Annotated in this window: 52 protein-coding genes and 1 tRNA gene (2 of these 53 cut by a window edge); 23 read left to right on the top strand and 30 right to left on the bottom strand. The window is 58.4% G+C overall.

Annotated elements, in window-relative coordinates; genetic code table 11:
* The 7 genes from ACJO3M_RS12550 to prlC all read right to left on the bottom strand — a co-directional run.
* Window positions 1-284, bottom strand: the beginning of a protein-coding gene (locus ACJO3M_RS12550) for a DUF350 domain-containing protein (RefSeq protein ID WP_407001695.1). The gene continues 562 nt to the left of window position 1, outside the view; only the first 284 of its 846 coding nucleotides appear in the window; the start codon lies at window positions 282-284; the stop codon falls past the left edge of the window.
* A 5-nt stretch (window positions 285-289) separates the two neighbouring features.
* The gene (locus ACJO3M_RS12545) at window positions 290-913 is read right to left on the bottom strand and encodes a DUF4178 domain-containing protein (protein ID WP_407001694.1); all 624 of its coding nucleotides are present in this window, start codon (window positions 911-913) and stop codon (window positions 290-292) included.
* A gap of 6 nt (window positions 914-919) precedes the next feature.
* Window positions 920-1,639, bottom strand: a complete 720-nt coding sequence (locus ACJO3M_RS12540; protein ID WP_407001693.1) for a PspA/IM30 family protein — start codon at window positions 1,637-1,639, stop codon at window positions 920-922.
* Window positions 1,636-2,046, bottom strand: a complete 411-nt coding sequence (locus ACJO3M_RS12535) for a YbjN domain-containing protein (RefSeq protein ID WP_407001692.1) — start codon at window positions 2,044-2,046, stop codon at window positions 1,636-1,638. Before ACJO3M_RS12535 ends, ACJO3M_RS12540 begins: the two co-directional genes overlap by 4 nt.
* A 30-nt stretch (window positions 2,047-2,076) precedes the next feature.
* Window positions 2,077-3,189: an ion channel gene (locus tag ACJO3M_RS12530; RefSeq protein WP_407001691.1), complete on the bottom strand. Its 1,113-nt coding sequence runs from the start codon at window positions 3,187-3,189 to the stop codon at window positions 2,077-2,079.
* A 155-nt stretch (window positions 3,190-3,344) separates the two neighbouring features.
* Complete coding sequence (locus ACJO3M_RS12525) at window positions 3,345-3,596, bottom strand: YheV family putative zinc ribbon protein (RefSeq protein WP_407001690.1); 252 nt, start codon at window positions 3,594-3,596, stop codon at window positions 3,345-3,347.
* Window positions 3,597-3,758: 162 nt separating this feature from the next.
* A complete protein-coding gene (gene prlC / locus ACJO3M_RS12520; RefSeq protein ID WP_407001689.1) occupies window positions 3,759-5,804 on the bottom strand; it encodes an oligopeptidase A in 2,046 nt (681 codons plus the stop codon).
* A gap of 212 nt (window positions 5,805-6,016) precedes the next feature.
* Between prlC and ACJO3M_RS12515 the strand changes: the two genes are divergently transcribed.
* Complete coding sequence (locus ACJO3M_RS12515) at window positions 6,017-6,556, top strand: gamma carbonic anhydrase family protein (RefSeq protein ID WP_407001688.1); 540 nt, start codon at window positions 6,017-6,019, stop codon at window positions 6,554-6,556.
* 185 nt (window positions 6,557-6,741) lie between these two features.
* Window positions 6,742-7,197, top strand: a complete 456-nt coding sequence (locus ACJO3M_RS12510) for an Hsp20/alpha crystallin family protein (protein ID WP_407001687.1) — start codon at window positions 6,742-6,744, stop codon at window positions 7,195-7,197.
* Window positions 7,198-7,230: 33 nt separating this feature from the next.
* On the opposite strand, the gene ACJO3M_RS12505 is transcribed toward ACJO3M_RS12510, so the two are convergent.
* The 8 genes from ACJO3M_RS12505 to ACJO3M_RS12470 all read right to left on the bottom strand — a co-directional run bounded on the left by ACJO3M_RS12505 (window position 7,231) and on the right by ACJO3M_RS12470 (window position 14,008).
* Window positions 7,231-7,548, bottom strand: coding sequence for a PA4642 family protein (locus ACJO3M_RS12505; protein WP_407001686.1), 318 nt, complete (start codon window positions 7,546-7,548; stop codon window positions 7,231-7,233).
* 117 nt (window positions 7,549-7,665) lie between these two features.
* A complete protein-coding gene (locus ACJO3M_RS12500) occupies window positions 7,666-8,499 on the bottom strand; it encodes a flagellar motor protein MotB (protein WP_407001685.1) in 834 nt (277 codons plus the stop codon).
* 4 nt (window positions 8,500-8,503) lie between these two features.
* On the bottom strand, window positions 8,504-9,277 hold the full coding sequence (locus tag ACJO3M_RS12495) for a motility protein A (RefSeq protein ID WP_407001720.1): 774 nt from the start codon (window positions 9,275-9,277) through the stop codon (window positions 8,504-8,506).
* Window positions 9,278-9,332: 55 nt separating this feature from the next.
* On the bottom strand, window positions 9,333-10,160 hold the full coding sequence (gene aroE, locus ACJO3M_RS12490) for a shikimate dehydrogenase (RefSeq protein ID WP_407001684.1): 828 nt from the start codon (window positions 10,158-10,160) through the stop codon (window positions 9,333-9,335).
* Window positions 10,150-11,079 carry an oxygen-dependent coproporphyrinogen oxidase gene (hemF, locus tag ACJO3M_RS12485; RefSeq protein ID WP_407001683.1) on the bottom strand — a complete coding sequence of 310 codons (930 nt, stop codon included), beginning with the start codon at window positions 11,077-11,079 and terminating at the stop codon, window positions 10,150-10,152. Before hemF ends, aroE begins: the two co-directional genes overlap by 11 nt.
* Window positions 11,080-11,088: 9 nt before the next feature.
* Window positions 11,089-11,664 (bottom strand): L-threonylcarbamoyladenylate synthase type 1 TsaC, encoded by a 576-nt coding sequence (tsaC, locus tag ACJO3M_RS12480; RefSeq protein ID WP_407001682.1) that lies wholly within the window; start codon window positions 11,662-11,664, stop codon window positions 11,089-11,091.
* A 3-nt stretch (window positions 11,665-11,667) separates the two neighbouring features.
* Complete coding sequence (gene dprA / locus ACJO3M_RS12475; protein WP_407001681.1) at window positions 11,668-12,840, bottom strand: DNA-processing protein DprA; 1,173 nt, start codon at window positions 12,838-12,840, stop codon at window positions 11,668-11,670.
* 151 nt (window positions 12,841-12,991) lie between these two features.
* On the bottom strand, window positions 12,992-14,008 hold the full coding sequence (locus tag ACJO3M_RS12470; RefSeq protein ID WP_407001680.1) for a LysM peptidoglycan-binding domain-containing protein: 1,017 nt from the start codon (window positions 14,006-14,008) through the stop codon (window positions 12,992-12,994).
* Between the two features lie 351 nt (window positions 14,009-14,359).
* Here ACJO3M_RS12470 and def point away from each other — a divergent pair, with 351 nt between their 5' ends.
* The 7 genes from def to gmhB all read left to right on the top strand — a co-directional run bounded on the left by def (window position 14,360) and on the right by gmhB (window position 22,442).
* Window positions 14,360-14,863: a peptide deformylase gene (gene def, locus ACJO3M_RS12465; RefSeq protein ID WP_407001679.1), complete on the top strand. Its 504-nt coding sequence runs from the start codon at window positions 14,360-14,362 to the stop codon at window positions 14,861-14,863.
* A 122-nt stretch (window positions 14,864-14,985) separates the two neighbouring features.
* Window positions 14,986-15,921 (top strand): methionyl-tRNA formyltransferase, encoded by a 936-nt coding sequence (gene fmt / locus ACJO3M_RS12460; protein WP_407001678.1) that lies wholly within the window; start codon window positions 14,986-14,988, stop codon window positions 15,919-15,921.
* Window positions 15,922-17,223, top strand: coding sequence for a 16S rRNA (cytosine(967)-C(5))-methyltransferase RsmB (gene rsmB / locus ACJO3M_RS12455; RefSeq protein ID WP_407001677.1), 1,302 nt, complete (start codon window positions 15,922-15,924; stop codon window positions 17,221-17,223).
* Window positions 17,220-18,623, top strand: a complete 1,404-nt coding sequence (gene trkA / locus ACJO3M_RS12450; RefSeq protein ID WP_407001676.1) for a Trk system potassium transporter TrkA — start codon at window positions 17,220-17,222, stop codon at window positions 18,621-18,623. The genes rsmB and trkA overlap by 4 nt, the downstream gene beginning before the upstream one ends.
* 136 nt (window positions 18,624-18,759) lie before the next feature.
* Window positions 18,760-19,785, top strand: a complete 1,026-nt coding sequence (glyQ, locus tag ACJO3M_RS12445) for a glycine--tRNA ligase subunit alpha (protein WP_407001675.1) — start codon at window positions 18,760-18,762, stop codon at window positions 19,783-19,785.
* Between the two features lie 2 nt (window positions 19,786-19,787).
* Complete coding sequence (gene glyS / locus ACJO3M_RS12440) at window positions 19,788-21,869, top strand: glycine--tRNA ligase subunit beta (protein WP_407001674.1); 2,082 nt, start codon at window positions 19,788-19,790, stop codon at window positions 21,867-21,869.
* A gap of 24 nt (window positions 21,870-21,893) precedes the next feature.
* Window positions 21,894-22,442 carry a D-glycero-beta-D-manno-heptose 1,7-bisphosphate 7-phosphatase gene (gene gmhB, locus ACJO3M_RS12435; protein ID WP_407001673.1) on the top strand — a complete coding sequence of 183 codons (549 nt, stop codon included), beginning with the start codon at window positions 21,894-21,896 and terminating at the stop codon, window positions 22,440-22,442.
* Between the two features lie 13 nt (window positions 22,443-22,455).
* Here gmhB and ACJO3M_RS12430 read toward each other — a convergent pair whose 3' ends face one another.
* Complete coding sequence (locus ACJO3M_RS12430; RefSeq protein WP_407001672.1) at window positions 22,456-23,901, bottom strand: TrkH family potassium uptake protein; 1,446 nt, start codon at window positions 23,899-23,901, stop codon at window positions 22,456-22,458.
* 200 nt (window positions 23,902-24,101) lie between these two features.
* Between ACJO3M_RS12430 and ACJO3M_RS12425 the strand changes: the two genes are divergently transcribed.
* Together ACJO3M_RS12425 and hsdR are read left to right on the top strand one after the other, a co-directional pair.
* Window positions 24,102-24,178: transfer RNA gene (locus ACJO3M_RS12425), tRNA-Pro, on the top strand.
* 122 nt (window positions 24,179-24,300) lie between these two features.
* The gene (gene hsdR, locus ACJO3M_RS12420) at window positions 24,301-27,828 is read left to right on the top strand and encodes a type I restriction-modification system endonuclease (RefSeq protein WP_407001671.1); all 3,528 of its coding nucleotides are present in this window, start codon (window positions 24,301-24,303) and stop codon (window positions 27,826-27,828) included.
* A 153-nt stretch (window positions 27,829-27,981) separates the two neighbouring features.
* Here the strand turns inward: hsdR and ACJO3M_RS12410 are convergent, their stop codons facing one another.
* The 3 genes from ACJO3M_RS12410 to ACJO3M_RS19265 are packed head-to-tail and all read right to left on the bottom strand — an operon-like array spanning window position 27,982 to window position 28,791.
* Window positions 27,982-28,275, bottom strand: a complete 294-nt coding sequence (locus ACJO3M_RS12410; protein ID WP_407001670.1) for a hypothetical protein — start codon at window positions 28,273-28,275, stop codon at window positions 27,982-27,984.
* 19 nt (window positions 28,276-28,294) lie between these two features.
* Entirely contained in the window at window positions 28,295-28,726 is a 432-nt protein-coding gene (locus tag ACJO3M_RS12405) for a DUF6911 family protein (RefSeq protein ID WP_407001669.1), read from the bottom strand.
* Window positions 28,687-28,791 (bottom strand): cytidine deaminase-like fold-containing protein, encoded by a 105-nt coding sequence (locus ACJO3M_RS19265; protein WP_504362679.1) that lies wholly within the window; start codon window positions 28,789-28,791, stop codon window positions 28,687-28,689. The genes ACJO3M_RS12405 and ACJO3M_RS19265 overlap by 40 nt, the downstream gene beginning before the upstream one ends.
* Window positions 28,792-28,986: 195 nt before the next feature.
* Between ACJO3M_RS19265 and fic the strand changes: the two genes are divergently transcribed.
* From fic to ACJO3M_RS12385, 4 genes are read left to right on the top strand one after another with little or no spacing between them, the layout of a single operon-like run.
* The gene (fic, locus tag ACJO3M_RS12400; protein ID WP_407001668.1) at window positions 28,987-30,093 is read left to right on the top strand and encodes a protein adenylyltransferase Fic; all 1,107 of its coding nucleotides are present in this window, start codon (window positions 28,987-28,989) and stop codon (window positions 30,091-30,093) included.
* A gap of 23 nt (window positions 30,094-30,116) precedes the next feature.
* Window positions 30,117-31,778, top strand: a complete 1,662-nt coding sequence (locus ACJO3M_RS12395; RefSeq protein ID WP_407001667.1) for a class I SAM-dependent DNA methyltransferase — start codon at window positions 30,117-30,119, stop codon at window positions 31,776-31,778.
* Window positions 31,779-33,230, top strand: a complete 1,452-nt coding sequence (locus tag ACJO3M_RS12390; RefSeq protein ID WP_407001666.1) for a restriction endonuclease subunit S — start codon at window positions 31,779-31,781, stop codon at window positions 33,228-33,230. It begins immediately after the preceding gene.
* Window positions 33,227-33,658, top strand: coding sequence for a hypothetical protein (locus ACJO3M_RS12385; RefSeq protein ID WP_407001665.1), 432 nt, complete (start codon window positions 33,227-33,229; stop codon window positions 33,656-33,658). The genes ACJO3M_RS12390 and ACJO3M_RS12385 overlap by 4 nt, the downstream gene beginning before the upstream one ends.
* A gap of 37 nt (window positions 33,659-33,695) precedes the next feature.
* Here the strand turns inward: ACJO3M_RS12385 and ACJO3M_RS12380 are convergent, their stop codons facing one another.
* Entirely contained in the window at window positions 33,696-33,920 is a 225-nt protein-coding gene (locus ACJO3M_RS12380) for a hypothetical protein (protein WP_407001664.1), read from the bottom strand.
* A 73-nt stretch (window positions 33,921-33,993) separates the two neighbouring features.
* On the opposite strand from ACJO3M_RS12380, the gene ACJO3M_RS12375 reads away from it, so the two are divergent.
* Window positions 33,994-34,353 carry a hypothetical protein gene (locus tag ACJO3M_RS12375; protein ID WP_407001663.1) on the top strand — a complete coding sequence of 120 codons (360 nt, stop codon included), beginning with the start codon at window positions 33,994-33,996 and terminating at the stop codon, window positions 34,351-34,353.
* A 109-nt stretch (window positions 34,354-34,462) separates the two neighbouring features.
* Window positions 34,463-34,708, top strand: coding sequence for a hypothetical protein (locus ACJO3M_RS12370; RefSeq protein ID WP_407001662.1), 246 nt, complete (start codon window positions 34,463-34,465; stop codon window positions 34,706-34,708).
* 78 nt (window positions 34,709-34,786) lie between these two features.
* On the opposite strand, the gene ACJO3M_RS12365 is transcribed toward ACJO3M_RS12370, so the two are convergent.
* Together ACJO3M_RS12365 and ACJO3M_RS12360 are read right to left on the bottom strand one after the other, a co-directional pair.
* Complete coding sequence (locus ACJO3M_RS12365) at window positions 34,787-36,121, bottom strand: hypothetical protein (protein ID WP_407001661.1); 1,335 nt, start codon at window positions 36,119-36,121, stop codon at window positions 34,787-34,789.
* 9 nt (window positions 36,122-36,130) lie between these two features.
* Window positions 36,131-36,376 (bottom strand): hypothetical protein, encoded by a 246-nt coding sequence (locus ACJO3M_RS12360; RefSeq protein ID WP_407001660.1) that lies wholly within the window; start codon window positions 36,374-36,376, stop codon window positions 36,131-36,133.
* A 164-nt stretch (window positions 36,377-36,540) separates the two neighbouring features.
* Here ACJO3M_RS12360 and ACJO3M_RS12355 point away from each other — a divergent pair, with 164 nt between their 5' ends.
* Window positions 36,541-36,912, top strand: a complete 372-nt coding sequence (locus ACJO3M_RS12355) for a VOC family protein (RefSeq protein WP_407001659.1) — start codon at window positions 36,541-36,543, stop codon at window positions 36,910-36,912.
* A gap of 70 nt (window positions 36,913-36,982) precedes the next feature.
* On the opposite strand, the gene ACJO3M_RS12350 is transcribed toward ACJO3M_RS12355, so the two are convergent.
* The 4 genes from ACJO3M_RS12350 to ptsP all read right to left on the bottom strand — a co-directional run bounded on the left by ACJO3M_RS12350 (window position 36,983) and on the right by ptsP (window position 43,066).
* Window positions 36,983-37,375, bottom strand: a complete 393-nt coding sequence (locus ACJO3M_RS12350) for a globin (RefSeq protein WP_407001658.1) — start codon at window positions 37,373-37,375, stop codon at window positions 36,983-36,985.
* A 140-nt stretch (window positions 37,376-37,515) separates the two neighbouring features.
* Window positions 37,516-39,273 (bottom strand): PTS fructose-like transporter subunit IIB, encoded by a 1,758-nt coding sequence (locus ACJO3M_RS12345; protein ID WP_407001657.1) that lies wholly within the window; start codon window positions 39,271-39,273, stop codon window positions 37,516-37,518.
* A complete protein-coding gene (gene pfkB / locus ACJO3M_RS12340; protein WP_407001656.1) occupies window positions 39,270-40,235 on the bottom strand; it encodes a 1-phosphofructokinase in 966 nt (321 codons plus the stop codon). The genes ACJO3M_RS12345 and pfkB overlap by 4 nt, the downstream gene beginning before the upstream one ends.
* A complete protein-coding gene (gene ptsP, locus ACJO3M_RS12335) occupies window positions 40,235-43,066 on the bottom strand; it encodes a phosphoenolpyruvate--protein phosphotransferase (RefSeq protein ID WP_407001655.1) in 2,832 nt (943 codons plus the stop codon). The genes pfkB and ptsP overlap by 1 nt, the downstream gene beginning before the upstream one ends.
* A 151-nt stretch (window positions 43,067-43,217) precedes the next feature.
* Between ptsP and cra the strand changes: the two genes are divergently transcribed.
* Together cra and ACJO3M_RS12325 are read left to right on the top strand one after the other, a co-directional pair.
* Complete coding sequence (gene cra / locus ACJO3M_RS12330) at window positions 43,218-44,231, top strand: catabolite repressor/activator (RefSeq protein ID WP_407001654.1); 1,014 nt, start codon at window positions 43,218-43,220, stop codon at window positions 44,229-44,231.
* Window positions 44,232-44,364: 133 nt separating this feature from the next.
* Window positions 44,365-45,087 (top strand): Crp/Fnr family transcriptional regulator, encoded by a 723-nt coding sequence (locus ACJO3M_RS12325; RefSeq protein WP_407001653.1) that lies wholly within the window; start codon window positions 44,365-44,367, stop codon window positions 45,085-45,087.
* A gap of 38 nt (window positions 45,088-45,125) precedes the next feature.
* Here the strand turns inward: ACJO3M_RS12325 and ACJO3M_RS12320 are convergent, their stop codons facing one another.
* A complete protein-coding gene (locus ACJO3M_RS12320; RefSeq protein ID WP_407001652.1) occupies window positions 45,126-46,493 on the bottom strand; it encodes a diguanylate cyclase domain-containing protein in 1,368 nt (455 codons plus the stop codon).
* Window positions 46,494-46,719: 226 nt separating this feature from the next.
* Here ACJO3M_RS12320 and ACJO3M_RS12315 point away from each other — a divergent pair, with 226 nt between their 5' ends.
* Both ACJO3M_RS12315 and ACJO3M_RS12310 read left to right on the top strand, forming a co-directional pair.
* Complete coding sequence (locus ACJO3M_RS12315) at window positions 46,720-47,337, top strand: PAS domain S-box protein (RefSeq protein WP_407001651.1); 618 nt, start codon at window positions 46,720-46,722, stop codon at window positions 47,335-47,337.
* Complete coding sequence (locus ACJO3M_RS12310) at window positions 47,337-49,865, top strand: chemotaxis protein CheB (protein WP_407001650.1); 2,529 nt, start codon at window positions 47,337-47,339, stop codon at window positions 49,863-49,865. Before ACJO3M_RS12315 ends, ACJO3M_RS12310 begins: the two co-directional genes overlap by 1 nt.
* Before the next feature lie 36 nt (window positions 49,866-49,901).
* Here the strand turns inward: ACJO3M_RS12310 and ACJO3M_RS12305 are convergent, their stop codons facing one another.
* From ACJO3M_RS12305 to ACJO3M_RS12295, 3 genes are all read right to left on the bottom strand, one after another.
* Entirely contained in the window at window positions 49,902-52,148 is a 2,247-nt protein-coding gene (locus tag ACJO3M_RS12305; protein WP_407001649.1) for a helicase C-terminal domain-containing protein, read from the bottom strand.
* Complete coding sequence (locus ACJO3M_RS12300) at window positions 52,145-53,851, bottom strand: VRR-NUC domain-containing protein (protein WP_407001648.1); 1,707 nt, start codon at window positions 53,849-53,851, stop codon at window positions 52,145-52,147. The genes ACJO3M_RS12305 and ACJO3M_RS12300 overlap by 4 nt, the downstream gene beginning before the upstream one ends.
* 194 nt (window positions 53,852-54,045) lie before the next feature.
* Window positions 54,046-54,483, bottom strand: a complete 438-nt coding sequence (locus ACJO3M_RS12295) for a DUF4864 domain-containing protein (RefSeq protein WP_407001647.1) — start codon at window positions 54,481-54,483, stop codon at window positions 54,046-54,048.
* Between the two features lie 136 nt (window positions 54,484-54,619).
* Here ACJO3M_RS12295 and recC point away from each other — a divergent pair, with 136 nt between their 5' ends.
* Window positions 54,620-57,671: the 5' portion of an exodeoxyribonuclease V subunit gamma gene (gene recC / locus ACJO3M_RS12290; RefSeq protein WP_407001646.1), read on the top strand. It continues 542 nt past the right edge of the window; the window shows 3,052 of its 3,594 coding nt (coding positions 1-3,052); its start codon is at window positions 54,620-54,622; the stop codon falls past the right edge of the window.

The following is a 57,671-nucleotide window of genomic DNA, read 5'->3' as shown; positions in this document are numbered from 1 at the left end:
AGATTCAACAACACCATGCCCATCAGGCTATAACCACCCACCAAGAGCAGATCCATCCACAGGCCAGTACTAGGCCCTAGATAGGCACCGCAAAATATGGCCGTGAAGCCAGCATAATAGCCTGCAAGGCTGGTTGCCTGAGCCGCATTGTCAGAACTGGTCAACTCACGGTCGATGCAATAGGGCGTCAACAGACGCTTCAGATATTTCGCAACCAGGAAAAGCGCAATGTAGAGCGCCAGCATGCTGGCGCCCCTGAGCAGCACATCCGGATTAAACTCCATAGCAATCATCCTTGATCCGTCGTTCTGTATACCTTGATGCGGGTAGGCGGGATTCGCTGCGACAGGTAGGCCCGGTAGTCCTGTCCCCATCGTTCGATGGTCAGATCGTGAGTCTCGTTGTCACCTTCGAGATCCCAGAATTCCAGGGTCTCTGGCCGGGATTCGTCTCCATCAGGCAGGAATCTCGCAGTTCCATGTTCGGTCATCCGGAACACATCGCCATCGAAGTGGACGACCGCCCCGGGTTTCAACCGTCCCACACCGGCGTCGTCCAGACCCAACTCGTCGATTCGCAGCCTTTTGAGCGTCACGCTGGTTTCCAGCTCATCGTCCCGATCCACGTCCAGCCAAACAGTGCCTGAGCCAGTCTCGCCCTCGAGTTCGAACCACTGGTAGCCATCCTGTTGATAGACGTGCCTGGCCGTGACCTGCACATCCACCTCAGTCATTTCCGCCCCGTAAGGCGGAAGCTGTATTACGCCACCGACACGGACACTCTCAATGCCACCCATTGGCGAGTGGGCGGCCCCGGACGCGGCGGTTGACGATACCGCCCGCCGGGACCACATTCGATAACCGATAACGCCGGCAACGACCAGCAACACCAGTAGCAGAAGATCCATAACCATGATGACCTAGACTCCCGGCTTTTTCTCGGATGACTGGTCGGCCATTTGTGCCTTGAGTTCCGCCAGGGCGTCACTGCCACCACTTTTGTTGAGGGCCTGATTGATATCATCGTCCAGCGACCGGGAGGACTGGATCATATCGCCATAGGACTCAGCCAGGGCTTCCTCCTCTTCGACCTTGGAACGCATCTTCTCCAGAGTCGAAATGGTCGAGGAGGAATCCACCTGGGCCATCTGACGATTGATCTTCTTGGTGGCAGTACTGACCTTGGCCCTGGCCTTCAGTGTTTTGAGCTCGTTTTCCCACTGGGAAATCTGACCTTTCAGCTCCTGGATCTTGTATTCAAGATCGGCGGAGAGTCGGTCGTACTTATCCTTCTCCACCTGGCTTCGTTCCGCCACCTGCTGCGACTGGTTTTGCTTTTCCAAAGCACCGGATGCCAGCTTATCAGCCTCTTCCTGGGACAACTCTCCCACCGACGCCTTCTGCAACAACCGCATGGCTTTGCGCTTATAGTCCTCCACATCCGCTGAGGCATTCTCAAACTCCCGCCGGCTACGAATGGCGATAGCCTTGATTTCGGCGAGGCTGTGCAGACTGTTGTCCAGGTCCGTTTTCAAGTCCCGGATGGCCTGCTCGCTCATCTTGATCGGATCTTCGAGCTTGTCTACGGCCGAGTGGGCTTCGGCAGAGCTTAATTTGAACAGTCGCTTGAATAGGTTCATGCAGTAGCACCTCCTTGCTGGGAGAGTTGAATAAGCTCATCAGCATGCTCTGCAAGCATCAGGCTTAGAGCGTTCACGGAGCCTTCCAGTTCGTTCAGGTCCAGATTGGCCAGCGCCAGGGTGTCACGGAAAATCAGCCTGGTACCAGACTCGTCGAGGCACAGGGCTCCGTGTATCAGTTCCCGATTAATTTTCAGCAGGTCCCGGTAGTTGTCCTTACTGGCTGACGGTAAATCCAACAGGAACTGCTCGATCACGAGGATGTCGTCCTCGCAATCAATCACCAGTCGATGGATCCCCTGTTGTTCAGCGCTTACAACCAGCATCTGCTCTTCGGGATCCTCGTGATCCACCATAAGGGGCAGAGCGGCAATGTAGGTTTTTATGGTTTCAAATGACGTTGACATGTTGATGATCGCTCCTTGATAAACTGAGATTCAGAGGGGGACTGGAGAGGGTCTAAGAGCCTCATTGACGTCCGCTTCCGTTGGAATGGCCACCTCGCGGACCATAAGAATAATGCTGGCAGCATCAAAGCGGTGGTCCGGTGCCGGATGACACTCCACATGCCCATCCTCCCTGACATAGGCCATCAGCGTACCGAGTCCGGCACGCATGAGATCACAGGCAACGTCAGACCAGACCACGCCCTTGAGCGATACCCGATAACGCATCGCATGGTCGTCATGGTGGGTAAAGAGGTTCTCCAGGACTTTCTCTGTGCCGGGCGCCACCAGAGCACGAACGAGGATCTCCGGGTAAGCTCTGACCGGACGGATGGTGGTACTGGCACCGGCCCGCTCCGCACGATTTCGGTTCTCATCCTGCACGCACTCGGCGACGACATAGGGCTTTGCCTCGCCACAAAGCTCATCCAGCTGCATCAGTACGTCGAGCGTCACACTGTCCGAAACACGGCTGTATTCATCTCGCGCCAATACAATGATGGCACTCGCATCCCCGGCAGAGGCAGCCTCCAAAGCAGAAAAGTCCGACGACTCACCGTGGTAGTGAACCACTTCCCGCTCCCTGAGAGACGAGGGCAAGCCCTCAGGAAACGCATCCGTCAAAATCTGAACGGGGACATCTGCAAACGCGTCGGTAGCCCTCAACTGGTCGACCAGCCTGTGGAAATACACGGCAGGGTCGTGCTTCGGGCTATTGATGATTAATACATGGTCTTTCATATGCCATCTCCATTGACCCTTGATCATGTATTCCTTCCGCTTGAGCCGGTAGTCGATGTAATCACTGGCCAATTGAGCCAGGATTGTAATGCCAGCGATGTACAGCAGGATGACCGTGGCTGACCTTCCGGCGATGGTGCTGGCTGAATAGTCCCCGTACCCGACCGTGGTCAGCGTGGTGAGCGTCAACCAGACCGCATCATTGAGGCTCAGGCCCTCGAATAGCACCATCGCAACGACATGGAGGGAGGACAGCGAAAGAAGCCAGCAGAGTGCTTTCTGCAGACGGCCTCGCAGGCCCACATCCAGTCGGCGGGAAAATTCAGTTCTGGAACGTCGTCTTTTGAAAAGGCGGGAAAACATGATTGCTGACGTCCCCATCCATGGGACGTACTTCAACTCCTGTCAGGCCAGCTTATAGATAGTTCGACGCCAGTGAGGCGTGAATCAATATGTGGGCGGCAATCTTACACTGTCAAAAAAGGCAATGCCATGCATCGGTGCACACGGCCACCTCTTTACTGGTCCTGTTTCGACTTGAAAAACACTACCTGCTTGACGGTATGATCGTCTTCGTTGTCGCGCTTGTTAACCCGTGTTTCGAGTTCAGGGTTGGTCGGCTGTTCGGTGTCAGACACCGCATCGGTAAAGCCACAGGCCACGCATTCGCGCACCTGATCGTCATCGTCGGTGGTGAACATCATGATTTTGTCCATCTCCGCACAGCGGGGGCAGACGGCGCCGGCGATGAAGCGTTTTGGACTCGCCATAAGATTGCTCCAGTACGTTTGGGCATTGGCTTGTCGGGTTACGGCCTTTGGCCTAACCCGACCTATGGTTTCGTAGCTCGGACAGCGTTACCGCAGCCGGGCAGACAGCGCCAATGCTGTAGGTCGGATTAGGCCGCAGGCCGTAATCCGACAGTGTTTTCATCAGGCAGCGTCGTCCGTGATGCCATTCTGCTTCAACAATGCATCCACCTGCGGTTCTCGACCGCGGAAGGCCTTGAACAGCTCCATGGGCTCCTGGGAGCCGCCTTTTTCCAGGATATTGTGCAGGAATGCCTTGCCGGTCTCCGGATCGAAGATTCCGCGTTCCTCGAACAGCGAGAACGCATCCGCCGCCAGCACTTCCGCCCACTTGTAGCTGTAGTAGCCTGCGGCGTAACCGCCAGCAAAGATGTGGGAGAAGCTGTTGGGGAAGCGGTTGAATTCCGGTGCCCGCACCACGGCAATTTCTTCCCGCACCTTGCGGTGCATATCCAGTGGGTTGGTTGGGGCCTCGCTGGTAAATTCCGCGTGCAGGCGGAAGTCGAACAGTGAGAATTCCAACTGGCGCACCATGGCCATGCCGGACTGGAAGTTCTTGGCCGCCAGCAGCTTCTGCAGCAGGTCCTCGGGCAGCGGCTCGCCGGTTTCGTGGTGCGAGGCGATCAGCGCCAGGGATTCCGGGTTCCAGCACCAGTTTTCCAGGAACTGACTGGGCAGCTCCACCGCATCCCAGGCCACGCCGTTGATACCGGATACTTCCAGCACATCCACCTGAGTCAGCATGTGATGCAGGCCATGGCCGAACTCATGGAACAGGGTGGTGACCTCGTCGTGGGTCAGCAGCGATGGCTTACCGTTGACTGGCGGGGTGAAGTTGCAGGTCAGGAACGCGACCGGCAGCTGAAGGTGGCCGCGCTGATTGCGCCAGCGCACCCGGCAATCGGCCATCCAGGCGCCACCACGCTTGCCCTGACGGGCGAACAGGTCGAAGTAGAACCAGGCCACCGGCTCGCCGTTGCGGCTGATGCAGTAGGCGGTGGCATCTTCATGCCAGGTTTCCACCTCGGGCCTGGCTTCGATCTGGACATCGAACAGCTTTTCCGCCACGGCAAACAGACCCGGAACCACCTTGTTCACCGGGAACCAGGGACGCAGGGTTTCCGGGGAGATGTCGTACCGTTCCTGGCGCAGTTTTTCGCTGTAGTAGCCGATATCCCAGGCTTCCAACTCTTCCACATCGTGGCTGTCCCGGGCGAAGGCTGTCAGCTCGGCAAACTCTTTTTCCGCCACCGGCTTGGACTTGGCCGCGAGCTGGTTCAGGAAATCCAGAACCTCGTCGGTGCCGCGGGCCATCTTGGTGGCCAGCGAGCGCTCGGCGTAGTTGTCAAAACCCAGCAGCTGGGCAAGTGCGTGGCGACGCTTGAGGATTTCCGCCATCACCGGGGTGTTGTCCCAGGTGCCGGCGTCCGGGCCCATGTCCGAGGCGCGGGTGACAAAGGCTTCGTAGACTTCGCGGCGCAGCTCACGGTTGTCCCCGTAGGTCATCACCGGGAAGAAGCTGGGGAAGTCGAGGGTGATCACATAGCCGTCGAGGTCTTTCTGCTTCGCCGCCTGCTTCGCGCCCTCAATGGCGCTTTCCGGTAACCCGGACAGCTCGTCCACATCGGTAATGTGCTTGTACCAGTGCTGGGTGGCGTCCAGCACGTTGTCACTGAAGCGGTTGGAGAGCTCCGCCAGCTCCCGGGACAGCTCCGCGTACTGCTTTTTCTGGTCCGCCGGCAGGTCGACACCGCCCAGGTGGAAATCCCGCAGGGTGTTGTCTATAGACTTGCGCTGGGCTTCGTTCAGCTCGCTGAAATCGTCCCGCGCCGCCAGTTTCTTGTAGGCATTGCACAGGGTTTCGTTCTGGCTCAGCTCGGTGCTGTATTCGGTGAGCTTTTCCAGGCAGTTTTTGTAGACCTTGCGCAGGTCGTCGCTGTTCATCACGCCGTTGAGGTGGGAAATCACCGACCAGGCGTTGCTCAGCTTGTCTTCCATTGCCTGCATGGGCTGGGCGAGGGTGTCCCAGGTGGGGTCTTCCTGCTGGGCCAGTTCGGCGATTTTCACGCGGTTTTCGCTGAGAATCTGGTCAATTGCCGTTTCCATGTGTTCGGTACGGACATGGTCAAACTTCGGCAACAGGTCGTCGGTCAATAATGGGTTATTCATAAGTTCCCTTCTCAGCTGTCAATTTGTAGGGTAGCTTCGGTGTATCAGACTTCGGGGAAAGGTACCTGTGGGAGGGGGCTGTCCAAAACACGCTCCTTGCGGCACATCCATGTGACGCTTGGGCTCCGCCATCCATGGCTCCGCACAGTTTTGGACAGCCCCCTCCCACAGGCACCCCGAGCCTCCGGGAAAACGCTATACGAGTATATGTAATGACGAATGTACGTTCACACAAGGGTATCACGCCAACATTCGGAGCACGCACCTGGATTGATCCCAGTTCCGTGGTGATTGGCGACGTAAAAACCGGGGACGATGTCTCCATCTGGCCGATGACAGTTGTTCGCGGCGATATGCACAAGATTCGCATCGGTGATCGTTGCAGCATCCAGGACGGTTCAGTCCTTCACATCACCCACGCCAGTGACTACAACCCCGGCGGTTATCCGCTGACGATCGGGGATGATGTCACCATTGGCCACAAGGCCCTGTTGCACGGTTGCACCGTGGGCAACCGGGTACTGGTGGGCATGGGGTGCATCATCATGGACGGGGCCGTGGTGGAGGACGAAGTCATTGTCGCCGCCGGGTGCCTGGTGCCTCCGGGCAAGACCCTGGAATCCGGCCACCTTTATGTCGGGTCTCCCTGCAAAAAAGCGCGCGCCCTGACCGACAACGAGCGCACGTTCTTCAAATATACCGCCGCCAATTACGTCAAACTGAAGGACGACTATCTGAACGATCAGAAATGATGCTCGTCCACCTGATACAGGTCAAAATTCGATCAAACGGGGCTTGAAAACTTCTGCGGTGATCCTACATTCGAAAATAGCAGAAGTTCACGGAGTCCCATCCGGCTGGCGCCACCGGTATGGAGCTGTTCCGCGAGCGAAGCTGATGTCTCACGATTTCAGATTCGTAAAGGAGGAGTTTCATCATGAGCAACATTGCACGTTGGAATCCAGTCAGTGAATTTGATGACCTGATGAACCGTTACAACCGGCTGTTGGGCCTGACACGTGGCAACGGTGAACGGGAGGGCAAGGATCTGTTCAGTCGCAGCGACTGGGCGCCCGCCGTTGATATCAAGGAAAGCCCGGAAGCCTTCACCATTGAGGCTGAGCTGCCGGGTATGAACAGGGAAGACGTCAAAGTTACCGTCCACGATGGTGTGCTCAGCATCCAGGGTGAACGCAAGCATGAAGAAGAAACGCAAGACAGGAAGCACCACCGTATCGAACGGGTTTATGGCAGTTTCCTGCGCCGTTTCACTCTGCCGGAAAATGTGGATGAGGACAGCATCAAGGCCAACTTCAAGGACGGCGTGCTGTCACTGACCCTGCAGAAATCCGAACCGGCTGAACCCAAAGCCATCGAGGTGGAAGTTCAGTAACGGTCCGGATGCCTGCTGCGGAGCCGGGGGCGCTCAGCTCCCGGCGTCTGCCTTTGTCTTTGCACCCGCAGCCTTGAGGGCATCGGCATACGCCGTGCTGCGCTGATGTTGCAGGATATGGTCGAGAATGGTTTCCCCTGATTCTCCGACGGCATCCAGATTTCTGCCTGCTTCCACGAAAAACCCGATGAAGCGTTCGAAATCTTCTGCACGCATCGCCCGATAGGCTTTCTGCAACACGTGGAAATCCGCATTTTCGCCAGCGTCCGCCGGCTCGATGGCGAGAAAGCTCCTGACCCGCTCGTCGCTCCACTCTTCGCCAATGACTTTCGGTTTGTCTGGTCCGCTCATAGTCTCTCCCGGTCTTTGTCCGGCTGATGGTTCAAACTTGGGGCCACAGTATAAAGATCTGAAAGCAAAGAAGTTAGTTGAAATGACTATGAGAAGCTATCACTGGAGCATAAGCGGTCAGGGCAGTATTTCCACGGGTAGCGCTTCCGTGGCAGCGGATTCGATGCATTCGGGATCACGGATGGCGATTTCCACACGCCGGTTTTTGGCCCGATTTTCATCGCTGTTGTTGGGGGCAAGCGGGTTTGTTTCCGCCCGACCGGCGGCCACCACACGCTCCGCCGGTACCTGTCGGTTCATGACCAGTTCATGGACCACAGACACCGCCCGGGCCGCGGAAAGGTCCCAGTTGGACCGGTAACGGCTGCTGGAAATCGGACGATCATCGGTATAACCGGACACCAGCACATCACCAGTGCAGTCCGCCAGCACCCCGACCACACGCTCAATAATGGGGATCATATCCGGTTTGATGGTGGCGTCGCCTGAGCGAAAGGTGGCCTCCTCGGAAAAGCGGATCACCACTTTTTTCTCATCGTAGTTGACACTCAGGGCCTCTGACGCCACCTCGTTCTCCAGCTCACTGATCATTCGGGTAGCCAGATCAACAATGCCGGCTGGAATGCCGGTTTCTCCGCGACCTTCGGTTCGCTCATCAATGAACTCCGGCTCATCGGCCATGGATTCGCTCGGCTCGGGCAGGGAGACAGTGTCCGACTCGATCAGGGTCAGAGGGGAGCCTCCGACATCGTCCGCCAGTACGTTGCTGCTGCCGAAGGCCACCGACATGGAATTGGCCATGGCGCGGTATTTCTCGATGTCCATTTCGGCAAAGGACAGCAGCAAAATAAAGAAGGTCAACAGCAGGGTGGCCAGATCGGCAAAGGTGACGATCCAGGCCGGGGTGCGGTTCTGCGGCTTGCGACGGCGATGCTGACTGATACCCGTCAAACTGTCAGGCCTCCCGCTCCGGTGCAAGGCCGGTGCGTTGGTCCGGAGTCACGAAGGAGGACAGCAGTTCGGTCATCACCCGGGGATTCTCTCCGCGCATGATGTTGCGGATCGAAGTGGTGATCAGCAACTGGTTACGGGCTTCATCCTCTGCCTTGAGCTGTAGCTTGTCCGCCAGCGGCAGCGCAATCAGTTGCGCAATAAAGGCACCGTAGAGCGTGGTCAACAGGGCGATGGCCATGGCCGGGCCAATGGACGAGGGATCATCCAGGGTGTTGAGCATCTGCACCAGACCAACCAGGGTACCGAGCATGCCAATGGCCGGGGCCGATTCGCCGATGCCTCGGAACACCCGCTCAGCGACCTCGTAACGCTCCGCTGTCTGCTGCGTTTCCTGTGTCAGGGCCTCTTCCACCAGTTCCGGTGGATGGCCGTCGACACAGAGGTTAATGGCTTTTTTCAGGAAACCGTTCGCGGTTACGTGGTCCTCAAGCCCGAGAATACCTTCCTTGCGCACCACCATGGCCAACTCACCCACTTCCCGGATCAGCTCGGTCGGGCGGGCCACCTGCTCCTTGAATGCCGCGGAAAATGCCAGGCGAAAGGCGCTCATAACCGAGGACAGCCGGAACTTGATCAGGGTCACCGCGAAGGTGCCGCCCAGTACAATGGCCAGACCAGGCAGATTCAGGAATGTCAGTATGGAGGCGTTGGCCAGCATGGCGAGTACCACGATCAACACGCCCGCCACCAGACCCACAAGGGTAAGAATATCCATCCGGGACCTTTCCAGTGTTTTGACCCAGAGCATAGCCCATCCCGGGCTGCCCGGCTCAGTCGTTACGTAATTCGTCCATCACCGCCGCCGTTTCCGGGCGAATACCCCGCCAGATGCGGAAAGACTCGGCAGCCTGCTCCACCAGCATTCCCAAGCCATCAAACACCCGGGTTGCGCCCTGATCCAGCGCCCACTGATTAAAAGTGGTGGTGGTCAGAGAATACATCATGTCGTATACCACGGTGTCGGCACCGATCACATTTGGCGACAGCGGCGGCAAATCTCCCTGCAGGCTGGCGCTGGTGCCGTTGATGATCACGTCAAAAGCATCATCGGGTGCCTCGAAACCACACGCCGAGAGCGCCACGTCACCGGCATCGGCACGGAACAGGTCCGCCAGCGCCTGCGCTTTGGACACCGTCCGGTTAGCGAGGGTGATGGCGGCAGGCTGTGCGGCGATCAGCGGACCCAGAACACCACGCACAGCGCCACCGGCGCCCAGCACCAGAATGCGCCTGCCTTGAAGTGCCACTTGGTGGTTGCGGGTCAGATCGGTCACCAACCCCTTGCCGTCGGTGTTATCAGCAGTCAACAAGCCCTCAGCGTCGACAAACAGGGTATTGGCGGCCCCGGCTTTTTCAGCCTCCGGCGTCCGTCGGTCCGCCAGTGACCAGGCCTGCTCCTTGAAGGGCACGGTGACGTTCAGGCCCATACCGCCCTGACGGAAAAAATCCCGTACTGTGGCGGCGAAATCGTCCAGGGGCGCCTGAATCGCCGTGTATTCCACAGCCTCGCCGGTCTGTCGTGCAAACAGGCTGTGAATGCGGGGGGATTTGCTGTGGCTGATCGGGTGGCCAACCACGGCGTAGAGATCATTGTTCATGGTTCAGCTCCAGCCAGTCACGATCCGTGAGGAAGTAATCGGTCAGGCGCGCCTCCTCGGAGCCGGCTTCCGCGCTGCGGTTGTAGTCCCAGCGCACCAGCGGCGGAAGCGACATCAGAATGGATTCGGTGCGGCCGCCGGACTGCAGCCCGAACAGAGTGCCACGATCGTACACCAGATTGAATTCCACATAGCGGCCGCGACGGTACAACTGGAAATCCCGCTGCTGTTCCGTGTAGGGCAGATCCTTGCGGCGCTGCACGATGGGCTCATAGGCATCGATATAACTGCTGCCCACCGCCTGCATCAGGCCGAAGTCGCGGGCGAAGTCGCCGGTGTTGTGGTCGTCGAAAAACAGACCACCAATGCCCCGTGGCTCGTCCCGGTGTTTGAGGTAGAAATATTCATCGCACCAGTGCTTGAAGCGCGGGTAAATGTCGTCACCGAAGGGCTGGCAGGCGTTCCGGGCGGTGCGATGCCAGTGCACGCAATCTTCCTCGAAGCCATAGTAGGGCGTCAGGTCATAGCCACCGCCAAACCAGTACACCGGCTCGGCATCTTTCGGCGTGGCGATGAAAAACCGCACATTGGCGTGGGAGGTGGGCACCATCGGGTTGTGGGGGTGGATCACCAGGGACACCCCCATGGCCTGCCAGGGCGCGCCGGCCAGGTGAGGGCGATGGGCTGTGGCAGACGGTGGCATGGTGTCACCCATCACATGGGAAAAGTTCACCCCGCCTTTCTCAAACACGGCGCCGTCAGTGATCACCCGGCTGATCCCGCCGCCGCCTTCCGGGCGGTCCCAGGCATCTGTGATGAAGTCTGCTATGCCATCCACCGCAGCCAGCCGCTGGGCGATGTTTTCCTGCAGCGCCAGCAGGTACTGTTTGACGGCATTACTGTCGGGTTGCTGCGACATCTGCTTCTCCTACCGCAATTGACGACCGTTGACGATATCCAGAATCCGGCTGGGCTGGCGGTTGCCGCCCAGATCCCCGGGCACGATCCAGTCCAACTCGTCACCGAAATAACGGCGCACCTGCCAGATGGAGCGCGCGGGCTGACGCCCCGCCGGGTTACAGGACGTGGACACCAGCGGCATACCGGCGGTCTCACAGAGGGCACGGATCACCGGGTGGCTGCTCACCCGCACCGCAATGGAGCTGTGACGCCCGCGCACCCACTCGGGAATCTGCTGCTTCACATCCGGCAACAGGCAGGTGACCGGCCCGGGCCAGTGCTGCTCAGCTTCCCGCTGCAGGGCCACAGGCAGGGGATCCAGCAGGAAACTCACCTGGTCGACGGAGGACGCCACCAGGATCACGCCTTTGTCCATCGGACGCCGCTTCAGGTCGAGGATACGGTCTACCGCCTCTGCATCCCAGGGATCGCACCCCAACCCCCAAACCGCTTCCGTCGGATAAGCGATGACACCACCACCCAGAAGGGTGCGGCGGGCACAGTGCAGTTGCCAGTCAGTGAGGGGATTGGGCGAATGCGGCATGTCTCAGGCTATCCTCTGAAAACCTCCCGGAACCGAGCTGACCAATCCCTGAAGTTCAAGCAACAGCAGCGACTGCATCAACTGATCGGCGGGTAATCCGGTTTCTGAACACAGTTGATCGGTTGATTGCGGATCATACCCTAAAGCCTCCAGCACCGCGATTTCCCGCGGCTCCAGATTCACAGTTGGGGAGGCCTCAGCAGACGTGGCCTGCGACGCCACGGGCGGCGACCACCAGGCTCCCAGCTCCTCAAGCACGTCGTCCACGGTTTCCACCAGGCGCGCACCCTGCTTGATCAGGTGATGGCAGCCCCGGGCCACCGGGCTGTGGACCGAACCGGGAATAGCGAACACCTCTCGCCCCTGTTCCAGCGCCAGCCTGGCGGTAATCAGCGACCCGCTCTTGAGGCCGGCCTCCACCACCAGTATGCCACGGCTCATACCGCTGATAATGCGGTTACGCTGTGGGAAATGCGCTGAGCGGGCGCGGGTACCGGGCGGGTACTCGGACATCAGCAACCCCTGGCTGATAATGCGATCCGCCAGCTTGCGATGCTGGCTGGGATAGAGCTGGTCAAAACCACTGCCAATGACCGCCAGGGTATCGTGGCCCGCGTCCAGGGCACCAGCATGGGCGGCGCCATCAATACCAAGCGCGAGACCGCTGGTCACCAGGAATCCCTCCCGGGCGAGGGCGGCCGCAAAATTCCGTGCATGGTCCAGACCGGCCCGGGTGGCGTTACGGCTGCCGACAATGCCGATCTGATCCCGCGTTAACAGCTGCCGGTCACCGAGGCAGTAAAGCACCATCGGGGCATCGTGAATATGGCGCAACGGATCCGGGTAATCATCATCCCCGGGAGTTAACAGCCAGACACCCTGGGCACGGCACGTTTCCCAGGTCTGAAGGACCTGCCGCACCAGCGGATGATTCCGGTCCTGTCGTTGCCACGCCTGCACGGGCTCGATGGTTTCCATGGTCAGGCCGATGGCTTTCAGCGTCGCGACGCTGGCGCCCAGAACCGCAGTCAGGTCTGCCATCGCGGACAGCGCAGCCTGGCGACGGCGTATGCCGAATTTCGGCAGGCGGGATAGCATCAGCCAGGGACCGGCGACGCTCTGGAAAAGATCGGAGGTTACCTCCGAAGGACTCGGGGCTGTGACTACATCAGACATGGGATCCTTCCCTGGGTAGTGGATGTGGCAGCAGACAGAGCTGCATTCCGGCATGTGCCTTCCTGGCACCGGCGATAATGATTATGTCATAAAAAACGGGAGCCGGTGACCGGCTCCCGTTCAGTGATCCGCGTTCTGAGATCAGGCGGGTTCAGGGATTGGTTACCTTGTCCCCGACCGACAATGGGCGGGTAGCCTGCAGGATCAGACCGTAGCTCATTTTTTCGTAGGTCTGAAATACCATCAGCAGGCCAGCGCGCTCGGACGGCAGTTCGATGGTTTCGTTGGTGACAGGGTCACGGACCATATTGCCGCTCTTCAGAACCGCCATCACGTTACCCGGCTTCAGACCCTCGCGCTCGCCGCGGTTGATCGCCACCACATTGAACTGGCCGATCTGGTTGACGCCACCTTCTACGGAGATCATTTCACCTTCAAGCTCCTGGTCCGGTGAGCTGGGCACGAAGTTGGTGGTCAGGCGGCGGTCTTCACTCACCAGCAGCCGGTCACCGATACGTACCTCTTCGCTGGATTTGGTGAGGCTCAGTGTCAGCACATCACCGTTTTCGGCGTTGATATCGCCCCTGGCAATGCTGCGCGCTTCCAGTCCCAGGAACTCACCGGTCTCCGGATCACGAAACTCCTGGCTGCGGCGGAAAATGCCAATCTTGTCCGCCGGCTTGTCACCACGGGCGTAGATGCGGTCGCCGGCACCGGTAATGATACGGCCGTCTTCACCTTCCAAAACGTAGGGTGCTCCGTTGATTTCCTCAGCAGAGACGATACGGGTTTCGGACAGGAAGCTGCTGATTGCATCCAGCGGGATCGCCGGGATCGGCGTATCAATCGGTTCTGAGCGCACCTTCGGTGACAATTTCACCACCCCGTTGCCCGTCACCTTGGTCAGGCGTGGCTTACCATCGATATAGACCAGAGCCAGGCGATCACCCGGATAAATCAGATGAGGATTCTCCACCTGGGGATTCACGTGCCAGATTTCCGGCCATTGCCACGGGTCTTCCAGAAAACGGGCGGAAATATCCCACAGGGTGTCACCCTTCACGACAGTGTAACGCTCGGGATGATCGGACCTGAGCTCTGGTTGCGCATGGGCCCAGGAGGTTAGCAGCAGCATGCTTGCTGCCAGAGCGTACAGCAGTTTCCTCATTATGTAAGTCCTTGATCGCGTGCCTTGAATCGACAGATTCTGTTCTTGATATGCAGCCAGTCGGGTGCAGCTTATTATGTTGCTGATTCCGATACTATAGAAGATGTCTCGCAAATTGTGATGTTATCTTTTGTTCTTCCAGTAAATTCTACCCCACCATCGAGAGATTTTAACTATCAACTGATCAGTTTGTACTCAATCGTCAAGATAGGGGATAATATGGAATACCCGGTCATAATAGACCCGGACTGGAAATATGCGCAGTACGCTGTCGCATTTCGGAGATAGCAGTCACACTGTTACAAATCATAACGGTATCATTCAGGTTAACAGGCCAAAAGTACGAGCAACATGATATTAGAGATTCTCGAATACCCGGATCCCCGTCTGCGCACCATCGCCAAACCGGTGAATGAGGTAACGGACGCCGACCGCAAGCTCATCGACGACATGTTCGAGACCATGTACGATGCGCCCGGCATTGGCTTGGCGGCGACCCAGGTCAACGTGCATAAACAGATCATCGTGATGGATCTGTCCGAGGACAAGAGCGAGCCACGGGTGTTCATCAATCCGGAAGTGGAAGTGCTGGACGGTGAACTGGAAGACATGCAGGAAGGCTGTCTGTCGGTGCCCGGCTTCTACGAGGACGTGTCCCGTATCGAACATTGCATGATTCGCGCCCTCGACCGTGACGGCAAGCCCTATGAACTCGAAGCCCGGGGGCTGCTCGCCGTGTGTATCCAGCACGAGATGGACCACCTCAACGGTAAGCTGTTCGTGGATTACCTGAGCGCCCTGAAGCGTAATCGGATTCGCAAGAAGCTGGAAAAGCTCCACAAGAAGAGTGCCTGATCACCGGTAATCTTTCCCGGTACTGTTTCCCAGCGCTCGAAGCTCAGCGACAACAGCCAGAACTAACGGACCGGGTGGATACCCGGTCTTTTCGTATTCAACGGAACAGAGACACTATCACCGTGCGAATCGTGTTTGCCGGCACCCCGGATTTTGCAGCCACCGCCCTCAAAGCTCTCCTTGCCGACCGCCATAATGTGGTGGGCGTGTACTCCCAGCCCGATCGTCCGGCCGGTCGCGGCCGCAAGCTGACCCCGAGCCCGGTGAAACAGGTCGCGCTGGACGCCGACATCCCCGTGTTTCAGCCGGAAAGCCTGAAAACCGCGGAAGCCCAGAATGAACTCCACAGCCTTGAGGCGGATGTGATGATTGTGGCCGCCTATGGTCTGATCCTGCCCAAAGCGGTGCTGGACATCCCCACCCACGGCTGCCTCAACATCCATGCCTCGCTGTTGCCACGCTGGCGTGGTGCCGCGCCTATCCACCGGGCCATTGCCGCCGGGGACAAGGAAACCGGCATCACCATCATGCAGATGGACGAAGGCCTGGACACCGGTGCCATGCTGCTGAAAGCGGTGACGGCCATTGAAGCCGGCGATACCGGTGGCAGTCTCCACGACCGCCTTGCGGACATGGGCGGAGAGGCCATCGTCAAGGCGCTGGCACTGCTGAAAAAAGGCGAACTTCAGGGCGAGCCCCAGAACGACGATCAGGCCTGCTACGCCCATAAGCTGTCCAAGAATGAAGGCCACATCGACTGGTCCATCGACGCCACAACCATTGAGCGACTGATTCGCGCCTTCAATCCCTGGCCCGGCACCTATACCGATCTCAACGATCAGCGTATTCGCATCCACCGCGCGCAACTTCTGAACGAATCTTCCGGCAAGGCTCCGGGCACCGTACTGAGACGGGAACGAGATGGCATCGACGTGGCCTGTGGTAGCGGGGTGCTGAGAATCACCAGCCTGCAACTGCCTGGTGCCCGCGCCCAAAGTGCCAGCGACCTGATCAACGGCGGCAAGGAACTGTTGCTGCCGCGCCAGGAGCTGAACTGAATGAACGACCGCAGTCAGTCCATGCGTGCCCTGGCCGCCCGCGTGCTGCAATCGGTGGAGAATGGCCAGTCACTGACCCAGTGCCTGCCGCCGGCCCTGAACCAGCTGGCGCCGAACGAGCGTCCGGAACTGCAGGCGATCTGTTACGGCACCTGCCGCTGGTTCCACCGTCTCGACGACGAACTGGATCAGCGCCTGAACAAGCCCCTGCGCAAACAGGACCGGGTGGTTCACCATCTGATGCTGGTGGCGCTGTTTCAACTGCGCTACAGCCAGCAGGCCACCTACGCCGTACTGAATGAGACAGTGGAAGCCTGCCGCGCCCTCGGCAAACCCAACCTGACCGGCCTGGTCAACGGGGTACTACGCAGCGCCGAACGGGACGGTGCACCCGAGCCCACAAACGATGCCGCCCGCTTCAGTCATCCGTTGTGGATGGTGGAAAAACTGCGCCACAACTGGCCCGATGACTGGCAGGCCACTCTCGGAGCCAATAACGCCCAGGCCCCCATGACCCTGAGGGTTAATGCCCTGCGGTTTTCCCGTGAAGAGTACCTGGGCCATCTCGCCGAAGCCGGCATCCAGGGCAAAGCCACCGCGTTCGCACCCCACGGCATTCAGCTGGACACGCCCGTGCCGGTGGATCGCCTGCCGTGGTTTGCCGACGGCGCCGTCAGCGTGCAGGACGAAGCTGCCCAGCTGTCCACCACGCTGCTGGACCTCGCTCCCGGTCAGCGGGTGCTGGACGCCTGCGCTGCCCCCGGTGGAAAAACCTGCGCCATCCTCGAAGCCTGTGGCGAACTCGGGGAAATGGTGGCCATCGACGAATCCGCCGAACGCCTGCCGCGGGTACAGGAAAACCTGGACCGACTTGATTTACGGGCAACGCTTCTGGAAGCAGACGCCGCCGCCATCGATCAATGGTGGGATGACCAGCCGTTTGACCGCATCCTGCTGGATGTGCCCTGCAGCGCCAGCGGAGTCATTCGCCGTCACCCCGACATCAAGCTATTGCGACGGGAATCGGATATTGTGCCCCTGGCGTCGATCCAGCTCGGATTGCTGGATGCCATGTGGCAAATCCTCAAGCCCGGCGGCCGGCTGGTTTATGCCACCTGTTCCGTGTTCCCCCAGGAAAACCACCGTATAATTCAACGATTCCTCAAGCAGCAGCCCGAAGCGAGGCTGCTGGAGCCGGATGTTCCCTGGGGCCATGACATGGCCGCAGGACGACAACTGTTACCGAACCCCGACAGCCATGACGGCTTTTTCTACGCCGTGCTGGAGAAACCTGACTTATGAAAATCCTGATTCTCGGCGCCGGCCAGGTCGGCGGCACACTGGCGGAAAACCTGGCCAACGAAGCCAATGACATCACCGTGATCGACAGCGACAGCACCCGCTTGCGGGAGCTCCAGGATCGCCTCGACATTCGTACGGTACAGGGCAAGGCATCCTTTCCCACGGTACTGAGACAGGCCGGTGCGGAGGATGGCGACATGGTCATCGCCGTCACCAACAGCGACGAAACCAACATGGTGGCCTGCCAGGTGGCCAAGTTGCTGTACAAAACACCAACGACGATCTGCCGGGTAAGGGCCAATGCCTACCTGGCAAAATCAGAGCTGTTTTACCAGCGGGAACAAAAAAAGGACCTGGACAGCCTGCGCGGCTTTCCCATCGACGTTCTGATCAGTCCGGAACACCTGGTCACCAAACACATTACCCGGCTGATCGAATACCCCGGCGCACTACAGGTACTGGAATTCTCGAAAGGCCTGACCCGGCTGGTCGCCATTCGCGCCACCAAGGGGGGACCGCTGGTGGGTCACGAGCTGTCTTACCTGCGTACCCACATGCCCAAGATCGACACCCGGGTGGCGGCCATCTTCCGCAAAAGCCGGGCGATCATGCCCCAGGGCGACACGGTGATTGAAGACGGCGACGAGGTGTTCTTCATTGCCGCCTCCGACCATATACGCTCGGTGATGAGTGAACTCCAACCCCTGGAGAAACCCTACAAGCGCATCTTCATCTGTGGCGGCGGCAACATCGGTCAGCGCCTGGCCCATACCCTGGAAAGCCGCTATCAGGTCAAACTGCTGGAGCGTGACCGCGAACGCTGCGTAATGCTGTCGGAAAACCTGCGCAAGACCGTAGTGCTGGAGGGCAACGCCGCCAACAAGGACATCCTGCTGGAAGAGAACATCGAGAGCACCGATGTATTCTGCGCCGTCACCAACGACGACGAGGCCAACATCATGGCGTCCTTGCTGGCCAAGCGCCTCGGCGCCCGCAAGGTACTGACCCTGATCAACAACCCCGATTACGTCGACCTGATCCAGGGCGGCGACATTGACGTGGCCATTTCCCCCCAGCAAACCACCATCGGCAGCCTGCTGACGCACGTCCGTCGCGGGGACGTGGTGAACGTTCACTCATTGCGCCGGGGCGCCGCCGAGGCCATCGAAGCCATTGCCCACGGCGATCATCGCTCCTCCAAGGTGGTCGGCAGGCGCCTGGACGAGATATCGCTGCCCGAAGGCACCACCATCGGCGCCATCGTTCGCCACAATGAGGTACTGATCGCCCACGATCACCTGCGGGTGCAGCCGGACGACCACGTGATCCTGTTCCTGGTGGACAAAACCCGGATACGGGACGTGGAAAAACTGTTCCAGGTGGGCCTCACGTTCTTCTGACAGAAACAGCGCAAAAACAAGGCTGTGAACGCCACTTAGAAATACACGTTTGGCCAGCGTATAATGCGCCTTTTTTCAGAGTACCCCATCGTTTTTGGCGGGGTGCCACACACAGACCGATCAGCAGGCAATCGTCGTGACAGACAAGGCAACTTCTCACAATACCCCGGACGTCAAAACTTTCCAGGGTCTGATTCTGGCTCTGCAGAACTTCTGGGCGCAGCATGGCTGCGTGGTACTCCAGCCACTGGATATGGAAGTGGGTGCGGGCACCTTTCACCCGGCTACCTTCCTGCGCTCCATTGGCCCGGAAACCTGGAATGCCGCCTACGTTCAGCCCAGCCGCCGTCCCACCGACGGACGCTATGGCGAGAATCCCAACCGCCTGCAGCATTACTACCAGTTCCAGGTGGTACTGAAGCCTTCGCCCGACAACATCCAGGAGCTGTACCTGGATTCCCTGAAGGCCCTGGGGCTGGACCCGCTGGTTCACGACATCCGCTTTGTGGAAGACAACTGGGAATCGCCCACCCTCGGCGCCTGGGGCCTGGGCTGGGAAATCTGGCTCAACGGCATGGAAGTGACCCAGTTCACCTACTTCCAGCAGGTCGGTGGCCTGGAATGCTATCCGGTCACCGGCGAGCTGACCTACGGCCTGGAGCGCATCGCCATGTACCTGCAGGGCGTGGACAGCGTGTACGACCTGGTGTGGACCGAAGGCCCGGACGGCGTGGTCACCTATGGAGACGTTTTCCACCAGCAGGAAGTGGAGATGTCCACCTACAACTTCGAGCATGCCGACACCGAGTTCCTGTTTCACAGCTTCGATGTCCATGAGCGTGAGAGCGCGCGGCTGATCGAAGCCGGCCTGGCACTGCCCGCCTACGAGCAGGTGCTGAAGGCCTCCCACACCTTCAACCTGCTGGATGCCCGCCACGCTATTTCCGTGACCGAGCGTCAGCGCTTCATCCTGCGCGTTCGCACCCTGGCCCGTGCCGTTGCCCAGGCCTACTTCGACAGCCGCCGCAGGCTTGGCTTCCCGCTGGCGCCGGATGCGCTGCGCAAGGAAGTGCTGGCCGCCGCCGAAGCCGCCGATGAAAAGGCCAAAGGCAAGAAGGGTAAGAAAGCGAAGAAAGTTCAGCAGGAACAGGGGAACGCATAATCATGGCAACACAGGATTTTCTGGTCGAACTGGGCACCGAAGAACTGCCCCCCAAGGCCCTCAAGCCGCTTTCTGACGCCTTTTCCGCCGGTATCGCCAAAGGCCTGGAAGACGCCGGCATCGCCTTTGGCAAGGTCGAAAGCTTTGCCGCACCACGCCGTCTGGCGGTACGGGTCCGTGATCTGGCCGATGCCCAGCCGGACAAGTCCGTGGAAAAACGCGGTCCCGCCGTGAAAGCCGCCTTTGACGACGCCGGCAACCCGACCCGGGCACTGACCGGTTTCGCCACGTCGCTGGGCGTGACCCCGGATCAACTGGACACCCTGGAAACGGACAAGGGCGCCTGGGTGGTCTACCGCACAGTCGAGAAGGGCCGTCCCACCGTCGAGCTGATGCCGGAACTGGTGGATCAGTCCCTGGCCGGGCTGCCCATTCCCAAACGCATGCGTTGGGGCGCCCACCGCACCGAGTTTGTTCGGCCAGTGCACTGGGCGATCATGCTGTTTGGCAACAAGGTGATTGATGCACCCATCATGGGACTGACCCCGGGCAACAAGACCCGTGGCCACCGTTTCCACTGCCCGAAATCCCTGATCGTGCCGACACCGAGCGATTACGAGGTGGTGCTGAAGCAGGAAGGCTATGTGATTGCCGATTTCGCCGAGCGCCGGGAGCAGATCCGTGCCGGTGTTTCAGCACTGGCAGAGAAGGAGGCCGGCGGCAAGGCAGTGATCGATGAAGACCTGCTGGACGAGGTGACCGCCCTGAACGAATGGCCGGTACCGCTGATCGGCCGGTTCGAGGAACGCTTCCTGGATGTCCCTGCGGAAGCTCTGATTTCCTCCATGAAGGAACACCAGAAATACTTCCACGTGGTTGCTGGGAATGGCGACATGTTGCCGCTGTTCATCACCGTGGCCAACCTGGAAAGCAAAGACCCGGGCCAGGTCGTCTCCGGGAACGAAAAGGTGATCCGCCCACGCCTGGCGGATGCCGCCTTCTTCTATGAGACCGACCGCAAGACGCGGTTGGAAGACCGTATCGAACAGCTCAAACCGATCGTGTTCCAGGATAAGCTCGGCAGCATCTATGACAAGTCCGTGCGCGTCGCTGCGCTGGCGAAGAAGATTGCCGACGCCATTGGCAGTGATCCGGTCCTGGCCGAGCGCGCCGCCATGCTCGCCAAGACCGATCTGGTCACCGAGATGGTTCTGGAGTTCACCGATCTCCAGGGCATCATGGGTCAGTACTACGCCACCAACGACGGCGAGCCGGAAGACGTTGCCAAGGCCCTGAACGAACAGTATATGCCGCGCTTCGCCGGTGACGACCTGCCCACCACGCTGACCGGTTGTGCCGTCGCCATCGCCGACCGCCTGGATTCCCTGGTCGGCCTGTTCGGCATCAACCAGCCACCGTCCGGCACCCGCGACCCGTTCGCCCTGCGCCGCGCCTCCCTGGGCGTACTGCGCATCATCATTGAGCGCGAACTGCCGCTGGACCTGCAAACCTGCTGCCAGTGGGCGGAAGAGAACTTCACAGTCCTCACCGAGCAGGACACCGCCGCCACCGTGGTGGACTACATGCTGGAACGTTTCCGGGCCCATTACGAAGAGCAGGGCATTGGTGCGGAAGTCTACCTGGCGGTACATGCCCGTCGTCCCACCAAACCGCTGGACTTTGACCGCCGGGTGAAAGCCGTGGAAGCGTTCCGACAGCTGCCGGAAGCCCTGGCCCTGGCCGGCGCCAACAAGCGGGTGTCCAACATTCTCACCAAGCAGGGTGGCGACGCCATCGGTGAACGCGTGGACAAGGGCCTGCTGCAGGATCAGGCCGAGCAGGCACTGGCCGAGCAGATCAGCCAGCAGGCGGACACGGTCCTGCCGCTGTTCGAGCAAGGTGACTACGCTGCCGCGCTGACCTCGCTGGCCAGCCTGCGCGAGCCGGTAGACACCTTCTTTGACGAGGTCATGGTGATGGCGGAAGACGAAGCCATTCGGAATAACCGTCTGGCCATGCTCAACCAGCTCCGTAACCTGTTCCTGCGGGTGGCAGACATCTCCCTGCTGCCAACAGCGAGCTGAGCCAGAGGCAAGCGTAAAAGCACAATGCTGATCATTCTGGACCGGGATGGGGTCATCAACAAATACGATGGCAGCTACATCTGCTCAGCAGAGGAGTGGATCCCCATTCCCGGCAGCATTGAGGCAATTGCCCGGCTCTGTAACGCCGGGCATCGCATCGCCATCGCCACCAACCAATCCGGCATCGCCCGGGGCTACTATGGCGTCGATGAACTGGACGCCATGCACGATAAACTGGAACAGCTGGTTGAAGCGCAAGGCGGTTGCATCGATATCATTGCCTATTGCCCGCACCACCCCACGGACCACTGCGCCTGCCGCAAACCACTGACCGGTTTACTGGACCAGATCCGCGATCACTTTCATCTGAATAACCTGCAAGGGGCCATTATGGTTGGCGACAGCCGTAAGGATCTTGAGGCCGCGCTGAATGCCGGTTGCCAGCCGGTTCTGGTGATGACCGGCAATGGCATGGATACCGCACACCACCTTGAAACCCGGCCACTCCCGGGTGTCCGTCATTTCGACAACCTGGCCACCTTCGCTGACTGGGTGATCAGGACCAATCCCTGATCCGGCTGGCGGCTCAGCTTCGCCAGAAATCCGGTGAGAGCATGACAAAAACGCTCAACAGCTCCAGCCGCCCCAACACCATGGCAACCATCAGCACCCATTTGGCGGTGTCAGGCAGGGGCTGAAAATTGCCCGCCGGCCCGATGATATCGCCAAGACCGGGCCCGACATTGGTCAGCGCCGTGGCGGCGCCGGAAAGGCTGGTGATCAGGTCCAGACCGAGGGCCCCGAGAATAGCGGTAACCACGGCCAGGGTCGCGAGAAAAATGAAGGAAAATGCCACACTGGACGCGACGATGTCGTCACCAATGACCCTGCCATTGTAATGCCGGGCAAATACCGCACGGGGATGGAGCAGGCGCCGAACCTGTTCACGAAGTAGCAGCATGGATAGCTGAAAACGGAAAATTTTCATCCCTCCGGAAGTCGATCCCGAACACCCGCCCACAAAGGTAATAAACAGGAAAACCACCACTGCGAACGGCCCCCAGAGAGAATAGTCTGCCGAGGCGTATCCGGTGGTTGTCACCACGGAGGTGACGTTGAACAAAGCGTGGACGAACGCATCGAGGGGATTGACGGACTCGTTCAGAACCCGGTAAATCGTTAACATCAATGCAATCACCACTAACAATCCGAGGAAAAAGCGCACCTGCTGATCCCTGAGAAGAGGTTGACGCTGGCCGTGGATAAACCGGACAAAGAGGAAAAATGGCATCGCCCCGGTGGCCATGAACAGGGTGGACGCAAGCAGGATAGAGGGCGAATCGAACTGGCCCATGGAATTGTCAGATGTTGAATATCCGCCAGTGGAGACGGTGGTCAGGGCATGGTTCAGTGCGCCGAACAGATCCATGCCAAGCAGCCAGTAGGTGAGGATACAGCTGAAAGTCAGCCCCAGGTATATAACCACCAGGCTCCGGGCCAGGCTGTTGGTGCGGGGGACCACTTTTTCACTCCACTCGGAAGATTCCGTGGCAAACAGCCGCATGCCACCAATTCTCAGGAATGGCAGGATGGCGACTGCCATTCCGATAATACCGATACCCCCCATCCACTGCATGATCGAACGCCACAACAGGATATCATCGGGCAGATGGTCCAGCCCGCTTAAAACCGTTGAGCCTGTTGTGGTCACCCCGGAGATACTCTCAAAAAAGGCATCGGTCACTGTCAGCTTCATGTCGCTCAACAACAGCGGCAAACTGGAGAACAGCGGAATAATGACCCAGGCGGATACCGTCAACATGAACATCTGGCGCTGTCGGAGCGCGTGTTTTTCCCGTCCCGCGAGCAACAAGGCAGTCAGGCCAATCGCAAAGCAAACGACGGCGGACTTTACAAACGCCAGCCAGTCCGGCGTCTCACCAAACATCAGCAGGTTTACAGGTAACGTCATCAGAAAGCTGAGCAGGATCAGAAGGAAGCCCAGAATCTGAACAATTGGCAGGATATTCACAACAAGCAGAACCCTGATTGGTCGTTAGCAGGAAGGGTGCGACACACTAACCGGACACACCACGCTTGGAGGGAGTTTTATACACCCTTTACCGGTAATTTCCCATGCCGCGACGCATAAATTCCGGCTGGATTTTTTGCACCTGACCCACGGTGGGGCTGGTAAAACCAGAGCGAATCCGTATAATACCGGCCGTTGATCGGCGTGTGGCGCAGCTTGGTAGCGCACTTCGTTCGGGACGAAGGGGTCGCAGGTTCGAATCCTGCCACGCCGACCACTTTCCCGCTCTCTACTGTCGTATTTTCCCCGATTTTCAAGCGCCTCCTTTCCGGAATCCCGTTTCTGTATCCTTGATAAGTCTGCTAATGTTCTCGCGTAAGACTGTCGCGGAGGGATACATTGAACAAGGCAACGGAATTCAAGTCCGGCAACTTTTCGTTTTTGTCAGAGCACGATTCCCTATTCGTGGAACTGGCCGAATCCGCCGAACGTGCCTTCGCCAGTGACCCCAACACCACCCTGATCAAACTCCGTCAGCTTGGCGAAGCCCTGGCCCAGCACCTGGCCGCACTTTCCGGCATCGAGTTTGACGAGCAAACCAGCCAGTCCGAACTTCTGTACCGCCTGAACCGTGAATTGCGGCTGGAACCGCAAATCAAAGAGCTGTTCCATATCCTGCGCATCGAGGGAAACAAGGCCACTCACCAGTTCCGCACCCAACATAAAGAAGCGATGGATGGTCTTAAAGTGGCGCGAGCCCTGGCTATCTGGTTTCACCGCTCCTTTGGTAAAGCCGGTGCCAGCTTCAAGCCCGGCCCCTTTGTACCGCCAGCAGACCCCAGCGAACAGTTGCGACAGCTTCAGAGCGACATCGAAAAGCTACGGCACGAACTGCAACACGCCAGTATGGAGCTGGACAGCAGCCAGCAGCTCAGCCATCTGATCGAGAAAGAAAAAGCCGAATACGAAGCGCTGGCCCTGGCCATGGACGAAGAGTCCCGTGCTTTGGCAGAACAGGCCCGCCACCACGAACAGGCACTAATCCAGCAGCAAAAAGCCTACGAGCAAAAAATCAAAGCGCTGCAACAGCAGCTCACGGAGCAGGGCGAACAAACTGTTAACCAGCAGCGCCAGAAGGTGGCCAAACAGACCAAAGCAGCCACTGATACCCTGGCACTGAACGAAGAACTCACCCGCATCCTTATTGACCAGCACTTGCAGGAAGCGGGCTGGGAAGCCGACAGTCAAGACATCACCTTTCAGAAAGGCGCTCGCCCGGAAAAAGGCCACTACCGCGCCATCGCCGAATGGCCCACCCACCACAACAGCGAGAAGGGCCGAGCCGATTACGTACTGTTTGTGGGGCTGACACCCATCGCGGTGGTAGAAGCCAAGAAAGAAAACACCAACGTCGCCGGTAAAATCCGCCAGGCCGAACGTTACAGCAAAGGCTTCAAGTTAGACGCACCCTTAGTCGGTGCCTGGGAATTAATGGGCCGCACCATTGCCTGGCCCGCCGATGAAAGCGGCCACTACCACGTGCCCTTCGTGTATTCCTGCAACGGTCGCCCCTACATACCGCAATTGGCGGAACAGTCGGGCACCTGGTTCCGGGATGTGCGGGAGCCCAGCAACCTGCGCAGGGCATTACCGCAATTCCACACCCCGGGCGGCCTGCTGGATCTGCTGGAACGGGACAAGGAAAACGCCGAGAAACTGTTAAAAGACGAGCCATTCGGCTACCTGAAACTGCGGGATTATCAACAGAACGCCATTGTCGCCACCGAACACGCCCTGGCTCGTGGCGTGCGAATCGCGCTGCTGGCTATGGCCACCGGTACCGGCAAAACCCGTACGATCATCGGGCTGATGTACCACTTCCTGAAGGCAGAGCGCTTCCACCGTATCCTGTTTCTGGTAGACCGTACCTCACTGGGCCAGCAGGCCATCGATGCCTTCAACGAAGCGCCGCTTGAACAGAACCACACCCTCAGCAAGATCTACAACCTTGCCGAGCTGGGCGACATGGCCGCCGAAGCGGAAACCCGCATTCAGGTGGCCACCGTGCAGGCCATGGTCAAACGCATCTTCATGAGCGACAACCCGCCGCCCATCGACCAGTTTGACTGCATCATCATCGACGAGGCCCACCGGGGCTACACTCTGGACCAGGAGATGACCGAAGGCGAACTGGCCCTGCGGGACACCAGCCAGTACCTGTCCAGCTACCGCCGCGTGCTGGACTATTTCGATGCGGTGAAGATCGGCCTCACCGCCACCCCGGCCAAGCACACCAGCGAGATTTTCGGCAAACCCGTTTACACCTACTCCTATCGGGAAGCGGTGGCAGACGACTGGCTGATCGACCACGAACCGCCCATCCGCTACGAAACTCTGCTCACCCAGAACGGTATTACGTTTGAAAAAGGTAAACCGGTAGAAGTCATCAACACCCAGACCGGGGAAGTGGACACCACCGAACTGGAAGACGAACTCAACTTCGAAGTGGATACTTTCAACCGCCGAGTGATCAACGAAAACTTCAACCGGGTGATCTGCGAACAACTGGTGCAGGAACTGGACCCATTCGGTGATGAAAAAACCATGATCTTCTGCGCCACCGACCTGCACGCCGATATGGTCAAACGCCTGCTGGACGATGCCTTCAAGGATCTCTATAACGGCCAGTACAACGAAGCCGCCGTGGCCAAGATCACCGGCCAGAGCGATAAAGTGGACCAGCTCATCCGCCGCTACAAGAACGAACGCTACCCCAACATCGCCATTACCGTGGACCTGCTCACCACAGGGATCGACGTGCCCAGAATCTGCAACCTGGTGTTCATGCGCCGGGTACGCTCACGCATCCTCTACGAACAGATGATCGGCCGCGCCACTCGCCGCTGCGATGAGATCGGCAAAACCGTGTTCCGCATCTACGACCCGGTCGACATCTACGCCGCCCTGCAGGATGTGAACACCATGAAGCCCCTGGTGAAAGACCCCAACATCACCCTGGAACAACTGGTGGACGAGCTCACCGATGACGAGCAACTGGAAAAGGCTCTAAACAGCTCCGGTGAACAGCCTGATGAGAGCCAGGCGGATGTGGTACTCAGCCAGCTCAGCCAGAAACTCATGCGGGTGCTGCGCAAGGCTGACAACAAAGCGGAAAACCGACCGGAACTGAAACAAAAGCTGGATGAACTGCACCAGAGCTGGGGCGTGGAACCCAAATCCCTGCACCAACACCTGCATCAACTCGGCCCCCGGCAAGCTTCGGAGTTCATCAAACAGCACAGCGGACTGCTGAACCAGCTGGCAGAGGTGAAGTCCCTGGTAGGCAGCGATTACATGCCGCTGATCTCCGACCACGAGGACGAAATCCGCGAGCGCACTCAAAGCTATGGCGTACACGACAAGCCGGAAGACTACCTGGACAGCTTTAACGAGTTCATAAAACAGCAGCTCAACCAGTCCGCCGCCCTGGCCGTTGTAGTGAACAAACCCCGGGACCTCACCCGGGAACAGCTACGGGAAGTAAAGCTGCTGCTGGACAACCACGGCTACTCCGAAGCCCGCCTGCAAAGCGCCGTGCGCAACCAGACCAACAAGGATATCGCCGCCAGCATCATCGGCTATATTCGCCGCGCCGCCCTGGGCGAACCATTAATATCGTTCGAACAGCGCGTAGCTGAAGCCATGGACCGCATCTACACCCAACACAACTGGACCCCGAACCAGCGCAAATGGCTGGAGCGCCTGGCCAAGCAACTGGTGCATGAAGTGATCATCGACCGGGAATTTGTGAACCACCGCTTTGCCGATGACGGCGGGGCGAAGCAGATGAATAAGGTGCTGGGGGAGCAGTTGGATACAGTGCTGGAGGAGTTGAACGAGGCGATGTGGCCAGAGCGGAGTGCGTAGCCGACATAATCGCCAACATCACTTCGCAGGTTTAAAGCCAGGCAACCCGTTCCGAGCCCCCCATTGCTCAACAATTTCGACAATACTCTCTGGCGTTGAGTGCTCTGGATTTATCTCATTAACGATGCCTCGGCGCGAATCCTCAGTCGAAATCTATGGAGCTGTTGCGCCGGGAAAAACAATATTCCAGGGGTGCTCGATCACGTACTCCTTTGCGTCAGCATCACTATCTGCTGGGTACACCACGTAGTCATCATTCTCTAATAACTCAATCCACGAAGTGGAATCATCCTGGAAAAGCTGTCTTAGTTCTTCTTTAATGTCCGCTCGCTGAGCCGGATCACACAGCACTCGCTCTAAGGCTGCTATTTCATCACATTCTTCCAAACCTACATCCACTGAAAAAATAGATATCAGCAAGTTTCGTATAGCAGGGTAGTTCTTCATAAAATGTGAATTCACGAACTCAGCTCAGCAAACTTATGCTCACATCCCCTGTTGAAAGAAACTCCTCGACGATAGACTTCACTATGTCCGGATCCTCGCAAACCAGACTAGAATCCCACTCATTCCCAAGAATGGAAACTTTTCCCCCATGAGCGGATTTATTTGTAAACGTGCGCACAACGTAATCATCAACGGTATTTTCCCCTAATGAAATAACTGACCTTCCATCCTCACTTTCGATCTGCAAACTCTCCGGCCCTATTTCACCGCTATCGTCGATATCTAATGTCACGGAACCAGAATTCTCTAGAATTAAATCCACTGTTTCCAGGACATTTCCGCACTGTACATCATCTGAGTTTCCGCCTCGCGCATTGTCACCACAACCAATTACCCAAGAGAATGAAAACATTATTTCGCCTTTTTCAGAGATTTCATGCCAGGCTGCCAATATAGGGCATTTCCCGTAGCTTCCTCATACACTTCCAAGGATTTCAAGTCGGCTTTATTAGCCATAGCCGCCACATCACCACGACAAAACCCACAAACTAAAAAGAACGCCTGAGGCAAACTATGTTTATCATATCGACACCCACTTAACCTATGTCGATTTTCTTTGAGATTTTCGACATAGATCATTGCTATGTTTACCGCATAAACATAGACTGCCCAAAACACACTTCTATGTCGAAATTTTAAGGGAATTTAAACATGACCTGGCGACCGGATCAGCCTTACAACCAGTTACCTCCTCTTCCGCCTGCCAAAGAAGGGACGGAGACTCTCGCTATCCTCAAAGCCTGCATTCCCGCCCGGGCCGCTCTCGCTGAACTTAAACAGGCCGGGGAACTGATTCCGAATCAATCGCTGCTTATAAACCTGCTACCACTGCTGGAAGCCAAAGACAGTTCTGAGATCGAGAACATCGTTACCACCGCCGACAAGCTGTTTCAATATTCGCAGGAAGATCAAGGGGCCGACCCGGCTACCAAAGAAGCGCTCCGATACCGGACAGCCCTGCACGAGGGCTTCGTACATCTTCAGCAAAAACCACTGTGCGCCAGTACCGCTATTGAAGTGTGCAGCACCCTGAAGGGCGTGGATATGGATGTCCGCAAAATGCCCGGGACCATTATTGGTAATCAGGCGACCGGAGAAACCATCTACACCCCTCCCGTTGGCGAGACGGTTATTCGCAACCTGCTCACCAACTGGGAAGGCTATCTGCATTCGGACGATGACACGGACCCACTGATCAAAATGGCCATCAGCCATTACCAGTTTGAAGCCATCCACCCGTTCCACGACGGCAACGGACGAACCGGCCGTATCGTCAATGTGCTGTACCTGATCGAGCAACAACTACTTACGTTGCCCATCCTTTACCTGAGCCGTTACATTGTTCAGCACAAAAATGATTACTACCGCCTGCTGACCCAGGTTACCCGCACCGGTGAGTGGCAGGAGTGGATTATCTTTATGCTTAACGGCGTAGAGCAGGTATCGTCCTGGACCTGCTCCAAGATAGCCGCTATGCGGAAGCTGATTACCGAAACAGAAGACCATGTAAGACAAGCGCTGCCCAAGATATACAGCCACGAACTGGTTCAGACTATTTTCGAACAGCCTTATTGCCGCATCACCAACCTGGTAGAGAAAGACATCGCTAAACGACAAACAGCGTCCAATTATCTGAAGCAGCTGGTTGAAATCGGTGTACTGCAGGAGAAAACAGCAGGCAACGAAAAGCTCTTTCTCAACCCACGCTTGCTACGCCTGATGACCAGCGATAGCAATGAGCTGCAGCCTTACCACTGAATTCAGCAACACTGAGAGTACACATGACCAACAACGACATCGTCCAGAAACTCTGGAACCTCTGCGACGTTCTGCGGGACGACGGCATCAACTACTCGGACTACGTGACCGAACTGGTGCTACTTCTGTTCATCAAAATGGTCCATGAGAACACCGAAGCCGGCACCCTGAAAAAGCACCCGCTGCCCGAGGGCTGCCGTTGGACGGACATTAACGGTAAGTCCGGCATCAACCTGCTGAACGACTACAAACGTATCCTGCTCAGCCTGTCCACCGGCAAGGACGGCGAAGGCAATCGGGTGCACGACGACCCGCTGATCAGCGCCATTTACGCCGATGCCCAGACCCGCCTGCGCGAACCACGCCACCTGGAGCAGATGATCAAGACCCTGGACCAGATCGACTGGTTCAGCGCCCAGAAAGACGGCCTGGGCGACCTGTACGAAGGCCTGCTGGAGAAGAACGCCAACGAAACCAAATCCGGCGCCGGCCAGTACTTCACCCCCCGCGCCCTGATCAACACCATGGTGCGCTGCCTGAAACCGCAACCCGGTGAACATATCCAGGACCCAGCGGCGGGCACCGCGGGCTTCCTGATTGCCGCCCACGAATACATCAAAAGCCAGACCGACGAGCTGTACGAACTGAAGGATCAAGAGAAAACCTTCCAGACCACGAAAGCCTACATCGGCATCGAGCTGGTACCCGGCACCCGCCGCCTGGCCCTGATGAACTGCCTGCTGCATGGCATGGAAGGGGATGCCGAAGGCGTGGTGCACCTGGGCAACGCCCTGGGCCAGACCGGCGCCACCCTGGAAAAGGCCGATGTGATCCTCGCCAACCCGCCCTTCGGCACCAGCAAGGGCGGCGATGCCAGCATCACCCGGGACGACCTCACGTTTAAGACCAGCAACAAACAGCTGGCCTTCCTGCAGCACATCTACCGCAACCTCAAACCCGGTGGCCGCGCCGCCGTGGTTCTGCCGGACAACGTACTGTTCGAAGCCGGTGTAGGCACCGACGTACGCCGGGACCTGATGCACAAGTGCAACCTGCACACCATCCTGCGCCTGCCCACCGGCATCTTTTACGCCCAGGGCGTGAAAACCAACGTGCTGTTCTTCACCAAAGGCAGCGCCACGGATAAGTTCCAGGAAGAAAACTGCACCGAAAACGTCTGGGTCTACGACCTGCGCACCAACATGCCCAGCTTCGGCAAACGCACACCGTTTGGCGAACGGCACCTAAAACCCTTCGAAACCGTGTTTGCTCCCTCTCCCCTCGCGGGAGAGGGCCGGAGAGAGGGGGAGGACGCCCCAGCCGCCCATCCAACCAACCGAACAGAAGGCGAATACAGCTTCCACTCCGAAGCCATCGAACTCCCTGAACACAGCGACGAAAACGAAGGCGTCGACCCCCGCCTGGCCCACAGCCGCTGGCGCAGCTTCAGCCGCCAGTGGATTGCCGAACACAAGGGCGACTCGCTGGATATTTCCTGGCTGAAGGACTGCGACAGTGTGGATGCCGCCAACCTGCCGGAGCCGAGTGTGCTGGCGGGTGAAGCGATGGGGGAGCTAGTGCAGGCGTTGGAAGAGCTGGACGCGTTGATGCGGGAGTTGGGGGCTGAGAAAGAGGCTGATGGGGCGGGGGTGCTTTTGCTGGAAGTGATCGGGGAGGTGAAGTAGATGAGCTCCCAACCCTCAGAATGGGCGAAAATAATAGCCGCAGATGGATTCGCCCAGGTATCCACGACGGGCAAAAAGGTCAAAACAAAAGACTGTAAACCTAACGGCAAGCACCCTGTTATCGACCAAGGCCAAAAGAAGATTGGCGGGTATGTCGATGATCCTGAAAAACTGATCTCAATTACCGAACCACTAATCGTCTTTGGTGATCACACTCGCACAGTGAAGTGGGTCGACTTCAGTTTTGTGCCGGGAGCGGATGGAACAAAGATTTTACAAGCCGAGCCATATCTTCTGCCTCGCTTTGCTTATCACCAGCTCCGGTCACTTGAGATTCCCAACAAAGGTTATTCACGTCATTTCAAGTATCTAAAGGAACTTGGATTTGGCGTTCCCCCCCTCGCCGAACAAAAAGTCATCGCCGACAAACTCGACACCCTGCTGGACCAGGTGGAAAACACCAAAGCCCGCCTCGAACGCATCCCGCAAATCCTCAAACGCTTCCGCCAGTCCGTGTTGGCTGCGGCGGTGAGTGGGCTATTGACGGAGGAGTGGCGAGAAGGTCGCGCCACCAATCGCACATTAGAAGAGTTTTTGAAGCAACTCGAAACGCTGCGCCAGATAGCTGTTCAAGAAGAAAACCAGAGAACTGGGAAAAAGTCGAAATTTAAAGCCGTAAACATCGACACTTCTGATGCGCCATCGGAATTGCCAGAATCATGGAATTGGATACCAGTTGAGGCACTGGCGACCAAAGTTACTGATGGTGTTCACAAAAAGCCGACTTACGTCAGTAGCGGAGTCCCATTCATTACCGTCAAAAACCTTACTAAAGGGAACGGTATATCGTTTTCGGAAACAAACTTCATCTCTGAGAATGACCATGAGGAGTTCTGCAAGAGAACTAATCCAGAGAAGGGCGATATTCTGATATCTAAGGATGGAACACTGGGGGTGGTTCGACAGATTCGCACGGATAAAATCTTCAGTATTTTTGTTTCCGTTGCACTGGTAAAACCAGCAGATAGAAGAATGAGCGATTACTTGGAAATCGCGTTTCAATCGCCAGTGGTTCAAGGGCAAATGATTGGTGTTGGCACTGGTCTTCAACACATTCATTTAACTGATCTTCGAAAAGATTTGATACCGGTGCCATCACTGGAAGAACAAACCGAAATTGTCCGCCAAGTAGACCTACTCTTCGCCCACGCCGACCGCATCGAACAACAGGTAAACAACGCCCTGGCCCGCGTCAACAACCTCACCCAGTCCATCCTGGCCAAAGCCTTCCGGGGCGAACTCACCGAGCAATGGCGCAAGGACAACCCGGAGCTGATCAGCGGGGAGAACAGCGCAGAGGCGTTGCTGGAGAGGATCAAGGCAGAGCGGGCAGCGCAGAAACCTGCAGGACGCCGCACAAAAGTCAGGAAAACGGAAGAATCTGCATCATGACCCAGGAAATTGAACGCTCCACTACTGTATCGGTGAATTGTCCTGCCTGTTCTGCCGTTAACGAATTGGATCAACGCCGCGAAATCGAGTGCGAAAAATGCGAAAAACCCATAACCGGCCATAAGTATGGGGCAAAGGGCGCTTTACCGGCAGTTTTAGCGTTCACCTTTGGCTTTACGGGGTACGGTCTTGTAGATCGCAATTTCCTGGACACCAAGCGCTATCCCATGGAACTGGAGTATGCGATGGTGAATGCATGTGCAAATGGGGATTTGAGCGCCCTGCCACGTGAAATTCATGAGTCGAAACAAGAGATCTGTATTTGTGCTGTGGGAAAAACAGTGGAAGTTCTGCCGTACAATGAGCTTGAAGAGAGAAAGTCCGAAATCGGACAGGTTTTATCCAGCAGTGTAAAGGATTGCTGGTAAAGCGGGGGCATACATGCCCCCGCATGCGGGCCCCTAATTAGCGCGAGGGCCGATTATTTCCTCGTCCTTTGCCAGAGCGATTGCCAGTGGTGCTCGGACCATTAGGTGGACGTTGACCACCAGATGCCATATTTTTGGCAGCCACGGATTGCGCTTTCGCAGCAAAGGAGCCTTTCGGCGTGGTTCCACCATGCTGTTTTGCGGTCGCACTCTGAATACGTGCAGCAGCGGCCGGCGACATCGGGGTTTTTGCCTTTTTCATGGTATTTCTCCATAGGTGTTTGGTTTATGTCCCCGCTGGGACAGTTCAAAGATACATAGGGGGCCGGGGACAAATGGGGACTAATAGGACGCTGGAGCTTCAGGAAGCCATCGAGTCTTTGATCGCCAGGGTGGGTTGGTCCCGCAAGGCGCTTGCCCGACAACTGCACTGGGAACTGAACGACACTGATGACAACGAGGAACTGAATCGTTTCGAGGAACGCCTGAAGAAGGAACTTACGCGGCCCACGACGAAACCCGAGCTGCTTGAGCGTTACCTCGACGTGATTCGTCATCTACCGGAAGTTGAGAAGGCAAACCTAGTTGTCCCCCAATACATTTCGTCAAAACGCTTGTATCCGGAAATTGAAAGTGCGTTGATCGACCTCTCAAAGGATCTGTCGAAGTCTCTCAGGAATAAGAATCAGGATTAGGATTAGAACAACCATCGCGGGCATGCCATGGGCCTGTGGCCAATTCGAATCTTGAATGCGGTTTTCACAAAGGCATATTTGAAGAAATAATCCGCCCCGTGAAACCATCGTGCGATTCTCTGAGCAAAGGGCCATCCTGAGCCAGAACCCGGCTGAAACACTCAATGAGTTTTTTGATTACTACGTTGGCCAAAACTTCGTGACCAAGGAGTACCAGGAAGGGCTTATGGAGAAGAATATCAAGCGCCAGCTGGATCAGGAAAACCTTGGCAAGCAGTATCAACGGCGGGTGGCCATCGCCAGGAGGCTTTCGAAGAAACCAGACACAGCCTTGAAGGCAAGGGGATACAACTGATTGCCTATACAGAGCACCGCAAGATTCTGGACTTTGCTTCACAGTCTCTGCATTAAGAAGTGGTGCCACGAAGAATGATCAGACCAAATAGGCAGCTACAGCACCGGTAACCAATAACAGAAAGACAAAGATGACTTCCTTGTTATCCTCAAGGAAAGCCCGGACAAGCTGCCACGCTCCCTGCTGATATCGTGCGTGAACAAAATGCCGGATAGAGGCTTCATCAAGCTTTGACGCAATCATGTAAGCCGACATCTTCTTGTATAGCAGCCCGCCCACTAATAAAAAAAGTAATACAAATAGGGCCAAGTCAATAAAGGACGGAATAGCAAACTGTTCACTTTCCAGGACCGGCTTGTAAAACGGGCGCGCCACGATGCCAAAAAACAACGAAATCAATGCCAGCCCCCAACCAATGTACACTCGGTATGTGGATCTGGTTGCATCTTCGATTGCGCGATAATTCTTACTCCTCGACTCCTGAGTCTGGAATGAGCGACGCAATGAATCAATATAGTTTTCTTCCCGCTGGTGCAGTTCGGCGTCAATCAATCTGGAAAAATGAAGAGTGGTCAGTAACGAGCCCATATAGCTAAGAATCCCCAGGGCATCATCCGAGTAAAGCATTTGTTCCTGAGTCAGTGTGCGCTTGATGTGGGTAAGTTCTCGCTTCAGTTGGCACAGCATTTTCAGTGCTGCTTCTTTTTTGCCATCTGTTGACGAATTATACGGGACAATCGTGGTGAGTGAGTCTTGTTCAACCTGGTGATGTTTATGGGAATGTAGCGAGTATTTGATGTAATAGTAGGCTTGGCGAGTGATCAGATACTTTTCTTGATCAGATAAAGCCCTATAGGACTCCGTGGGCGTGTTCAGGAACACCAATCCGCCACAGGTTACCTTAAAGTCAACACGCCAAAAGCCAGCGAAATCCAGTTCATGCTGAAGGTTCTCATAACATTGGTTGAGCGCTTCCCGAGGTTTTTCCCATCCATTCGCCTGGCCATTGCTCTGGTCGTATATCTCTTTGGCCGTGTGGATTTCGTGGAACCATGGTTTCTCATGGTTTTCCTGCTTGCTGCCTTCCTGCTCGGCCGTCGGATATATATACAAACTGCCACGTAGCTGACGGCTATCCATGCAGGTGTTTTCGGGTGCCTCCGCCAGAACGAATACCCGAAATGAACCGTCGTACTCATCGGCTGAAAGTCGATCACGCCAGTTAACTCTGGATTGCAGCATTATCCGGCGGGCATGGTGGTCCTTCTGCGCCAGATAACCAAAATTAATTCTGTTGGTATTGTCATCCTTGATTTTCTTGTTGGTAAAACCGCCGGAAATCCCCGGTTTCATCAGGCCAAAATCAAGGTGGCCGCTGATACAAGGTATCCAGCCAAGATACTGATATTCCATCGAATATAGTTAATCCATTAACCTTTTATACCAGACGAGCGATTCCATCTGATCAGGTACAATCACGGCATTCTGCTTGTTCAGGCACATGCCATGCGAGAGAGAGGATCCAGCAGGTTTAACACCCTGACGCTCAAGACGACAAGCTTTCCGCATCATCTTGTTACGAAGTTGCCACTCACCTACAAATTTCAATGCCAGGTAAGCAAAAACCCCCAGTGCGACAATCCCTAGCGCAACTGATAACGTCAGCATAATCATACCCTGTTAGCTTATTGGAGTTGGCGTATTCTACGCAGCCAAGTGAGAATGATCAAATTTCCACCAAACTGTGTAGCTCACATTCAAGTATAGTTGATGATCAGGATTATGGATCAAACATTCCTATACCCACCAGCCAGCCAATTGAGGAGAACAACATGATCGGATACGTAACCATTGGCGTCAGCGATATGAACAAGGCCAAGCAGTTCTACACAGATCTGCTCGGAGACCTGGGTGCGAAAGTGCTGCTGGATATGGAACGCATCGCGTTCATCGGCAAGAACATGGGCTCTCCCATGCTGGCGGTTTGCAAACCGTATAACGGTGAACCGAATCACCCGGGTAATGGCAACATGGTGGCCATTCATCCAGGGTCAAAGGAGGCGGTGGATGCCCACTACCACAAGGCGATTGATTTGGGTGCGACCTGTGACGGTGAGCCGGGCCAGCGCATTCCGAATCAGTTCTATGGCGCCTACGTGAAAGACCCGGACGGCAACAAGCTGGCGTTTTTCCACTTCGGCTAACAGCAGTGGCCCTCATCCGGGGGCCATTTGATTTCCAAAAAACCTGGCTCATGCCAGAGCAATCCGAGCCTCAATAAGCACCGCGGATAATCTCGATTCCCGGTTTGAGAACCTGTTCCCACGCCTCACGGAGCTCCGGCGTGTACTCGGGATCATGCATCCGCACGGTTCTCAGTAGAGCCTCAAGCCACAAGTCGTACCATTCCGGACTGATGTCGTAATGATGGCGACTGTGACTTTCCCCCAGATCCCGGAGCTTGCGATCCGACATGCCCCGGGCGACAAGAATCAGCTGCATGATGCCGTTGCGCAACAAATGGCGCTGAGCCGCCATATCGGTGTTCACAAAACGATTGCGAATGGCGTCAGAGCTGCCCATAAAGTGATCATAGAAATCCACAAAGAACTGTTCGTCCTTGCAGCAACGTCCGTAGCTCTGAAACACCAGATCCGTATTGTTCATCCCAGGATTACCCCTTAACCAGTGACAGGGACGACCTCCGTCCTTTATGCCGATGAATTCTAGAGATTTTCCGGGGAATTTCTGTCAGCAATTGTAACCATGTTTTTTATGTGGGTATTCGCAGTGGGATACCCCTGCCATCAAGCAGGACCGGGCACCACCTCAGCCTTGCCGGTCTTTATCAGCGCGTATCCGAACCCGATCACCAGCGAACCGACTGCGATGGCAAGGAGGTAGGGCAACACCACGCTGACGGCATTGGGTATCGCCAACACAAACAACCCGCCATGGGGCGCCATCAGCTTGACCGTGAACAGCATCGACAGGGCACCCGTAATCGCGCCGCCAATCATGCATACCGGGATCACCCGCAACGGATCCTTGGCCATGAACGGAATGGCGCCCTCGGAAATGAAGCAAAGTCCCAGCACGAACGACGCCCTACCGGCCTGGCGCTCGGCTTCCGCAAACTTGCGGCGTGCCACAAATGAGGCCACACCCATGCCGATGGCCGGCACCATGCCCGCCGCCATAATGGCGGCCATGGGCGCGGAACCGCCACTGCCCTCGGATAACAGCCCCACCCCGAAGGTATAGGCCGCCTTGTTGACCGGTCCGCCCAGATCGAAACACATCATCGCGCCGAGGATACCGCCCAACACAATGGCGTTGGTGGTGCCCATGCTCTCCAGAAAACCGGTCAATCCATCCATGATGGCGGCCATGGGCTCGCCCAGCACGTATATCATGCCCAGACCGGTCACCAGGCTGGCCAGTAACGGAATGATCAGGATCGGCTTGAGAGACTCAATGCTCTCCGGCATGGGCAGTTTCTGGCTGATAAATCGGGCCACATAACCCGCCAGGAAACCGGCGGCGATACCGCCGAGAAAGCCGGCGCCGAGCTCGCCCGCCAGGAAGCCACCGATCATGCCCGGCGCCAGCCCGGGGCGGTCGGCAATGGACCAGGCAATGTAACCGGCCAGCAACGGAATCATCAGTTTGAAGGCGGTACCACCGCCGATCTGCATCAACGCAGCCGCCAGGGTGCCTTCTTCCTGGAACGCCTCGATACCGAACACAAAGGACAGGGCAATCAGCAGGCCGCCGGCAACCACCATCGGCAGCATGAACGACACCCCGGTCAGCAGGTGCTTATATGGGCCACGTTTCTCTCCGCTGCCGGTACTGGCGCTCACCTTCTGCTGGTCCGTATCCAGGACAACGGCATCCGACAGGGCAGCGCGCACGGTGTCCGCCGGTTTCTTCAGCGCCGCACCGGTCGAGGTACGCCACACCGGTTTACCGGCAAAACGGCTGGGGTCGACCTCGATATCGCAGGCAAGGATGACCACGTCCGCTGCCTTGATTTCCTCGTCGGTCAGGGGGTCCTGGGCGCCCACCGAGCCCTGGGTTTCTACCCGGATGTGGTGCCCGGCTTCCTGCGCCGCCGCCGTCAGGGCTTCAGCCGCCATAAACGTGTGGGCGACGCCGGTGGGGCAGGCCGTGACGGCAACGATCGTCCGGCCACCGCCCGTGGAGGCCGGTGAAGCGGTTTCCGGAACGTCATCCGCCACCTCCGGATCCCAGGGCGTTGCTTCCCGTTCTGCACTATCCAGTACCGCTGCGGGATCCGGCAGGGCGGCGGTCACCGTCAACTGATACAGGGACTTGCCAGCGTAGGCGGTCAGATCCACCGGTGCGCCAAGGGCAGCAATGACCAGATCCGCATCGTGGATAGTGGCGTCATCCGGGGCCGACGACGCCTTCCCTCCGGGGCCACGGATATCGGTGGTCACATGCCACCCACGTTGGCTGGCGGCCCGCTCCAGGGCCCGGGCCGCCAGAAAACTGGTGGCCACGCCCTGGGGGCAGGAAGTCACAAGAATCACATTCATAACGGCATCTCCCCATTGTTGTTCTCACCAGGCCAGGGCTGAACCCGGGTTTGTTCAAGCAGTTTCTGGAATGCCGGCGCGGCGGGGTTGCCAACACCGACATGTTGGACGGATTCCGCGGACAGAGCCGTGGCGAAGGCCAGTACCTGCTCCGCCCCATGGCGACTGAGGTCACCATGCACCATCCCCGCCAGCAGGGTGTCGCCCGCACCGACGGTGCTGGCCACGGACACCGCCGGGGGTAACGACCGCAGACTCCCGCCGGAGCAGAGCCAGAGCACACCGTCCGGCCCCATAGAGACGATGACCTGCGAGATCCCGGTTGACTGCAGCCTGGCCGCGGCGTCGGCCACCGCAGCCAGAGAATCCAGAGAAGAACCGGCCCAATCCGCGAGCTCATCAATGTTGGGTTTAACGGCCGTAGGCATAACCTTCACACCGGCTTTCAACGCTTCACCACTGGTATCCAGCCATACCGGCTTTGCCGCATCGTTGCTCCCTGTAATCAATGCAGCCAGGGAAGATTCGGGAAAATCGCCCGGCAGACTGCCACCGATCACTACCGCGTCACTTTTGGGGATCAGTAACGCCAGTCGACGCTCTAGCTGCGTCAACGCCTCTCCCGTGACCTCAAAGCCCGGACCGTTCAGCTCCGTCACCCGGCCATCATGTTCTGCAATCTTGATATTGATGCGGTTCTGGCCGGGCACCCGGACGAATTCGTCCTGCAGGTTCTCGTCTGCAAACAGTCGTTCAAAGGGCGCGGCATTGGCCTCCCCCAGAAACCCACTGACCGTCACCGAATGGCCCAGTCGCGCCAGCACCCGCGCGACATTGATACCCTTACCGGCGGCATCCAGACGGGTACTTTCGGCCCGGTTCACACTGCCCGGAATGACCGTGAAAGTGTCGGCAGTCAGATCCAGGGCGGGATTAAGCGTGATGCAGAGAATGCTGGCCATCACAGTGCCTCCAGGGCATCGCGGACTTCCGCCGCGCTGGCCTTGCCGAGGGCCAGTTCCGCCTGCTGACGGGCGCCGTCCAGGGTCAGGCCACGGATGCAGGCCTTGACCAGCGGCACCCGGCGGCTGGTCACCGACAGTTCATCCACGTCCAGTCCCACCAGCACGGGAATCGCCTGGGGATCGGAAGCCAGTTCGCCGCACACCCCCACCCAACGATCGTGGGCATGGGCCGCTTCCACCGTCAGCTGGATCAGGCGCAACACCGCCGGGTGCAGGCCATCGGACTCGGCGGACAACTGACCGTGGCCGCGATCGATGGCCAGGGTGTACTGGGTCAGGTCGTTGGTGCCAATGGAGAAGAAATCCACTTCCGGCGCCAGGGTTCGTGCCAGCAGGGCACAGGAGGGGATCTCGATCATTACCCCCACCTGGACGTCGCTGGCGGGCACTTCAGCCTGGACCTTTGACACAATCTCCCGGGCGGCGCGGAACTCGTCCAGATCCTTGACCATTGGAAACATGATGCGCAATGGACGGTCGCCGGCAGCGGTTAACAGGGCGCGCACCTGGGTTTCAAGAATCTCCGGCCGGGTCAGCGACAGGCGAATGCCGCGCATACCCAGAAACGGATTGTCTTCCTGGGGCAGGGGCCAGTAATCCAGCGGTTTGTCACCCCCGACATCCAGGGTACGGGCCACCAGGGGCAGACCGTTCAGGGCGTCGAAGGCATGGCGGTATTCCCGCACCTGGGTGTCGAGATCCGGTGCCTCCGGGTGTGCCATGAAGATGAATTCGGTGCGCAGCAGCCCTATGCCGTCCGCCCCCCGCTCCACGGCATCCGGCGTGTGGGCGGTATTGCCGAGGTTGGCGCAAACCTCCAGAGTGTGGCCGTCACGGGTGGTGGCGGATTGGTGACGATTTTCATGGGCTTGTGCCTGCAGGGTTTCCAGCTGTTCCAACCGGCGACGGATGCGCTCGCAACGCTCCGCACCGGGATTGGGTACCAGGCAGCCACGCTCGCCATCCACCACCAGGTCGGCGCCATCGGCAATGGTCAGCACCTGTTCCCCGGCCCCCACTACCGCTGGCAACCCCAGGGCACGGGCGAGAATGGCGCTGTGGGACGTCGCGCCGCCACGGGCGGTCACCAGACCGCGAACCCGGGAGGTATCCAGGCGGGCGACATCGGAAGGCCCAAGGTCGTCGGCCACCAGTATGTAGGGAGTTTCTGGCGGTGTCGGCATGGCCACACCGCAGAGATTGGCCAGTACGCGCCGGCCGACGTCCCGCAAGTCGGCGGCACGCTCTGCCAACAGGCGATCGGCCAGGGCTTCCTGGGCCCTGGCGGCGGTATCAATGGCCTTCCACCAGCCCGCCTCGGCGGACCCGCCTTCGTTGATGGCTTCCAGTGCCGCCTGGTAGAGGTCATCGTCCTGCAGCATTTCCACATGCACCGACAGGATCGGCGCCGCCTCGCCACCTTCGGCGTGACGAATCAGGGTACGCAACTGGCCGTCGGCGTCGTCAATGGCCCGACTCAGCCGCTGGATCTGTTGCTCACTGTCGTCAGCGGTGGCGGGGTAATCCAGGGTGGGCTGGCGCAGGACGAACGCCGGCGCCAGGGCCAAACCGGGGGAGGCCGCAACGGCCTTCAGTGGCTGGTCGTCCACCAACGGATCGGGTGCGGCCCGGGATTGCTCCAGCCCGTCCTGTTCACTGGACCGCAACGGTGCAACCTCTTCTCCCAGCCCTTCGGTAATCGCCCGGGACAGGTCCGTAATGGCCTGTTCAGCGTCCTCGCCCGTGGCCGACAGCAACAGTACCTGACCACGGCGCGCACCCAGACCGATCACCCGGGTCAGGCTGGTGGCGGACACCGCGCTACCATCGCTGTCCAGCAATCGCACCCGAATACAGGCATTGTGACGCCTGGCTTCCTGCACCAGTTGTTTCGCCGGTCGGGCATGCAGTCCGTGGGCATTGAGCAGGGTCACTTTTGCGGTAACCGCATTCGCCGCTTCACCGGACAACCGCGCCAGCACGGCGTCGGCACCCAACCCTTCGATGGGCTCATTGCGGGCAAGGAAGTTATCGATACCGTCCAGCAGGTCATGGCATTCATCCCCCTGACCGGCGAGACAGAACACCCCCTTGAGTTCCGCCGTTGGCTTTTTTGGGGTGGCCAGTGACAGGGTGGGGCGTTTGGCACCGACGGTATGATGGGTCAGCCAGAACCCCTGCCCAAGCGCCACCGGCGGCTGGCCAACGATCTCGCTGAGGAAGTCCGTGCCCACGCACTGGAGACTCTGCAGACGGGCCGCCGCGATCAACGCCAGCTCATTGGCTGTTCGGGCCTCCACCCCCAGGCACAGGGTGTCACCATCGCATTTCGACACCACCGGCGCCCGGGACAGCAGTGCCACCAGTTCGGAGGCATCCGCCGTCTTCGCCAACTGGTCGGCGAGGCCCGGCTTGTCCAGCACACGGGTCAGATGCCGCAGGATATCCAGGTGCTCGTCGGACTGGGCGGCAATAGCCACCAGTACATGAACGCGGGCGCCATCGTGCCAGTTTATGCCTTGTGGGAACTGCAGAATGCGGATACCGGTATCCAGCACCGCATCACGACTTTCAGGGGTACCGTGGGGAATGGCAATGCCGTTACCCAGAACGGTAGAAGACTGCTGTTCCCGGGCCATCATGCCGGCCAGGTAATCTGTAGAAGTGCGGCCGGCCGATTCCAGATCCCGGGCAGCCTGCTGCAGTGCATCCTGCCAGTCAGTGGCGGTTACACCGAGTCGAACGTCGTTGGCGGTCAGCGTCAGCATGATCGTTGCCTCGCTTTGTTGTTGTGATACGGCGGTATCATATTTTCGTTGCTGAATCGTGTCAGCATGCTTAAAATCGATAATGAAACAGATATGATCAGAAATCAAGCAATCTCTGGATGTCGAAAACAAACCGAGGGAGTAGCCGTTCATGACACTCGCCGAACTAGCCCGCCTGGCCGGTGTATCAAGAACCACCGCCAGCTATGTCATCAATGGCCAGGGCGCGGCACGGCGGATCAAGCCGGACACCATCGACAAGGTTCTGGCGGTGGCTCGCGAACATAACTTCCAGCCAGATACCCAGGCCGCCGCCCTGCGCGGAGGCGCGAGCCGAACGCTGGGATTCATCCTGCCGGATCTGGAGAACACCAGTTACGCCCGGCTCGCCAAACTGCTGGAACAAGGCGCCCGCGCCCAGGGCTACCAGTTGCTGATTGCCGGCTCGGACGATAACCCGGACACCGAAAAGGCGTTGGCCCTGGCCCTCAAGGCGCGGCGCTGCGATGCGCTGATCGTCGCCAGTGCCCTGGCCCGGGACGATTCTTTCTACCCTGGATTACAGCAGGACGGCCTGCCGGTGATTGCGGTGGACCGGGCCCAGTCACCGGATGTGATCCGCTGCGTGGTCAGCGACAACAAGACCGCAGCGGAAGCATTGACCCGGTCCGTGCTGGACAGTGATACCGCGACCATCGCCTGGCTGGATGCCGTACCCGGGATTGCCATGACACGGGAGCGCCGCGAGGGTTTTCTGGCCGCCGCCGATCACGCCGGTGTCACAACCATCGTAGAGAGCGGCCCCCATTACGACCGCGCCTCCGGTGCCGCAATGATGCAGCGCATTCTCCGGGATCAGGGCCTTCCAGACGCCCTGGTAACCGCATCCTACACCCTGCTTCAGGGGGTTCTGGATGTGCTGCTCGAACAACCCGGGGGACTGCCGGACAACCTGCGCCTGGCCACCTTCGGCGATGACCGCCTGCTGGACTTCCTGCCCCTTGCGGTAAACTCCCTGCCCCAGAACCACGAGGCCATTGCCAATGCGACCCTGGCCCAGGCGATAGCCGCTATTGGACATGAGAGCGCAGTTAAAACGGTCACCATTAACCGGACGCTCAAAAAGCGACCAGTGGCCAGACTCAACGGCGGAGACCATCATTAAACGATAATGTTGCAGCCAGAATGATGACTTTGTGTTAGCTTCATGTGGTTAATGGCGTGCACACTCCAGCCCGTCACCGAACACCAGCACAGGACATGCCCTCATCAACCACAACTCTGCCAGGGAGGTGACAATGACTGACACATCAATCGTCCCCGAGCAGAATCATCTGCTGGCCGCCTTGCCGGACAGTGCCAAAGAACGGATTTTTCCTCGGCTCAAACTGGTTGAAATGAAGCTGGGCGACGTGATTTACGAATCCGGCCAGCCCATCGATTTTGTCTATTTCCCGACCAATTGCATCATTTCACTGCTTTACGTGATGCTCAGCGGCGCTTCCGCCGAAATCTCGGTGGTGGGTAACGAGGGTATGGCCGGTATTGCGGTATTCATGGGGGGAGACAGCACCCCCAGCCGTTCCATCGTGCAAAGCCGGGGCTATGCTTACCGGATGCCCTCGTCGGAACTCAAGGGTGAGTTCAACAACGACGCCGACGTGCGGGTCCTGATGCTGCGCTATACCCAGGCGTTGATCACCCAGATGTCCCAGACCGCCGTATGCAATCGCCACCACTCGATCGATCAGCAACTGTGTCGCTGGCTGCTGCTATCCCTTGATCGCCTTCCAGACAACCAGCTGACGATGACCCAGGAGCTGATCGCCAACATGCTGGGCGTCCGCCGGGAAGGCGTCACCGAGGCCGCTGGCAAGCTGCAGAAACTGGGCGTCATCGAGTATCATCGCGGCCACATAGCGGTCCTTGACCGGTCGCGCCTCGAAGCGCTTTCCTGTGAATGCTACGCCGTGGTGAAGCGGGAAACCGACCGTCTGGCTACCGACCACCTGAAGTACTAGTGTCCCGCCTGGCTAATTCGTTAACCTACTGCGGGACACTAGGTTGATTGTTGTCTTTCCGGGACAGGAGTCAGCCCCCCGATCACGGGCCGCCGGTTCAGTATCTTGACCTGGTACATGGCAGTATCCGCTTGTTTCAGGAGCTCCTCGGCGGTCTCGCCGTTGTCGGGATACACGCTCACCCCGATACTGAGCTTGAGCGCCACCTCATGCCCTTCGATATCTATGGGAACAGCAACCGCTTCGCGTATTTTGTCGGCCACGGCAAAGGCGTGATCGGGCTGGGCGATCTCGCTTAACAACACTACAAACTCATCGCCACCATAGCGGCAGATAGTATCCGTCGCCCTTACACAACTCTGCAGTTTGCCGGCCAGTGCCGCCAGGATAATGTCGCCGCTGTCATGACCGAGAACATCATTGATATCCTTGAAATTATCAAGGTCAATAAACAGCAGGCCCATCTGTTTACAGTGCCGCTTCGCCAGTGCCAGAGACTGGTCAAACCGCTCATAGAATGCGTTGCGGTTGTGCAGACCGGTCAGCTCATCATGCTGGGCAAGATACGCCATGCGGGCGGTGGTTTCCCGGGAAAAGCGGGCGTCATGGAATACAATCACAGCTCCGACAACGACACCGAAGCGGTTGTGGATAGGCGCCGCCGAGTCTTCGATCGCCAGCTCTACGCCATCTTTGGCCACCAACAGTGCGTTCGCTTCCAGTGCCACAATGCTGTCTGACTGAATGGCGCGCCGGGCCGGATCAGCTTTCGGTTTGTGGGTACTCGCGTCCACCACACGAAAAATGTCACTCAAGGGCCGCCCGATGGCCTCGTAGCGGCTGAAGCCCGTCAGCGTCTCCGCCACCAGATTCATGTAGGAAACCCGCCCGTCAATATCAGTGCTCAACACCGCGTCACCAATGGAGTCGAGGGTGACCTGGGCCCGCTCCTTCTCCTCGTACAGCTGTTCCTCGGCCTTCCGCCCCGCCCGCTCACGGGCTTTATAGATGGTGATATCCTCTATCGTATGCACATAGCCAGCGCCGGGCACATTATCGGTCAGCATCGCCGCGTTGTGGCGGGCCCAGATAACCTCTCCGTTTGCACGCTTTAACCGCGCTTCACACAGGAACGCCTTATGCCCCTGCACCGCCGCGTTCCAGTGCCGAAGGATCCTGTCATGATCCAGCGGGTGGACAACCGAACTCCAGTGCGATCCGATCAGCTCGTCCGCGGGCCAGCCACAGAGCTTCTGATAGGCCGCATTGCTATAGAGGCATTTGCCATGTTGGTCCGTCACCAGGATGCCCAACGGCAGGGCATCACTCAGTGGAATGCTCTTTTCCAGGCCGGCGTTGGCCTGTGTGTCCGCCGCCATCGGGAAGAAATCTCGATATCGCAGCATGGTTTACTCCCTGTTTTCGATATTTCCGCGGCTTCACGGGTCGGCAATGTATCTTCTCTGTAACACTAGGGGCTCAGGCCGCACATCGTCCGTTCGCTAACGCACACAGGAGGATTCCTCTGGGCGGAAACACCCAACACTCGCTATTCCAGGACCTCAGGGTGGAGTAGACTCAATTGACGTAACTCTGAAGCCGGTTTTGGGGCGCACTTTTTTGGGAGACACGATGGAAGACACCCACGGAAAATCGAATGCCGGAAACCATGAACGGCTGCGCCGCAGCGCCAGGGATCTGATCGACCACGGGGTGCCGCCACCCAACCATAGCGGTACGCTCAGCGTGGATGCGCTGCAACTGCTTTACCAGCGCGCGAGCAAACCCGAATCCGCTGCCGACGCCCTCAAGCTGCTCCATGAGCTTCAGACCTATCAGGTGGAGCTTGATCTTCTGTATGAGCAGCTTCAGGCTAATGAACACGAAATCAGCGAGGAACTGGCATACTACAAGTCGCTCTATGAGCTGGCTCCCGCCGCCTATCTGATCGTCGCTAACGACGGTGACATTATTGATGGCAACCAGGCCGCAGGCGTACTTTTCGATGAATCCGCACAGCCACTGATCGGAAAGCCCCTGCAGGCGCTTCTGGCGCCCGGCCAGGAAGGTGCAGTGAACGCTCTGCTCAAAAAGACGAAAGAACAAGACTCAGGTACAAAGGGTGCCGCAAGCGTATCGGTTGAGCTCCCGGATCTCAGGAGGCTGACGATCACCGCAAATTCTGCCGTCTCCGGCGACTGTGTTCTGATGATCCTCACTGAAGCCGTGACAGGCTCCGCCAGGTCCTGATGCGTATCGTTGGTATTGGCGCGTCCGCCGGCGGCCTGGCGTCCCTTGAGGACTTCTTTCGCAATACGCCGTGCGATACCGGCATGGCGTTTCTGGTGGTACAGCATCTGGACCCGACCCAGAAGGCAATGCTGCCGGAACTCCTGCAACGCTATACCGAAATGCCGGTGTATGAAGTGGAGCAGAACATGCCGGTTCGTGCGGATTCGGTCTATGTCATCCCGCCGAACCGGGAGCTGCGGGTGGTTGATGACACCCTGAAGCTGGATCAGCCAGCGCAACCCCGGGGGCTACGCCTGCCCATCAATGTACTGTTCTCATCCCTGGCCAGCGCACAGAGTGAGCGGGCCATTGCCGTTGTACTTTCCGGCATGGGCTCTGATGGCACCCTCGGGCTGCAGGCCATCAAGGCCACTGGCGGGCTGTCGGTGGTGCAGAGTCCTGATTCGGCCCAGTTCGATGCCATGCCCAAAAGCGCCATCGCCGCGGGTTGTGCCGACATTGTGGCGCCGGCCGATGAATTACCGGAACGCATACTGGCCTATGTCCGGCGCGTTCCCGAGCCGGGCCATAGCCCGGAACATACTCCCAGGGCCCACACTTCGCTGACACGGCTGGACCCCGTCGTTCGCTTGCTGCGGCAGCACACCCGGCACGATTTTTCCCTTTACAAGCCGACGACCCTGAACCGGCGGATCGAGCGCCGCATGGCCATTCATGGCATCTCTGATCTGACCGATTACACCCGCTTCCTGACCGAAAACAACCAGGAAGTAGAGCTGTTGTTCCGGGAACTGCTGATCGGTGTTACCCAGTTTTTCCGGGATCCCGAAACCTGGGACTACCTGATCGATACGGGGCTGCCAGAACTCCTTTCCCAGCAGTCACCGGAACACACCCTGCGCGTCTGGGTAGCGGGCTGCTCAACCGGGGAGGAGGCCTATTCCCTGGCCATTGCGTTCACCGAAGCGCAGGAACACATCGGACCTGGCCGGAAACTGGACCTGCAGATCTTTGCCTCTGATATCAGCCCGGAAGCCATTACCGTGGCGCGGCGAGGGCAATACCCACTGAATATTGCAGACTCCGTGTCGGAAACCCGGCTGGCGCGCTTTTTCACCAAACACGACAATCATTACCAGATACGTCCATCGATACGGGACAAGGTATTGTTTGCCCGGCACGATGTCATTCTGGATCCACCGTTCACCAAGCTGGATCTGATTGCCTGTCGCAACTTGCTGATTTATTTCGATCTCACCCTGCAGCGCCGGATACTGCCTCTGTTCCACTACAGCCTTCGTCCCAACGGATTGTTGATGCTCGGCAGCTCGGAAACCATTGGCCGGCTGAATCATCTGTTCTCACCGCTTAAACCGAAAATGCGCCTGTACCGATGCAAACCCTTCCAATCCGACCGCCACTCTGACTTCCTGCTAAAATCGTTTCCTCCGATGTCCACCCTGCCGAAGGAGCATTCCGTGCCATCCAACCAGGTTCCCTCACAAGAGGCTGCCACCACCCTGCAATCCGCCGCGGATTATCTGCTGCTGCAGGTCTATTCACCGGCCGCTGTGGTGCTCAATGCAGACGCTGATATCGTTTATATCAGCGGGCGTACCGGCAAGTATCTGGAACCCGCAGCCGGCAAGGCCAACTGGAACATCCATGCCATGGCCCGGGAAGGGTTGCGCGAACCCCTGTATACCGCATTGAAACAAACGCCCGGCCAAACAGAACCGGTGGAGCTCACAGGATTATTGGTGAAAACCGAGGCTGGCACTCAGGCCGTTGACGTAACCCTTCAGACCATCCGTGACCCCGATGCCCTGAAGGGCATGACCATGGTGGTGTTCCGCGATGCTCCCGCGACGGCGACCTCCCGGCGCCGCAAACCGGGCTCGGCCAACGAATCGGACCACGCTGCGGAAATCCAGCGGTATCAGAAGGAAATTGAAAGCCTGCGGCAACAGGCAAAGCTGACGCGGGAGGAACTGCAGGCGTCCAACGAAGAGCTTCAGTCCACCAACGAGGAGTTGCAGTCCGCCAATGAGGAACTGACAACGTCCAAAGAAGAAATGCAGTCCATGAACGAGGAACTGCAAACCATTAACACGGAGCTGCAAACCAAGCTGGATGACCTCGCGCTCGCCCAGAGCGATATGCAGAACGTGCTCAACAGCATCGAAATCGCCGTTCTGTTCCTGGATCAGGACCTGAATGTACGGCGCTATACCGAGCGGGCCGCAGCCATTATCAGCCTGCGGGAGAACGACATCGGCCGCCCGCTCAGCGACTTGACCACCAGCCTCCGTTACCCGGAGCTTCAGGACGACGCCCGGCAAACCCTGACGACCCTGGCGGTCAGTGAGAAGCAGATTACCACCAACGATGACCGCTGGTTTTCGGTCAGGATCATACCTTACCGCAGATTGGATAATGTGATTGACGGGGTCGTCATCACCCTGGTGGATATTACTGCAACCAAAACGCTGGAATCCTCGTTACGGAAACACCCGGAATCCTGATCAGACGCCGGCGTGATCCGCGTATCAGCTACGGGGTTATTGAAACCACCATCGCGGTAACAATGAGCGGGTCGCCGGTCGCAGAAACCGGTCATCGATCAGCCAGATCACGCCCCGGTCCTCCGGGGTACGGATCACCCGCCCGGCAGCCTGGGCGACTTTCTGCAGGCCGGGAATCTGATAGGTATAGTCATAGCCGGCACCGAATCGCTGCTCAAGACGGGCCTTGAGAATCTCATGCCAGGCATCGAAGGGCGGCAGGCCGAGGGTGGCCACAAAGGCGCCGATCAATTGATCGCCAGGCAGGTCGATGCCCTCGCTGAACACACCGCCCAGAACCGCAAACGCAACACGCCCCTCAGGCTCCTGAAAGCCCGCCAGAAACTCCGCCCGCTGCTGCGGACTCATCCCGGGCTGCTGGGCTCGCTGGGGAATGTCCGGCGCCTCTCTGGCAAGGGTCTCACTGACCGCCTGTGCGTACTTGAAGCTGCTGAAAAACGCCAGGTAGTGACCGGGCCGTTCGCGGAATTGCCGGGCGATAAGGTCCGCGATGGGCTGCAGTGAGGACTCCCGGTGATTCTGACGGGTGCTGATGCCCGGCGTGAAATGCACCTGTAACTGATCAGCACTGAACGGACTGGGCAGGGACGTGAAGCGGGCATCCTCTGGCATACCCAGCAGGTCCCGGTAATAGACGCCAGGACTCAATGTGGCAGAGAACAACAGGACCGATTGCGCCGCCTCGAACCGCTCCCGCAGAAAGTCCGCCGGTATCAGGTTCTGGATGGTGAGACTGGCCCGGCCCCGGCCGGTGCGCTGGAATTCGCACAGGGAATGATCACCGAAGGACTCCGCCAGCTTCAAGAAGGCCACGCTTTCAAACAACAGTTCCTGCAGGGCAAGGTCCGGCGGATTGTCGGCCAGGTAATCGGTGAGGTTGGAGACCAAGGCTTGCAGCGCCCCCAGCAGTTGCGAAGGCAGGGTTTCCAGAAACGTCGAGGTGTCGTCGTCGGTCTGATGATCCCGGATCAGGCTCTGCCAGGCCCGGCCAGTCCGGTCAATTGCCGCCTTCAACGGCCTGGGGGCAATCTTTTTGATCTTCAGCAGTCGTTGCTGTTCCAGCCGCACGGAATACATGCCCCGGCCCCGGTCCACCAGGTTGTGGGCTTCATCCACCAGCACGCTGGCCTTCCAGTTGTTCTGACGAATCAGGCCGTGGAGCAGGGCGGACTGGTCAAACATCCGGTTCACATCGCCAATCACCACATCACACCAGCGCGCCATCTCCTGGGCGAGAAAATAGGGGCAAATGCCGTGACCGGCGGCGATCTTCGCCAATGTTTCCTGATCCAACGTGTCTTCCGTCTGTGCCGCCTCGGCCCGGGCATCCGGCAGGCGATCGAAAAAGCCTTTGGCCAGCGGGCAGGAATCACCATGGCAGGCCTTGTCCGGGTGCTCACAGGCATCGTCTTTCGACACCAGCTCCAGGGTTCGCAGCGGCCAACGTGGCAGATTCTGGGCGGCACGCAGACGGGCCACCGCATCCATGGCCAGCTGGCGGGCTGTATTGCGGCAGGTGAGGTAAACCAGCCGGTCCTGTTGCGCCACCGGCATGGCCATCAGGGCTGGAAACAGGGTACCCAGGGTTTTGCCCAGACCGGTGGGCGCCTCCAGCAATAACGTGCCGGACTTCATCGAATTCTTGTACACCGTTTCCGCCAACTGGCGTTGCCGCGGCCTGAATTCGGCGAAGGGAAACGTCAATTCGGATAACAGGGCATCCCGCAGCTCCCGGTGATGCGCTTCCTGCTCGGCCCAGGCCTTATATTGCCGGCACAGGCCTTCAAGCTCCTGCCAGAGCTCATCCGCCGTGGCGGTTTCCGTCACCGGGGTTTCCTTGTCCTTACCGGTGTCGTAGTAGATCAGCGCCAGTTCCAGTTTCTTGCGGTTTTCCTGCCGGCACAGCAGGGCACCGTACGCCCGTAATTGGGCGCGGTGTAGCGCGCGCTGATGCTCGCGAATGCGGGACAAATCGCCCCGGTGGGTCTTGATCTCTTCCAGCCGGCCTTTGTGCGGATTGTAAACATCCGCTCGCCCCGAGAGCACTAATCCCAGACACTCCCCGGTCAGTAAGTACTCGCTTTTATAGCCGTAGCCTCGCCGGGACTGAATGGCCTGATGGCCGGCCATGCCCTCTTCGGCACTGGGTGCCGGGGTATAGCGAAAGTCCAGATCACCACGACGGGCAGCGAATTCACACAGGGTACGGACGGCAACCTTCACTCGCTGTCCCCATCTGCCTGCCAGCGCACGTAACAGACACTGGCGGGCATTCCCTCGCGGGCGAAGAAGGCCAGCCAGCGACGCTGGTGATCCTGCAGCCGGTCACCGGGGCCCTTCACCTCAATCATCTCGTAACGCGGCCCGGGGCCTGCGGTATCAGGATAAAACCGGATCAGGTCCGGAAAGCCGCTGCGGTGCTCCCTGAGGTTCTGCAGCAGGCGCTCGAACAGCTGTTCCAGGTGGTGAGCCGGAATACAGTCCATGGCCATCGTCAGCAGGTCTTCCGACAACACCGGCCAGACCACGAAGGGATTGGCAATGCCCTGCTTCTCCTGCCAGGTCTCTCGGATGCGCTGCCGATAACTGCCATCCCGCAACCATGCAAAGCAGCGGTTGAAGGCTTGCTCGCGCCGCCCAACAAAGTCCTCCCGCATCAGATCCGCCGGGCCCACGTGAAAAGGATGGAAAAAGGCGCCGGGAATGGCCGCGAAAACAGTGTTCCAGCACAGCAGGCCGAACAGACCGTTGATCAGGGTGTTTTCCACATAGAACACCGGAGCCTCATCGGTTTCCAGATGCTGCTGGGCCGCCAGCTCCACCGGACCGGTATCGGGTTTCGGCACGGTGACGGTAAATTCGCGGATTGGCGGTGGTGAATCCACCACCGGCGGTGCCTCACCCATTTTCGGCGCCAGCCGTTTCAGGATACGCGCCAGCCCCTGGGCCTCGGCATCACTGAGATCCTGGGTCTGCCAACGCCGGGCGATGTTCCAGGCCTCTTCGAAACGTTTCATACGTTCCAGCAACCGAAGCTGCTTCAGCCGCGCCTCCCGGTGGTTACTGGACGCCAGCACTTCCAGCGCCAGTTCCCGCTCACCCTGCCGCTCCGCCTGCCGGCCCAGTTCAAGCAACAACCGATCCCGCCGACTGGCCAGCCAGGGATTAGCCAAAGGCCCGGGCACCTCGGGCCACACCTCAACGGCAGACACACCCTCATCCAGCCACTGCCGGCACTGGTGCATCCGCAGGTAGCAATCCACGTCCGCCCGCTGATGAAACGCCCGGGAATCGGTGGAAAAAGTCACCTGCTCGTACTGTTGATAACCCAGTTCCACCAGCACGAAATCAGTCCAGCTCTGGCGCAGGTTGCCGAAGAACATCAAACGGATGCGGTCAAACAGAGGCATATCCTGTAGCCGAACCACCGCCGGAACCTCATCACCCAACCATTCATACAAGCGCTGCGGCTCCGGGAAATGTTCCGTCAATACTTCACGCATCCGGGTTTTGGGCAGGTTCTTTGGCAGGCCCAGTTCCATCAGTAGGTTTGCAAACACCGGTCGGAGTTCGGTGAGGGTAACCAGCCGGAACAGATCATCAATCCCAAGCAAAGGGGACGACTCCAGCCAGTGACTGTCGCTCAGTTCGGCCAAGGCGTCAGCCACGGAACCCGGCAGTTCCGGATAGTTCAGCTTGTCCACCCGAAACAACTCGCCCGTTCGCATCACCATGCGCGTCAGCAGTCCCCGCGCGGCGGTAGATAGCTCGAAGAAATTACCTAAACGGGATTGCTCATCGGCGGTCAGCAGATCCCCGTGATGACTGGTCACCCACGACACGACAGTGTCCATGTTCCTCAGGTAATACAGGGGATCTTCAAGGTCCGCCGTCTGGAGGCGTTGGCCTTTAGGTTGGGTGGTCATGGTGCTCCAGGAAAATTATTAAACGAGGCAGCCGGCACAAGTTATCAAGCAATCAAGCGGGTAGGTTCTGCCAAAATCGTGCGGAGCCATGGATGGCGGAGCCGAGCGTACAGGGAAGTATTCACAGCGTATTTTGGCAGAACCTACCCGCTTGGTTGCAGTGCACCAAACTCTACGATGGCCAAGAACAAGTCTCAAATACCCAAATCCGCCGGCTGCATCTGTACACCACCGATTTTCCACTCATCTTCAACCAGCACCATCCGGTAATAGGCATCCCAGCGCTTACCCTCCGGCCCTTTCAAACGCACCACCTGAATCTCGAAATCACCGTGGGGTACCCGTCTCACAAACTCGATGGCACTGGCACGGTGAACCGCAGGATAGGCGTGCTTAACCATTTCCAGAAACACCTCCGAACTGCCGAACCGGTGCTTGATCCCATCCGACGCCATCTGCCATGCGGTTTCATCATCGTCATTGGCGAACGCCTCAATCTGCATCAGGATAGTGCCCTGGATTTCAGAATCCGTGTTATCCGCCTGGGGCGAGGCCGGTACCAGGAAAACCAACACGGCAATGAACAACAGGGCAGGAGGCCCGGTTCGGGCACGAATCAGGGACGAGATCATAAGCGGCATCCTTTAAAGGGAACCCTACCTACAGCTTACGCCATTCTTCGGTTGGCGGATGGGTTTTCGAGAAATTTCACCCGGGTTTGCGCTACTCTGTAGTCGCCACGTTTACCCGGACCCCAAAAGAGCAGGTATGCCCGAGACAAGCGCCATCGAACCCGGCTTTCACGCCATCCACGCCAACCATCTGGAAGACCTGCGCCGTGCCGTGGTGTACATCTGCCGGCAGAACCCCATGCCGCCGCTGCAGAGCGAAACCTTTCTGGTGCAGAGTAACGGCATTGCCCAGTGGCTGAAGCTGGCGCTGGCGGAGAAGCGCACGGATGACGGTGTCGAGGGCGGGCTGGGCATTGCTGCCGGCATGGACTTCCTGTTCCCGGCCCGTTTCATCTGGCAGGCCTACCGGGCGGTGCTGCCGGACGGTGAAGTGCCGGAGCAGTCTCCTTTCGACAAGCGCCGGCTGGTGTGGCGGCTCTACCGGTTGCTGCCTGAACTGGTGGGGCAGGATGAGGCCTTTACCCCACTGGCCCGCTTTCTGGAAGGCACCGACCCGGATCTGCGGAATTTCCAGCTGGCCGAAAAAGTGGCGGACCTGTTCGATCAATACCAGGTATTCCGCGCCGACTGGCTGGCCGCCTGGGAGCAGGGCAAAGATGTGATCATCACCGCCCGCGGCGAAGAAAAAGCCCTGGACCCGGAAACCCGCTGGCAACCGTTACTCTGGCGCAAGCTGGTGGAAGACGTGGGCGAAGCCTCCGATACCAGCCGCTCGCAAATCCATACCCGGTTTATGGAACAGGGCCAGCACATTCACACCCCGGCCAATCCGGCCCGGCTGCCCAGACGCATCGTGGTGTTCGGCGTGTCGTCACTGCCCCGGCAGGCGCTGGAAGCCCTGTACGTGCTCAGTCGCTTCAGCCAGGTGGTGCTGTGTGTTCACAATCCCTGTCAGTTCTACTGGGCGGATATCATCAGCGACCGGGAACTGCTGAAAGCCGAGCGCAAGCGGGGCGCAGCCCATCCGGTGTTGTCACAGATTGACGATCCGGATCAGCTGCACCAGCACGCCAACCCGCTATTGGCAGCCTGGGGCAAGCAGGGCCGGGACTATATCCGTCTGCTGGACGAGTTCGACAACCCCGACGACTATCGCAGCAGCTTCCAGACCCCGGACCAGAAGATTGATATTTTTTCGGAACACGGCGCCGGCGAGGAGCCCTGCCTGCTGCACCAGTTGCAGAACGATATCCACAACCTGACCCCGCTGCAGGAAATCCGCGAGCAGCAGCGCCAGCTGGATCTGACCCACGACCATTCCCTGGTGTTCCACGATGCCCACGGCCCCCAGCGGGAAGTGGAAATCCTGCACGACCAGCTGTTGGCTGCATTCAATGCTGATCCCGACCTGCGGCCCCGGGATGTCATCGTGATGGTGCCGGATATCAACGTCTATGCGGCCCACATCCAGGCTGTGTTCGGCCGTTACCAGCCCGGCCGCAAGCGCCATATACCCTTTACCATTTCCGATCAGGGCCAGCGTCACCACGAACCGGTGCTGATTGCCCTGGAAACCCTGATGTCACTGCCCCGCAGCCGCTTCGGCGTGAGTGAGATCATCAGCCTGCTGGAAGTGCCCGGCATCCGTGACCGTTTTGCCATCAGCGAAGAAGAGATTCCCCTGGCCCGGCGCTGGGTGGAAGGCGCCAACATCCGCTGGGGCCTGCACGGCAGGCACCGGGAAAGCCTGGACCTGCCAGCGGACCTGGAACGCAACACCTGGCAATCCGGCCTGCGGGCCATGCTGCTGGGTTACGGCATGGGCGAGGACGAACCCTGGGCCGGGGTGGAGCCTTATGGCGAGATCGGCGGCCTACAGGCAAGCCTGGCCGGGCGACTGAGTGAATTCGTGCATCAGTTGGAAAGCCTGTGGCAGGCGCTGCAAACCATCCGTACCCCAGACGAATGGGAAACCCTGTTCTCGGACATGCTGGGGCAGTTTTTCCACAAGGTCGAGGGCAGCGACCTGTTACTGCTCAACCGCTTCCGCCGCCAACTGGAACAGTGGCTGGACGATGCTCTGGCAGCCGGGCTGCAAGATCAGCAGCTGCCCCTGAACATCGTCAAGGATGTGCTTTTGGAGGGTCTGGACGAAGGCGGCCTGAACCAACGCTTCCTGGCCGGCAAGGTGAACTTCGCCACCCTGATGCCGATGCGGGCCATTCCCTTCCGCAAGGTGTGCCTGCTGGGCATGAATGATGGCGACTACCCCCGCTCCCGGCCGCCGGTGGATTTCGACCTGATGGCCCAGGATTATCGTCCGGGCGACCGTTCCCGCCGGGAAGACGACCGCTACCTGTTCCTGGAAGCCCTGCTATCGGCCCGGGAACAGCTGTACATAAGCTGGGTGGGGCGCAGCATCAAGGACGATTCCGAGCGGCCACCGTCGGTGCTGGTGGGACAGCTTCAGGACCATCTCGATAGCCTGTGGACAGCGGCAGGCGCCCCCGATGCAAAAGTCACCAAAGCCCTGACCACCCAGCACCCGCTACAACCCTTTAGCCGGGACTACTTCCCGCAAGCCAATGGTCTGGAGGAAGGCGAGGACAGCCCGCCGAAGCCGCTGGCCGAGGTGCTTCGGGCCCGCAACCTGTTCACCTACGAACGGGAATGGCGCAGCGCCCATGGCGTTGAGGAAGCCGAACAGACACAGGACGCGCTGTCCTATCAGGCTCCTGAAGAGCCTATAACCCTGAACGATCTGGCCGGCTTCCTGAAAAAGCCCATCGACACCTTCTACCAGCGCCGCCTGCAGGTACGCTTTGACGATGTGGAAGACGAAGACACCGACAACGAAAACTTCGACCTGAATGGCCTGGAGCGTTGGCGCCTGGACAACGAACTGATTCAGGAAAGCCTGCTGAAAGCCGGCACCGAGGAAGAACTGTACGAACGGCTGGAAACCACCCTGAACCGCATGGCCCGACGGGGCGATCTGGGTATGGGCGTGACCGAACACCGGCTGCGCTCCGAGCTGTCCGGACGTTTGCCGGATCTGTTCGAACGTTACCGTAACGCCCTGGCCGAATGGCCGGAGGCGGTGGCCGAGCCCCTGGCCTTCGATTACCGGTTTGAAAACGCCATCGGTTCAGTGGAAGTGGTGGATCTGATCGACAGCCTGCGCTGCA

Source organism: Marinobacter alkalisoli (genome assembly GCF_045449795.1).
Taxonomy (GTDB): domain Bacteria; phylum Pseudomonadota; class Gammaproteobacteria; order Pseudomonadales; family Oleiphilaceae; genus Marinobacter.
This window is presented reverse-complemented; position numbering and strand designations above follow the sequence as displayed.

What these genes read in the sequence shown, in the direction of transcription:
- ACJO3M_RS12390 (WP_407001666.1), top strand. Translation starts at nt 31,779, where the DNA reads ATGAGCTCCCAACCCTCAGAATGGGCGAAAATAATAGCCGCAGATGGA.
- ACJO3M_RS12315 (WP_407001651.1), top strand. Translation starts at nt 46,720, where the DNA reads ATGGAAGACACCCACGGAAAATCGAATGCCGGAAACCATGAACGGCTG.
- ACJO3M_RS12360 (WP_407001660.1), bottom strand. Translation starts at nt 36,376, where the DNA reads ATGCTGACGTTATCAGTTGCGCTAGGGATTGTCGCACTGGGGGTTTTT.
- aroE (WP_407001684.1), bottom strand. Translation starts at nt 10,160, where the DNA reads ATGAACAATGATCTCTACGCCGTGGTTGGCCACCCGATCAGCCACAGC.
- dprA (WP_407001681.1), bottom strand. Translation starts at nt 12,840, where the DNA reads ATGTCTGATGTAGTCACAGCCCCGAGTCCTTCGGAGGTAACCTCCGAT.
- ACJO3M_RS12395 (WP_407001667.1), top strand. Translation starts at nt 30,117, where the DNA reads ATGACCAACAACGACATCGTCCAGAAACTCTGGAACCTCTGCGACGTT.
- ACJO3M_RS12350 (WP_407001658.1), bottom strand. Translation starts at nt 37,375, where the DNA reads ATGAACAATACGGATCTGGTGTTTCAGAGCTACGGACGTTGCTGCAAG.
- ptsP (WP_407001655.1), bottom strand. Translation starts at nt 43,066, where the DNA reads ATGCTGACGCTGACCGCCAACGACGTTCGACTCGGTGTAACCGCCACT.
- cra (WP_407001654.1), top strand. Translation starts at nt 43,218, where the DNA reads ATGACACTCGCCGAACTAGCCCGCCTGGCCGGTGTATCAAGAACCACC.
- ACJO3M_RS12300 (WP_407001648.1), bottom strand. Translation starts at nt 53,851, where the DNA reads ATGACCACCCAACCTAAAGGCCAACGCCTCCAGACGGCGGACCTTGAA.
- ACJO3M_RS12375 (WP_407001663.1), top strand. Translation starts at nt 33,994, where the DNA reads ATGGGGACTAATAGGACGCTGGAGCTTCAGGAAGCCATCGAGTCTTTG.
- ACJO3M_RS12545 (WP_407001694.1), bottom strand. Translation starts at nt 913, where the DNA reads ATGGTTATGGATCTTCTGCTACTGGTGTTGCTGGTCGTTGCCGGCGTT.
- def (WP_407001679.1), top strand. Translation starts at nt 14,360, where the DNA reads ATGATATTAGAGATTCTCGAATACCCGGATCCCCGTCTGCGCACCATC.
- prlC (WP_407001689.1), bottom strand. Translation starts at nt 5,804, where the DNA reads ATGAATAACCCATTATTGACCGACGACCTGTTGCCGAAGTTTGACCAT.
- ACJO3M_RS12365 (WP_407001661.1), bottom strand. Translation starts at nt 36,121, where the DNA reads ATGGAATATCAGTATCTTGGCTGGATACCTTGTATCAGCGGCCACCTT.
- hemF (WP_407001683.1), bottom strand. Translation starts at nt 11,079, where the DNA reads ATGTCGCAGCAACCCGACAGTAATGCCGTCAAACAGTACCTGCTGGCG.
- ACJO3M_RS12345 (WP_407001657.1), bottom strand. Translation starts at nt 39,273, where the DNA reads ATGAATGTGATTCTTGTGACTTCCTGCCCCCAGGGCGTGGCCACCAGT.
- trkA (WP_407001676.1), top strand. Translation starts at nt 17,220, where the DNA reads ATGAAAATCCTGATTCTCGGCGCCGGCCAGGTCGGCGGCACACTGGCG.
- ACJO3M_RS12325 (WP_407001653.1), top strand. Translation starts at nt 44,365, where the DNA reads ATGACTGACACATCAATCGTCCCCGAGCAGAATCATCTGCTGGCCGCC.
- ACJO3M_RS12535 (WP_407001692.1), bottom strand. Translation starts at nt 2,046, where the DNA reads ATGTCAACGTCATTTGAAACCATAAAAACCTACATTGCCGCTCTGCCC.
- ACJO3M_RS12355 (WP_407001659.1), top strand. Translation starts at nt 36,541, where the DNA reads ATGATCGGATACGTAACCATTGGCGTCAGCGATATGAACAAGGCCAAG.
- ACJO3M_RS12510 (WP_407001687.1), top strand. Translation starts at nt 6,742, where the DNA reads ATGAGCAACATTGCACGTTGGAATCCAGTCAGTGAATTTGATGACCTG.
- ACJO3M_RS12380 (WP_407001664.1), bottom strand. Translation starts at nt 33,920, where the DNA reads ATGAAAAAGGCAAAAACCCCGATGTCGCCGGCCGCTGCTGCACGTATT.
- ACJO3M_RS12410 (WP_407001670.1), bottom strand. Translation starts at nt 28,275, where the DNA reads ATGAAGAACTACCCTGCTATACGAAACTTGCTGATATCTATTTTTTCA.
- ACJO3M_RS12295 (WP_407001647.1), bottom strand. Translation starts at nt 54,483, where the DNA reads ATGATCTCGTCCCTGATTCGTGCCCGAACCGGGCCTCCTGCCCTGTTG.
- ACJO3M_RS12530 (WP_407001691.1), bottom strand. Translation starts at nt 3,189, where the DNA reads ATGTTTTCCCGCCTTTTCAAAAGACGACGTTCCAGAACTGAATTTTCC.
- ACJO3M_RS12515 (WP_407001688.1), top strand. Translation starts at nt 6,017, where the DNA reads ATGACGAATGTACGTTCACACAAGGGTATCACGCCAACATTCGGAGCA.
- gmhB (WP_407001673.1), top strand. Translation starts at nt 21,894, where the DNA reads ATGCTGATCATTCTGGACCGGGATGGGGTCATCAACAAATACGATGGC.
- glyS (WP_407001674.1), top strand. Translation starts at nt 19,788, where the DNA reads ATGGCAACACAGGATTTTCTGGTCGAACTGGGCACCGAAGAACTGCCC.
- ACJO3M_RS12470 (WP_407001680.1), bottom strand. Translation starts at nt 14,008, where the DNA reads ATGAGGAAACTGCTGTACGCTCTGGCAGCAAGCATGCTGCTGCTAACC.
- ACJO3M_RS19265 (WP_504362679.1), bottom strand. Translation starts at nt 28,791, where the DNA reads ATGGCTAATAAAGCCGACTTGAAATCCTTGGAAGTGTATGAGGAAGCT.
- ACJO3M_RS12310 (WP_407001650.1), top strand. Translation starts at nt 47,337, where the DNA reads ATGCGTATCGTTGGTATTGGCGCGTCCGCCGGCGGCCTGGCGTCCCTT.
- pfkB (WP_407001656.1), bottom strand. Translation starts at nt 40,235, where the DNA reads ATGGCCAGCATTCTCTGCATCACGCTTAATCCCGCCCTGGATCTGACT.
- rsmB (WP_407001677.1), top strand. Translation starts at nt 15,922, where the DNA reads ATGAACGACCGCAGTCAGTCCATGCGTGCCCTGGCCGCCCGCGTGCTG.
- ACJO3M_RS12385 (WP_407001665.1), top strand. Translation starts at nt 33,227, where the DNA reads ATGACCCAGGAAATTGAACGCTCCACTACTGTATCGGTGAATTGTCCT.
- ACJO3M_RS12525 (WP_407001690.1), bottom strand. Translation starts at nt 3,596, where the DNA reads ATGGCGAGTCCAAAACGCTTCATCGCCGGCGCCGTCTGCCCCCGCTGT.
- ACJO3M_RS12495 (WP_407001720.1), bottom strand. Translation starts at nt 9,277, where the DNA reads ATGGATATTCTTACCCTTGTGGGTCTGGTGGCGGGCGTGTTGATCGTG.
- ACJO3M_RS12505 (WP_407001686.1), bottom strand. Translation starts at nt 7,548, where the DNA reads ATGAGCGGACCAGACAAACCGAAAGTCATTGGCGAAGAGTGGAGCGAC.
- fic (WP_407001668.1), top strand. Translation starts at nt 28,987, where the DNA reads ATGACCTGGCGACCGGATCAGCCTTACAACCAGTTACCTCCTCTTCCG.
- ACJO3M_RS12540 (WP_407001693.1), bottom strand. Translation starts at nt 1,639, where the DNA reads ATGAACCTATTCAAGCGACTGTTCAAATTAAGCTCTGCCGAAGCCCAC.
- tsaC (WP_407001682.1), bottom strand. Translation starts at nt 11,664, where the DNA reads ATGCCGCATTCGCCCAATCCCCTCACTGACTGGCAACTGCACTGTGCC.
- ACJO3M_RS12320 (WP_407001652.1), bottom strand. Translation starts at nt 46,493, where the DNA reads ATGCTGCGATATCGAGATTTCTTCCCGATGGCGGCGGACACACAGGCC.